General features: G+C 56.0%; 57 protein-coding genes (2 of these 57 only partly in view). 45 read left to right on the top strand and 12 right to left on the bottom strand.

Annotation, left to right across the window (positions count from 1 at the left end; genetic code table 11):
* The 4 genes from rimJ to murJ form a co-directional block, all read left to right on the top strand.
* On the top strand, window positions 1–442 hold the 3' portion of the coding sequence (gene rimJ, locus O1724_RS08935) for a ribosomal protein S5-alanine N-acetyltransferase (RefSeq protein WP_003858007.1). It extends 143 nt beyond the left edge of the window; 442 of the gene's 585 nt are visible here — the last part of the coding sequence; its start codon lies off the left edge, out of view; its stop codon occupies window positions 440–442.
* Between the two features lie 9 nt (window positions 443–451).
* Complete coding sequence (locus O1724_RS08940) at window positions 452–1,102, top strand: YceH family protein (protein ID WP_126296692.1); 651 nt, start codon at window positions 452–454, stop codon at window positions 1,100–1,102.
* 2 nt (window positions 1,103–1,104) lie between these two features.
* Window positions 1,105–2,028 (top strand): Gfo/Idh/MocA family protein, encoded by a 924-nt coding sequence (locus O1724_RS08945; RefSeq protein ID WP_023315806.1) that lies wholly within the window; start codon window positions 1,105–1,107, stop codon window positions 2,026–2,028.
* Window positions 2,029–2,157: 129 nt separating this feature from the next.
* A complete protein-coding gene (murJ, locus tag O1724_RS08950; RefSeq protein ID WP_003858004.1) occupies window positions 2,158–3,693 on the top strand; it encodes a murein biosynthesis integral membrane protein MurJ in 1,536 nt (511 codons plus the stop codon).
* A 58-nt stretch (window positions 3,694–3,751) separates the two neighbouring features.
* Here the strand turns inward: murJ and flgN are convergent, their stop codons facing one another.
* The 3 genes from flgN to flgA all read right to left on the bottom strand — a co-directional run bounded on the left by flgN (window position 3,752) and on the right by flgA (window position 5,228).
* A complete protein-coding gene (gene flgN / locus O1724_RS08955) occupies window positions 3,752–4,177 on the bottom strand; it encodes a flagella biosynthesis chaperone FlgN (RefSeq protein ID WP_003858003.1) in 426 nt (141 codons plus the stop codon).
* A 4-nt stretch (window positions 4,178–4,181) separates the two neighbouring features.
* Window positions 4,182–4,475, bottom strand: a complete 294-nt coding sequence (gene flgM / locus O1724_RS08960) for a flagellar biosynthesis anti-sigma factor FlgM (protein WP_003858002.1) — start codon at window positions 4,473–4,475, stop codon at window positions 4,182–4,184.
* An 84-nt stretch (window positions 4,476–4,559) separates the two neighbouring features.
* The gene (flgA, locus tag O1724_RS08965; protein ID WP_126296691.1) at window positions 4,560–5,228 is read right to left on the bottom strand and encodes a flagellar basal body P-ring formation chaperone FlgA; all 669 of its coding nucleotides are present in this window, start codon (window positions 5,226–5,228) and stop codon (window positions 4,560–4,562) included.
* Window positions 5,229–5,385: 157 nt separating this feature from the next.
* On the opposite strand from flgA, the gene flgB reads away from it, so the two are divergent.
* The 11 genes from flgB to flgL all read left to right on the top strand — a co-directional run bounded on the left by flgB (window position 5,386) and on the right by flgL (window position 15,243).
* A complete protein-coding gene (flgB, locus tag O1724_RS08970; protein WP_003857999.1) occupies window positions 5,386–5,802 on the top strand; it encodes a flagellar basal body rod protein FlgB in 417 nt (138 codons plus the stop codon).
* A gap of 3 nt (window positions 5,803–5,805) precedes the next feature.
* Window positions 5,806–6,210 (top strand): flagellar basal body rod protein FlgC, encoded by a 405-nt coding sequence (gene flgC, locus O1724_RS08975; RefSeq protein ID WP_058652263.1) that lies wholly within the window; start codon window positions 5,806–5,808, stop codon window positions 6,208–6,210.
* Between the two features lie 11 nt (window positions 6,211–6,221).
* Window positions 6,222–6,932, top strand: coding sequence for a flagellar hook assembly protein FlgD (gene flgD, locus O1724_RS08980; RefSeq protein WP_023315808.1), 711 nt, complete (start codon window positions 6,222–6,224; stop codon window positions 6,930–6,932).
* A gap of 26 nt (window positions 6,933–6,958) precedes the next feature.
* Window positions 6,959–8,167 (top strand): flagellar hook protein FlgE, encoded by a 1,209-nt coding sequence (flgE, locus tag O1724_RS08985; protein WP_003857992.1) that lies wholly within the window; start codon window positions 6,959–6,961, stop codon window positions 8,165–8,167.
* A gap of 20 nt (window positions 8,168–8,187) precedes the next feature.
* A complete protein-coding gene (locus tag O1724_RS08990) occupies window positions 8,188–8,943 on the top strand; it encodes a flagellar basal body rod protein FlgF (RefSeq protein ID WP_126296690.1) in 756 nt (251 codons plus the stop codon).
* An 11-nt stretch (window positions 8,944–8,954) separates the two neighbouring features.
* Window positions 8,955–9,737 (top strand): flagellar basal-body rod protein FlgG, encoded by a 783-nt coding sequence (gene flgG, locus O1724_RS08995; protein WP_000625853.1) that lies wholly within the window; start codon window positions 8,955–8,957, stop codon window positions 9,735–9,737.
* Between the two features lie 57 nt (window positions 9,738–9,794).
* Entirely contained in the window at window positions 9,795–10,493 is a 699-nt protein-coding gene (gene flgH / locus O1724_RS09000) for a flagellar basal body L-ring protein FlgH (RefSeq protein WP_003857987.1), read from the top strand.
* 12 nt (window positions 10,494–10,505) lie between these two features.
* Window positions 10,506–11,603, top strand: a complete 1,098-nt coding sequence (locus O1724_RS09005) for a flagellar basal body P-ring protein FlgI (RefSeq protein WP_003857984.1) — start codon at window positions 10,506–10,508, stop codon at window positions 11,601–11,603.
* Complete coding sequence (gene flgJ, locus O1724_RS09010; RefSeq protein WP_126296689.1) at window positions 11,604–12,557, top strand: flagellar assembly peptidoglycan hydrolase FlgJ; 954 nt, start codon at window positions 11,604–11,606, stop codon at window positions 12,555–12,557. It begins immediately after the preceding gene.
* A 75-nt stretch (window positions 12,558–12,632) separates the two neighbouring features.
* Window positions 12,633–14,273 (top strand): flagellar hook-associated protein FlgK, encoded by a 1,641-nt coding sequence (flgK, locus tag O1724_RS09015; RefSeq protein WP_414539027.1) that lies wholly within the window; start codon window positions 12,633–12,635, stop codon window positions 14,271–14,273.
* 16 nt (window positions 14,274–14,289) lie between these two features.
* Entirely contained in the window at window positions 14,290–15,243 is a 954-nt protein-coding gene (flgL, locus tag O1724_RS09020; RefSeq protein ID WP_003857977.1) for a flagellar hook-associated protein FlgL, read from the top strand.
* 77 nt (window positions 15,244–15,320) lie between these two features.
* Here the strand turns inward: flgL and O1724_RS09025 are convergent, their stop codons facing one another.
* Entirely contained in the window at window positions 15,321–16,532 is a 1,212-nt protein-coding gene (locus O1724_RS09025) for an MFS transporter (RefSeq protein ID WP_003857976.1), read from the bottom strand.
* A 109-nt stretch (window positions 16,533–16,641) separates the two neighbouring features.
* On the opposite strand from O1724_RS09025, the gene O1724_RS09030 reads away from it, so the two are divergent.
* The gene (locus tag O1724_RS09030; RefSeq protein WP_086598422.1) at window positions 16,642–17,580 is read left to right on the top strand and encodes a LysR family transcriptional regulator; all 939 of its coding nucleotides are present in this window, start codon (window positions 16,642–16,644) and stop codon (window positions 17,578–17,580) included.
* Window positions 17,581–17,620: 40 nt separating this feature from the next.
* Here the strand turns inward: O1724_RS09030 and rne are convergent, their stop codons facing one another.
* Complete coding sequence (gene rne, locus O1724_RS09035) at window positions 17,621–20,737, bottom strand: ribonuclease E (protein ID WP_126296688.1); 3,117 nt, start codon at window positions 20,735–20,737, stop codon at window positions 17,621–17,623.
* A gap of 570 nt (window positions 20,738–21,307) precedes the next feature.
* Between rne and rluC the strand changes: the two genes are divergently transcribed.
* Window positions 21,308–22,255: a 23S rRNA pseudouridine(955/2504/2580) synthase RluC gene (gene rluC, locus O1724_RS09040; RefSeq protein WP_003857970.1), complete on the top strand. Its 948-nt coding sequence runs from the start codon at window positions 21,308–21,310 to the stop codon at window positions 22,253–22,255.
* 95 nt (window positions 22,256–22,350) lie between these two features.
* Here the strand turns inward: rluC and O1724_RS09045 are convergent, their stop codons facing one another.
* Entirely contained in the window at window positions 22,351–22,935 is a 585-nt protein-coding gene (locus tag O1724_RS09045) for a Maf family protein (protein ID WP_126296687.1), read from the bottom strand.
* A gap of 140 nt (window positions 22,936–23,075) precedes the next feature.
* Between O1724_RS09045 and yceD the strand changes: the two genes are divergently transcribed.
* From yceD to ptsG, 14 genes are all read left to right on the top strand, one after another.
* Entirely contained in the window at window positions 23,076–23,597 is a 522-nt protein-coding gene (yceD, locus tag O1724_RS09050; RefSeq protein ID WP_003857966.1) for a 23S rRNA accumulation protein YceD, read from the top strand.
* Window positions 23,598–23,613: 16 nt separating this feature from the next.
* Window positions 23,614–23,787 carry a 50S ribosomal protein L32 gene (gene rpmF, locus O1724_RS09055; protein ID WP_003857964.1) on the top strand — a complete coding sequence of 58 codons (174 nt, stop codon included), beginning with the start codon at window positions 23,614–23,616 and terminating at the stop codon, window positions 23,785–23,787.
* 81 nt (window positions 23,788–23,868) lie between these two features.
* Window positions 23,869–24,903, top strand: a complete 1,035-nt coding sequence (plsX, locus tag O1724_RS09060) for a phosphate acyltransferase PlsX (protein WP_003857962.1) — start codon at window positions 23,869–23,871, stop codon at window positions 24,901–24,903.
* Window positions 24,904–24,909: 6 nt separating this feature from the next.
* Entirely contained in the window at window positions 24,910–25,863 is a 954-nt protein-coding gene (locus tag O1724_RS09065) for a beta-ketoacyl-ACP synthase III (RefSeq protein WP_003857960.1), read from the top strand.
* Between the two features lie 15 nt (window positions 25,864–25,878).
* A complete protein-coding gene (fabD, locus tag O1724_RS09070; RefSeq protein ID WP_003857958.1) occupies window positions 25,879–26,808 on the top strand; it encodes an ACP S-malonyltransferase in 930 nt (309 codons plus the stop codon).
* A 12-nt stretch (window positions 26,809–26,820) separates the two neighbouring features.
* The gene (gene fabG / locus O1724_RS09075; RefSeq protein WP_058663354.1) at window positions 26,821–27,555 is read left to right on the top strand and encodes a 3-oxoacyl-ACP reductase FabG; all 735 of its coding nucleotides are present in this window, start codon (window positions 26,821–26,823) and stop codon (window positions 27,553–27,555) included.
* 154 nt (window positions 27,556–27,709) lie between these two features.
* Window positions 27,710–27,946 carry an acyl carrier protein gene (gene acpP / locus O1724_RS09080; protein WP_003857954.1) on the top strand — a complete coding sequence of 79 codons (237 nt, stop codon included), beginning with the start codon at window positions 27,710–27,712 and terminating at the stop codon, window positions 27,944–27,946.
* A gap of 91 nt (window positions 27,947–28,037) precedes the next feature.
* The gene (gene fabF / locus O1724_RS09085) at window positions 28,038–29,279 is read left to right on the top strand and encodes a beta-ketoacyl-ACP synthase II (RefSeq protein WP_126296686.1); all 1,242 of its coding nucleotides are present in this window, start codon (window positions 28,038–28,040) and stop codon (window positions 29,277–29,279) included.
* Between the two features lie 120 nt (window positions 29,280–29,399).
* Complete coding sequence (gene pabC / locus O1724_RS09090; RefSeq protein ID WP_023315813.1) at window positions 29,400–30,209, top strand: aminodeoxychorismate lyase; 810 nt, start codon at window positions 29,400–29,402, stop codon at window positions 30,207–30,209.
* A gap of 2 nt (window positions 30,210–30,211) precedes the next feature.
* The gene (yceG, locus tag O1724_RS09095; protein ID WP_045336687.1) at window positions 30,212–31,234 is read left to right on the top strand and encodes a cell division protein YceG; all 1,023 of its coding nucleotides are present in this window, start codon (window positions 30,212–30,214) and stop codon (window positions 31,232–31,234) included.
* Window positions 31,224–31,865, top strand: a complete 642-nt coding sequence (tmk, locus tag O1724_RS09100; RefSeq protein WP_045336685.1) for a dTMP kinase — start codon at window positions 31,224–31,226, stop codon at window positions 31,863–31,865. Before yceG ends, tmk begins: the two co-directional genes overlap by 11 nt.
* Window positions 31,862–32,866 (top strand): DNA polymerase III subunit delta', encoded by a 1,005-nt coding sequence (gene holB, locus O1724_RS09105; RefSeq protein ID WP_126296685.1) that lies wholly within the window; start codon window positions 31,862–31,864, stop codon window positions 32,864–32,866. Before tmk ends, holB begins: the two co-directional genes overlap by 4 nt.
* Before the next feature lie 10 nt (window positions 32,867–32,876).
* On the top strand, window positions 32,877–33,671 hold the full coding sequence (locus O1724_RS09110; RefSeq protein ID WP_123060576.1) for a metal-dependent hydrolase: 795 nt from the start codon (window positions 32,877–32,879) through the stop codon (window positions 33,669–33,671).
* Window positions 33,672–33,968: 297 nt separating this feature from the next.
* Window positions 33,969–35,402 carry a PTS glucose transporter subunit IIBC gene (gene ptsG, locus O1724_RS09115; protein ID WP_003857942.1) on the top strand — a complete coding sequence of 478 codons (1,434 nt, stop codon included), beginning with the start codon at window positions 33,969–33,971 and terminating at the stop codon, window positions 35,400–35,402.
* Window positions 35,403–35,543: 141 nt separating this feature from the next.
* Here the strand turns inward: ptsG and fhuE are convergent, their stop codons facing one another.
* Window positions 35,544–37,733, bottom strand: a complete 2,190-nt coding sequence (gene fhuE / locus O1724_RS09120) for a ferric-rhodotorulic acid/ferric-coprogen receptor FhuE (RefSeq protein WP_414539091.1) — start codon at window positions 37,731–37,733, stop codon at window positions 35,544–35,546.
* Between the two features lie 353 nt (window positions 37,734–38,086).
* On the opposite strand from fhuE, the gene hinT reads away from it, so the two are divergent.
* The 8 genes from hinT to O1724_RS09160 all read left to right on the top strand — a co-directional run bounded on the left by hinT (window position 38,087) and on the right by O1724_RS09160 (window position 44,170).
* Entirely contained in the window at window positions 38,087–38,446 is a 360-nt protein-coding gene (gene hinT / locus O1724_RS09125; protein WP_006809243.1) for a purine nucleoside phosphoramidase, read from the top strand.
* A gap of 1 nt (window position 38,447) precedes the next feature.
* Window positions 38,448–38,822, top strand: coding sequence for a YcfL family putative periplasmic lipoprotein (locus O1724_RS09130; protein WP_032658037.1), 375 nt, complete (start codon window positions 38,448–38,450; stop codon window positions 38,820–38,822).
* 13 nt (window positions 38,823–38,835) lie between these two features.
* Window positions 38,836–39,480, top strand: a complete 645-nt coding sequence (gene lpoB / locus O1724_RS09135; RefSeq protein ID WP_085929697.1) for a penicillin-binding protein activator LpoB — start codon at window positions 38,836–38,838, stop codon at window positions 39,478–39,480.
* Window positions 39,461–40,285 carry a thiamine kinase gene (gene thiK, locus O1724_RS09140; RefSeq protein WP_023315817.1) on the top strand — a complete coding sequence of 275 codons (825 nt, stop codon included), beginning with the start codon at window positions 39,461–39,463 and terminating at the stop codon, window positions 40,283–40,285. The genes lpoB and thiK overlap by 20 nt, the downstream gene beginning before the upstream one ends.
* A gap of 11 nt (window positions 40,286–40,296) precedes the next feature.
* On the top strand, window positions 40,297–41,322 hold the full coding sequence (nagZ, locus tag O1724_RS09145) for a beta-N-acetylhexosaminidase (RefSeq protein ID WP_126296684.1): 1,026 nt from the start codon (window positions 40,297–40,299) through the stop codon (window positions 41,320–41,322).
* A 31-nt stretch (window positions 41,323–41,353) separates the two neighbouring features.
* A complete protein-coding gene (gene ycfP / locus O1724_RS09150; RefSeq protein WP_006809239.1) occupies window positions 41,354–41,896 on the top strand; it encodes an alpha/beta hydrolase YcfP in 543 nt (180 codons plus the stop codon).
* A 236-nt stretch (window positions 41,897–42,132) separates the two neighbouring features.
* On the top strand, window positions 42,133–43,437 hold the full coding sequence (locus tag O1724_RS09155; protein WP_022650789.1) for an NAD(P)/FAD-dependent oxidoreductase: 1,305 nt from the start codon (window positions 42,133–42,135) through the stop codon (window positions 43,435–43,437).
* A gap of 193 nt (window positions 43,438–43,630) precedes the next feature.
* Window positions 43,631–44,170, top strand: coding sequence for a glycine zipper 2TM domain-containing protein (locus O1724_RS09160; protein WP_017384715.1), 540 nt, complete (start codon window positions 43,631–43,633; stop codon window positions 44,168–44,170).
* A 59-nt stretch (window positions 44,171–44,229) separates the two neighbouring features.
* Here O1724_RS09160 and comR read toward each other — a convergent pair whose 3' ends face one another.
* Window positions 44,230–44,865: a TetR family copper-responsive transcriptional repressor ComR gene (gene comR / locus O1724_RS09165; protein WP_022650790.1), complete on the bottom strand. Its 636-nt coding sequence runs from the start codon at window positions 44,863–44,865 to the stop codon at window positions 44,230–44,232.
* A gap of 245 nt (window positions 44,866–45,110) precedes the next feature.
* Between comR and bhsA the strand changes: the two genes are divergently transcribed.
* On the top strand, window positions 45,111–45,368 hold the full coding sequence (gene bhsA, locus O1724_RS09170) for a multiple stress resistance protein BhsA (protein ID WP_006809234.1): 258 nt from the start codon (window positions 45,111–45,113) through the stop codon (window positions 45,366–45,368).
* 77 nt (window positions 45,369–45,445) lie between these two features.
* Here bhsA and ldtC read toward each other — a convergent pair whose 3' ends face one another.
* The 3 genes from ldtC to O1724_RS09185 all read right to left on the bottom strand — a co-directional run bounded on the left by ldtC (window position 45,446) and on the right by O1724_RS09185 (window position 51,222).
* Window positions 45,446–46,411 (bottom strand): L,D-transpeptidase LdtC, encoded by a 966-nt coding sequence (gene ldtC, locus O1724_RS09175; protein ID WP_126296683.1) that lies wholly within the window; start codon window positions 46,409–46,411, stop codon window positions 45,446–45,448.
* A 145-nt stretch (window positions 46,412–46,556) separates the two neighbouring features.
* The gene (mfd, locus tag O1724_RS09180; RefSeq protein ID WP_126296682.1) at window positions 46,557–50,003 is read right to left on the bottom strand and encodes a transcription-repair coupling factor; all 3,447 of its coding nucleotides are present in this window, start codon (window positions 50,001–50,003) and stop codon (window positions 46,557–46,559) included.
* Between the two features lie 145 nt (window positions 50,004–50,148).
* A complete protein-coding gene (locus tag O1724_RS09185) occupies window positions 50,149–51,222 on the bottom strand; it encodes an acyltransferase family protein (protein WP_116290985.1) in 1,074 nt (357 codons plus the stop codon).
* A gap of 256 nt (window positions 51,223–51,478) precedes the next feature.
* Between O1724_RS09185 and lolC the strand changes: the two genes are divergently transcribed.
* Genes lolC through cobB form a run of 5 tightly spaced genes read left to right on the top strand, consistent with a single transcriptional unit; the run spans window position 51,479 to window position 56,418 of the window.
* Window positions 51,479–52,678, top strand: a complete 1,200-nt coding sequence (gene lolC / locus O1724_RS09190; RefSeq protein ID WP_017384712.1) for a lipoprotein-releasing ABC transporter permease subunit LolC — start codon at window positions 51,479–51,481, stop codon at window positions 52,676–52,678.
* Window positions 52,671–53,372, top strand: a complete 702-nt coding sequence (lolD, locus tag O1724_RS09195; RefSeq protein WP_414539013.1) for a lipoprotein-releasing ABC transporter ATP-binding protein LolD — start codon at window positions 52,671–52,673, stop codon at window positions 53,370–53,372. Before lolC ends, lolD begins: the two co-directional genes overlap by 8 nt.
* Complete coding sequence (lolE, locus tag O1724_RS09200; protein WP_003857918.1) at window positions 53,372–54,616, top strand: lipoprotein-releasing ABC transporter permease subunit LolE; 1,245 nt, start codon at window positions 53,372–53,374, stop codon at window positions 54,614–54,616. Before lolD ends, lolE begins: the two co-directional genes overlap by 1 nt.
* A 54-nt stretch (window positions 54,617–54,670) precedes the next feature.
* On the top strand, window positions 54,671–55,582 hold the full coding sequence (gene nagK / locus O1724_RS09205) for an N-acetylglucosamine kinase (RefSeq protein WP_022650795.1): 912 nt from the start codon (window positions 54,671–54,673) through the stop codon (window positions 55,580–55,582).
* Between the two features lie 14 nt (window positions 55,583–55,596).
* Window positions 55,597–56,418 (top strand): Sir2 family NAD+-dependent deacetylase, encoded by an 822-nt coding sequence (gene cobB / locus O1724_RS09210; RefSeq protein ID WP_126296681.1) that lies wholly within the window; start codon window positions 55,597–55,599, stop codon window positions 56,416–56,418.
* Between the two features lie 34 nt (window positions 56,419–56,452).
* On the opposite strand, the gene potD is transcribed toward cobB, so the two are convergent.
* On the bottom strand, window positions 56,453–57,347 hold the 3' portion of the coding sequence (potD, locus tag O1724_RS09215) for a spermidine/putrescine ABC transporter substrate-binding protein PotD (RefSeq protein ID WP_022650796.1). It continues 140 nt past the right edge of the window; 895 of the gene's 1,035 nt are visible here — the last part of the coding sequence; the start codon falls outside the window, past its right edge; it ends in the stop codon at window positions 56,453–56,455.

Genomic DNA, 57,347 nt, shown 5'->3' on the forward strand with positions numbered 1-57,347 from the left:
TCGGGACGAGAGCCACTGCTACCCCTCTGGCTGGCAGGCGCGCCTCAGTATGATTGCGGAATTTCATAAACAGGGAAGTGCGTTTTATTTCGCGCTTCTCGATCCGGAAGAGAAAGAGATCGTTGGCATTGCCAATTTTTCAAACGTGGTACGCGGGTCGTTTCACGCCTGCTATCTCGGGTATTCCATCGGCCAGAAATGGCAGGGACAGGGGCTCATGTTTGAGGCGCTGACGGCGGCGATTCGCTACATGCAGCGCACGCAACATATCCATCGCATTATGGCTAACTACATGCCGCACAATAAGCGCAGCGGCGATCTGCTGGCCCGCCTGGGGTTTGAGAAAGAAGGCTATGCCAAAGATTATCTGCTGATTGACGGCGAGTGGCGGGACCATGTGCTCACCGCGCTCACCACACAGGAGTGGACCGCGGGTCGTTAAGGAGAAAAGATGAAATATCAGTTAAATGGCGCCGAAGCGCGCGTGATCGGCTGCCTTCTGGAAAAGCAGGTCACCACGCCGGAACAGTATCCTCTGTCCGTGAATGCCGTCACGATGGCCTGCAACCAGAAGACGAACCGTGAGCCGGTGATGAACCTTGGCGAGCACGAGGTGCAGGATATCCTTGATGAGCTGGTGAAGCGCCACTACCTGCGCACCGTCAGCGGCTTCGGTAACCGCGTCACTAAATATGAACAGCGCTTTTGTAATTCTGAATTTGGCGATTTAAAACTCAGCGCTGCGGAAGTGGCTGTTATCACCACGTTGCTGCTGCGCGGGGCGCAGACGCCGGGGGAACTGCGCACACGCGCCTCCCGCATGCATGAGTTTCAGGATATGCAGGACGTTGAACAGACGCTGGAGGGATTAGCCTCACGCGAGGACGGTCCCTACGTGGTGCGTCTGCCCCGCGAACCGGGCAAGCGTGAAAGCCGCTACATGCACCTGTTTAGCGGCGACGTGGGGCCCTCTGCGCTGGCCGTCGTATCCGACACGCCAGCATCAAACGAAAGCCTGACCGCGCGCGTGGCAGCCCTGGAAGACGAGGTTGCCGGGCTGAAGCAGCGTCTGGATGCGTTACTCGCACATCTGGGAGATTAATCGTGACAACCTTACGCATTGGTGTTGTGGGGCTGGGAGGGATTGCGCAAAAAGCCTGGCTGCCCGTTTTAGGCGCCGCGTCAGACTGGACGCTGCAAGGGGCGTGGTCGCCCACCCGCGAGAAAGCAGAGCGCATCTGCAAAACCTGGCGCATCCCTTATGCCGGTTCGCTACAGGATTTAGCCCGTGAATGTGATGCGGTATTTGTGCATACCTCAACCGCGACGCACTACCAGGTGGTGAGCGAGTTGCTGAATGCAGGCGTTCACGTCTGCGTGGATAAACCCCTGGCGGAAAATGTACAGGATGCTGAGCGACTGATTGAGCTGGCCGCGCGTAAAAAGCTGACGCTGATGGTCGGCTTCAACCGCCGTTTTGCGCCCCTCTATCAGCAGCTTAAAGCGCAGTCCGGCTCGTTCGCCTCTCTGCGTATGGATAAGCACCGTACCGACAGCGTGGGGCCGAACGATCTGCGCTTCACGCTGCTGGATGATTATCTCCACGTCGTGGATACGGCCCTGTGGCTGAGTAACGGAAAAGCCCAGCTGCAAAGCGGCACGCTGTTGACCAGCGAGCAGGGTGAGATGGTTTACGCCGAACATCATTTTGCCGTTGAGCATTTGCAGGTGACGACCAGCATGCATCGTCGGGCGGGCAGCCAGCGCGAGTCCGTGCAGGCCGTTACGGATGGCGCGCTGTATGACGTCACCGATATGCGAGAGTGGCGGGAAGAGAAGGGCAATGGCGTGGTTGCGTTACCCGTTCCCGGCTGGCAGAGCACCCTGGAACAGCGTGGCTTTGTGGGCTGCGCGCGTCACTTCATCACCTGCGTGCAGAATCAGACGGTTCCTGAAACGTCCGGGGAGCAGGCCATTCTGGCGCAGCGCATCGTGGAACGACTCTGGCGCGAAGCCATGTCGGAATAACTCGCTGTAACATCTGCCGATAGTAATTCGTTGAAATCCGGTTAGACTAAGCGCCGCTTGTTGGCTTTGCCGGGTGGCGCTTTCGCTTATCCGTCCTGGAAATCCGTAGGGTTGTGGAACTTCACGTTAATGAACTTATTAAAATCGCTGGCGGCCGTCAGCTCGATGACCATGTTTTCCCGCGTGCTTGGCTTTGCGCGCGATGCCATTGTGGCAAGGGTTTTTGGCGCAGGGATGGCGACTGACGCCTTTTTCGTTGCGTTCAAGCTGCCGAACCTGCTGCGCCGTATTTTTGCCGAAGGGGCTTTCTCACAGGCATTTGTCCCGATCCTTGCGGAATATAAAAGCAAGCAGGGCGAAGATGCCACCCGCGTCTTTGTGGCTTACGTTTCCGGTTTACTGACGCTGGCGCTGGCGATCGTGACCGTCCTGGGCATGCTGGCAGCGCCCTGGGTAATCATGGTAACGGCACCGGGCTTTGCCGACACGGCGGATAAATTTGCCCTGACGACGCAACTGCTGCGGATAACCTTCCCCTATATTCTGCTGATTTCGCTGGCGTCGCTGGTGGGTGCCATCCTGAATACCTGGAACCGCTTCTCCGTGCCGGCCTTTGCCCCCACGTTCCTTAATGTCAGCATGATTGGCTTTGCGCTGTTCGCCGCGCCGCATTTTAACCCACCGGTGCTGGCGCTGGCCTGGGCCGTGACCGTCGGCGGGGTGTTACAGCTTGCTTACCAGCTTCCGCACCTGAAAAAGATCGGCATGCTGGTTCTGCCGCGCATTAGTTTCAAAGATGCGGGCGCAATGCGCGTTATTAAACAGATGGGACCGGCGATACTCGGCGTGTCCGTCAGCCAGATCTCGCTGATCATCAATACCATCTTCGCCTCTTTCCTGGTGTCGGGCTCGGTGTCCTGGATGTACTACGCCGATCGTCTGATGGAGTTTCCATCAGGGGTGCTGGGCGTGGCGCTGGGGACTATTCTGCTGCCGTCGCTGTCGAAAAGTTTCGCCAGCGGCAACCACGATGAATACTGCCGCCTGATGGACTGGGGACTGCGTCTCTGTTTTCTGCTGGCATTGCCAAGCGCGGTGGCGCTGGGGATCCTGGCAAAACCGCTGACGGTGTCGTTGTTCCAGTATGGAAAATTCACCGCCTTTGATGCCGCCATGACCCAGCGTGCACTGGTAGCCTACTCGGTGGGGCTGATGGGGCTGATCGTCGTGAAGGTGCTTGCGCCCGGTTTCTATTCACGTCAGGACATCAAAACGCCGGTTAAGATTGCCATTGTGACGCTGATTATGACGCAGCTGATGAACCTCGCGTTTATTGGACCGCTGAAACACGCGGGGCTGTCATTGTCGATTGGTCTGGCGGCCTGTCTGAACGCCGGGCTGCTGTACTGGCAGCTGCGCAAGCAGGATATCTTCACACCGCAGCCGGGCTGGGCAAGCTTCCTGCTGCGTCTGGCGATCGCGGTAGTGGTGATGGCGGCTGCGCTGGTTGGCATGTTGTATGTCATGCCTGAATGGGCGCAGGGCACCATGCCTTACCGCCTGATGCGTCTGATGGCCGTGGTGGCGGTCGGGGTGGTGGCGTACTTTGCCACGCTGGCGGTGCTTGGCTTCAAGGTGAAAGAATTCACCCGCCGCACGGTATAAACGTCAAAAGGGGAGTCACCAGAAGGTGCTCCCCGCTTCATGACGTGCCGCTACTGCGTCAAATCGAAATCTTTTTCCCGCCCGTGATACGTGCCGTGGCCGTCTGACCATCCGCACCGTACAGACCCGGCTCTTTATAGGGCTTTAACACCTCAAGCGCCTGCTGATTACGGATAATCTGACCTTCCAGCAGCCAGCCGTTATGCTGGTTGAGATCGCGAAGATGCTGGGTTTTTTCTGTAATGGTCTGCCAGCGTTCGTTGATCTCATCATTGGCGCTGCGTTTCGCGTCTTGCTCAGCGCGTCGCTGTTTTTCCAGATAATCCAGGGTCGCCAGCAGCGAGCTTTTATCTTCAGTTATGCGTTGCAACGCGCTGCCGTTGATTTGACCAGAAGAGAGGTGGTGCTGTTCGGCATCCATCACCGTTTTCAGGTCGTTCAGGACCACCGTCATCTGATCCAGTATTTCTGACAGTCGACTCATACGGTTAGTTACTCTGGAGGAAACTCTGTGCGTCCTGAATCAGCGCATCAGCGATTTTGCTGGTATCCATTTTCAGTTCGCCGTTACGGATAGCCGTTTTCAGCGCTTCAACACGTTCCATGTTGATATCGCTGCTGCCTGGCTGCATCAGCTTCGACTGCGCATCGCTCAGCGTGACGCTGGTGCTGTTAGCCGTCGACGTTTTTTCCAGACGCGTTTTTTGCGGGGCAGCCTCATTCGTTTCGCGAGGTTGTACAGTGCTAACCGGCTTCAGGGCTGATGTACGATCAATGCTCATAGTGTTGTCCTCATCGAGGGTTCGCGGCGTTTGCGCCTGACATCATCATTTGTTGAATATTTATCGGCAGTCGCCGCGAAATCTTTAAAAAGATTTCAGGTTAATCAGAATATTCCCATCAGGACCGACCGTGCCGCTGACCACCTGGCCTGAGGACATTCTGACCCGGGCATTTTGCGCCACTGCGGCATTATTCAGCGCTTTTCCTTCGCTGTTGATACTAAACCCTTCGCCATTGGCGACCACCATCACCTGTTGTCCCGCTTTCACCCGCCATGCCTGGCGCAGCATGGATAGCTGTATCGCCTGTCCAGGGGCGACATCGCGCAGGCTGACCGCCTCCTGAGCCTGGTTAATGTCCAGCATCGTCCGCGGTGGAAGCTGATCCAGACGGCCTCGCTTCAGCGTTACGCTGTCAGGTTGCAGCAGGCTGCCTCGCGGAATCGGAACGGCGGCGACAACATAATTGCCCGTCGCCTGTACCGCAACCTGTAAATACCGTTTTTCATTGGCGCAACGCGCCAGCACGTTCACGTTACCCCATAACTTTGTGCTGCCGGTCACGCTAAATGACGGGGCTTCGCAGGAAGGGTAAAGGTTAGGCGGGGTGCGCACGGTCACGCGTACGTCATCGCTGAAACCGGCCAGCTTCTGCGCAAAGAATGCATTGAGCTGGTCCTCTAACCCCTCCGCCTGCACCAGAGGGCTCAAAAGCAACAGGGTCGCCGCCAGGCCACGTTTAAAAGTCCGCATCGCACGTTCCACCATGTCCAGAATTAAGCAAATTCTACCCGCAGTGGTTTTCCATCAACGCAACAAATAGCGACGCATTTTGCGCTTATTCCGTCGATAAGGGAGACGCCTTGAGATTTAAGCTGTGAACTGAAATTTTCTCATCAGCGGAGGAGACATGCTCGATAAACTCGACGCCGCGTTACGTTTTCAGCAGGAAGCGCTCAATTTACGCGCCCAGCGGCAGGAGATTTTAGCCGCCAATATCGCCAACGCGGATACCCCCGGGTATCAGGCGCGCGATATTGATTTTTCCAGTGAACTCAAAAAAGTGATGGAGCGTGGACGTGCCGAAGGAACGGGTGTCTCACTGGCCCTGACATCCTCACGTCATATTCCCGCTCAGGCGATGACCGCGCCAACGACCGACCTGCTTTACCGTATTCCCGATCAGCCCTCGCTTGATGGTAACACCGTCGACATGGACCGGGAGCGCACACAGTTTGCCGATAACAGCCTGCAATACCAGACAGGCCTGACGCTACTCGGCGGGCAAATTAAAGGCATGATGACCGTCCTACAGGGGGGCAATTAGTAAATGGCCTTGCTGAATATTTTTGATATCGCCGGTTCGGCATTAACGGCGCAGTCTAAACGACTGAACGTGGCCGCCAGTAACCTGGCCAACGCCGACAGCGTGACCGGCCCTGACGGGCAACCGTATCGCGCTAAACAGGTTGTCTTCCAGGTTGATGCTGCACCGGGTACGGCAACGGGCGGCGTAAAAGTGGCGGACGTGGTTGAGAGCCAGGCACCCGACAAGCTGGTTTACGAGCCAGGCAACCCGCTCGCGGATGCCAGCGGCTACGTGAAAATGCCGAACGTGGATGTGGTCGGGGAGATGGTGAACTCCATGTCCGCGTCGCGCAGCTACCAGGCAAACGTCGAAGTGCTTAATACCGTGAAGAGCATGATGCTCAAAACACTCACACTCGGCCAGTAAAGGAGACACGCATGTCCATCGCCGTAAACGTGAATGACCCGACAAATACCGGCGTCAATAGCACCAGCAGTACGACCGGTTCCAGCTCTCTCACCGGGAGCAATGCCTCCGATTTACAGAGCAGCTTCCTGACCCTGCTGGTGGCGCAGCTGAAAAATCAGGACCCGACCAATCCGATGCAGAACAACGAACTGACCACGCAGCTTGCGCAGATCAGTACCGTCAGCGGCATTGAGAAACTGAACACCACGCTCGGCTCGGTCTCCGGTCAAATCGATAACAGCCAGTCCTTGCAGGCCGCCAACCTGATCGGTCACGGGGTGATGATCCCGGGGACCACGATTCTGGCGGGCACCAGCACTACCGATGGCACGTCCACCACCACCACGACGCCGTTTGGCGTTGAGTTGCAGCAGCCGGCCGACAAAGTCACCGCCACCATCAAAGACGCCAGCGGCAACGTGGTGCGCACGATTGAGATTGGCGAGCTTAAAGCGGGCGTTCATACCTTTACCTGGGATGGCAGCCTGACCGACGGCACTAAAGCGCCTAACGGCTCGTATCAGGTTGCGATTAGCGCCAGCAACGGCACCACTCAGCTGGTGGCTCAGCCGCTACAGTTTGCCCTGGTTCAGGGCGTCATCAAAGGTAGCGATGGTAACAAACTGGATTTGGGTACCTCCGGTACCACCACACTCGACGAAGTTCGGCAGATTATCTAAGCCTTCATACTTATCAGGAGTAAGTCATGGCCTTTTCTCAAGCGGTCAGCGGCCTGAATGCTGCGGCCACCAACCTGGACGTCATTGGCAACAACATCGCCAACTCCGCGACCTATGGTTTTAAATCCGGTTCTGCGTCTTTTGCAGATATGTTTGCAGGCTCTAAAGTGGGCCTGGGCGTGAAGGTGGCGGGTATCACCCAGGACTTCACCGACGGGACGACCACCAACACCGGTCGCGGTCTGGACGTCGCCATCAGCCAGAACGGTTTCTTCCGTATGGTGGATGCCAACGGTTCCGTGTTCTACAGCCGCAACGGCCAGTTCAAGCTGGATGAAAACCGTAACCTGGTGAACATGCAGGGGCTTCAGTTAACCGGTTATCCGGTTGCCGGCACGCCGCCTACGGTGCAAACCGGTGCGAATCCGCAGGCGATCTCCATCCCAACGACGCTGATGGCGGCGAAGTCCACCACCACGGCCTCTCAGCAGATCAACCTGAACTCCACCGATACCGCACCAACCGTCGCCTTCGACCCGGCCAACCCTGACTCTTACAACAAGAAAGGCACCGTGACGGTGTTTGACAGCCAGGGTAATGCGCACAACATGAACCTGTTCTATGTCAAAAACGCGACGCCAGCTAACTCCTGGAAGGTGTATTCCCAGGACGGCAGCGTAGCGGGAGATGCCGCGAAACTGGCAACCACGCTGACCTTTAACGCGAGCGGCGTGCTGACGGGTGGCGATGATATCAAGATCACAACGGGCACCGTTCCGGGCGCGACGCCAGCCACGTTTGACATGAGTTTCGCCAACTCCATGCAACAGAATACCGGTGCGAACAACATCGTGGCGACCAGCCAGAACGGTTATAAGCCGGGCGATCTGGTGAGCTACCAGATCAACGATGACGGTACCGTTGTCGGTAACTATTCGAACGAACAGACCCAGGTGCTGGGCCAGATCGTGCTGGCAAACTTCGCCAACAACGAAGGCCTGAAATCCGAAGGGGACAACGTCTGGTCTGCCACGCAGTCTTCCGGTGTTGCCCTGCTGGGTACTGCGGGTTCCGGTAACTTCGGCACGCTGACCAACGGCGCGCTGGAAGCCTCTAACGTCGATCTGAGTAAAGAGCTGGTGAACATGATCGTCGCGCAACGTAACTACCAGTCCAACGCGCAGACCATCAAAACCCAGGATCAGATCCTTAACACGCTGGTTAACCTGCGTTAAGCAGCTGACGGGAAAGCGCAATGGATCACGCAATATATACAGCGATGGGCGCAGCAAGCCAGACGCTCAACCAGCAGGCTGTTACCGCCAGCAACCTGGCGAACGCCTCCACGCCAGGTTTTCGTGCGCAGCTCAACGCGCTGCGTGCGGTGCCGGTAGAAGGGCTGTCATTGCCCACGCGTACGCTGGTCACCGCTTCCACGCCGGGCGCCGACATGACGCCAGGCCAGATGGATTACACCGCGCGTCCGCTGGACGTTGCCCTTCAGCAGGACGGCTGGCTGGCGGTGCAAACGGCTGACGGTGGGGAAGGGTATACCCGCAACGGTAATATCCAGGTGAGCGCCACCGGGCAGCTGACGATTCAGGGGCATCCGGTGATGGGCGAAGCCGGTCCGTTGACGGTGCCGGAAGGGTCAGAGCTGACCATTGCGGCAGACGGGACGATTTCGGCGTTAAACCCGGGCGACCCGGCTAACACCGTTGCGCCTGTCGGTCGTCTGAAGCTGGTGAAAGCGGAAGGCAACGAAGTGCAGCGTGGCGATGACGGGATGTTCCGTCTGACCCAGGCGGCGCAGGCCACGCGTGGCGCCACGTTACAGGCCGACCCGACCATCCGCGTGATGTCCGGCGTGCTGGAAGGCAGTAACGTCAAACCGGTAGAAGCCATGACCGACGTGATCGCCAGCGCCCGCCGCTTCGAAATGCAGATGAAAATTATCAGCAGCGTCGATGAAAACGCAGGCAAGGCTAACCAACTTCTGGCTATGAGTTAACAGGACTCCCTATGATCAGTTCTTTATGGATCGCGAAAACCGGTCTGGACGCACAGCAAACCAATATGGATGTGATTGCCAACAACCTGGCAAACGTCAGCACCAATGGTTTCAAGCGCCAGCGTGCGGTTTTCGAAGATTTGCTTTATCAAACGATTCGTCAGCCAGGGGCGCAGTCTTCTGAGCAAACCACGCTGCCGTCCGGTCTGCAAATTGGTACCGGCGTGCGCCCGGTTGCCACCGAGCGTCTGCACAGCCAGGGCAACCTGTCCCAGACCAACAACAGTAAAGACGTTGCCATCAAAGGTCAGGGTTTCTTCCAGGTGCAGCTGCCTGACGGGACCTCCGCCTATACCCGCGATGGTTCGTTCCAGGTGGATCAGAATGGTCAGCTGGTGACAGCGGGCGGCTTCCAGGTTCAGCCTGCGATCACCATCCCGGCGAACGCGCTGAGTATCACCATTGGTCGTGACGGTATCGTCAGCGTCACTCAGCAAGGTCAGGCCGCGCCGGTCCAGGTTGGACAGCTCAATCTGACGACCTTCATGAACGATACCGGGCTGGAAAGCATCGGTGAGAACCTCTACACCGAAACGCAGTCTTCCGGCACGCCAAATGAAAGTACCCCGGGCCTGAACGGGGCGGGGCTGCTGTATCAGGGGTATGTGGAAACCTCGAACGTTAACGTGGCGGAAGAGCTGGTGAATATGATCCAGGTCCAGCGCGCCTATGAAATTAACAGTAAAGCAGTGTCGACGACCGACCAGATGCTGCAAAAACTGACGCAACTCTAAGGTGTAGCCCGGTGCGGTAAACGTCGCACCGGCTCCCTGTTTTCGAAGATGAAGGCAATGCAAAAAAACGCGGCGTTTCGTTATCCGATCCTGACTGTTCTGGCCGTCACCCTCAGCGGGTGTGCCTGGATCCCGTCTAAACCATTGGTACAGGGTGCGACTACCGCCCAACCCGTTCCCGGCCCCGCGCCGGTGGTGAACGGTTCTATTTTCCAGACCGCGCAGCCGATTAACTACGGTTATCAGCCGCTGTTTGAAGACCGTCGTCCGCGTAACGTCGGCGATACGCTGACCATTGTGTTGCAGGAAAACGTCAGCGCGAGCAAGAGCTCGTCGGCGAACGCCAGCCGCGACGGCAAAACCAATTTTGGCTTCGACACCGTACCGCGCTATCTGCAAGGGCTGTTCGGCAACGCCCGTGCGGATGTGGAAGCCTCCGGCGGCAACACCTTTAACGGTAAAGGTGGCGCGAACGCCAGCAATACCTTCAGCGGAACGCTGACGGTAACGGTTGACCAGGTTCTGGTGAACGGCAACCTGCACGTGGTGGGCGAAAAACAGATCGCCATTAACCAGGGTACGGAATTCATTCGTTTCTCCGGTGTGGTTAACCCTCGCACTATCAGCGGCACCAACACCGTACCGTCCACCCAGGTGGCGGATGCGCGCATTGAGTACGTCGGCAACGGCTACATCAACGAAGCGCAAAATATGGGCTGGCTGCAACGCTTCTTCCTTAACCTATCGCCGATGTAAGCGAGGTGACCTATGTATAAATTTCTCTTCGCCGTGGCGTTGTCGCTGGTCGCTACCGTTGCGCAGGCCGATCGCATACGCGATCTCACCAGCGTGCAGGGCGTGCGCGAAAACTCCCTGATTGGCTATGGCCTGGTGGTGGGGCTGGATGGGACGGGTGACCAGACGACCCAGACGCCGTTCACCACCCAGAGCCTGAACAACATGCTCTCGCAGCTCGGTATTACCGTACCGGCCGGGACCAACATGCAGCTGAAAAACGTGGCGGCCGTGATGGTGACCGCGTCTTATCCGGCCTTTGCGCGTCAGGGGCAGACCATCGACGTGGTTGTCTCGTCGATGGGTAATGCCAAAAGCCTGCGTGGCGGTACGTTGCTGATGACGCCGCTGAAAGGCGTCGACAGCCAGGTGTATGCTCTGGCGCAGGGCAACATTCTGGTTGGCGGAGCAGGCGCGTCGGCGGGCGGCAGCAGCGTGCAGGTGAACCAGCTGAACGGGGGACGAATTACCAACGGCGCGATCATCGAACGTGAGCTGCCGACCCAGTTCGGCACCGGCAACACCATTAACCTGCAACTGAATAACGAAGACTTTACGATGGCGCAGCAGATCGCTGACACCATCAACCGCAGCCGGGGCTACGGCAGCGCCACCGCGCTGGATGCCCGCACCGTGCAGATCCGCACGTCAACCGGCAGCAGCAACCAGGTGCGGATGCTGGCCGATATCCAGAATATGGAAGTGAACGTGCCGGTTCAGGATGCGAAAGTCATTATCAACTCCCGTACCGGCTCGGTGGTGATGAACCGCGAAGTGACGCTGGACAGCTGCGCCGTGGCGCAGGGCAATCTCTCCGTCACGGTTAACCGCTCGGCCAACGTCAGCCAGCCGGATACCCCGTTTGGTGGCGGTCAGACGGTAGTGACCCCGCAAACGCAGATTGATTTACGACAGAGCGGCGGTTCGTTGCAGAGCGTGCGCTCCAGCGCCAACCTGAACAGCGTGGTGCGTGCTCTGAACGCGCTGGGTGCAACGCCAATGGATCTGATGTCCATTCTGCAATCCATGCAAAGTGCAGGCTGCCTGCGCGCCAAACTGGAAATCATCTAAATGCTGACCGATAGCAAACTGTTGACCAATGCCGCCTGGGATGCCCAGTCGCTCAACGAGCTGAAAACCAAAGCGGGCAAGGATCCGGCGGCGAATATCCGCCCGGTTGCCCGTCAGGTGGAAGGCATGTTCGTGCAGATGATGTTGAAAAGCATGCGTGAAACTCTGCCGAAAGATGGCATGTTCAGCAGCGATTCCACACGGCTTTACACCAGCATGTACGATCAGCAGATTGCCCAGCAAATGACCGCCGGAAAGGGGCTCGGCCTGGCGGACATGATCGTGAAGCAGACCGCAGCCGCTCAGGGACTCCCGCCTGAAGAGGCCCCGCCGCAGGTGCCGCTGAAGTTTGATCTGGAAAAGGTGACCAGTTATCAAAATCAGGCGCTAACGCAGATGGTGCGTAAGGCGATGCCGAAGCCGGCAGAAACGCGTGACGAGCCGCTCTCCGGCGACAGCAAAGACTTCCTGGCGCAGCTCTCCCTGCCGGCGCGTCTTGCCAGTGAAGAGAGCGGCGTGCCGCACCATCTGATTCTGGCGCAGGCGGCGCTGGAGTCGGGCTGGGGGCAACGTCAGATCCGCAGGGAGAACGGCGAGCCGAGCTTCAACATCTTTGGCGTGAAGGCCACCTCCAGCTGGAAAGGGCCGACCACGGAAATCACCACTACCGAATATGAAAACGGTGCGGCAGTGAAGGTGAAAGCCAAATTCCGCGTCTACAGCTCGTATCTGGAAGCGTTGTCGGATTATGTCGGGCTGTTGAGCCGGAATCCGCGCTACACCGCGGTGACCCAGGCCGCCACGCCAGAGCAGGGCGCTCAGGCATTGCAGAATGCCGGCTACGCGACCGATCCAAACTATGCACGCAAGCTGACCAGCATGATCCAGCAGCTGAAATCCATGTCTGAAAAGGTCAGCAAAGCGTATAGCACAGATCTCGAAAATCTGTTCTGAAAGTTCTCAAGTCCCGGAGGAGGTTGCCGATAACCTTCATCAGGACTCGTGTCTGAACGTATAAAAGGAACCCCCATGTCCAGTTTGATTAACAGCGCCATGAGTGGCCTCAGTGCTGCGCAGTCGGCACTCAATACCGTCAGTAATAATATTTCAAGCTACAACGTGGCAGGTTATACCCGCCAGACCACCATTTTGGGGGCATCAAACAGCACCCTGACCGGTGGTGGCTGGGTGGGTAACGGGGTCTATGTCTCCGGCGTTCAGCGTGAATATGATGCGTTTATCACCAACCAGCTGCGTGCGGCGCAGAACCAGAGCAGTGGGCTGACCACGCGCTACCAGCAGATGTCAAAAATTGACGACGTGCTGTCGGATACCACGAACTCGCTTTCTGCCAACCTCCAGGATTTCTTTAAAAGCCTGCAAACGCTGGTGAGTAACGCAGAAGATCCGGCTGCACGCCAGACGGTGCTCGGTAAGGCGGATGGTCTGGTAAACCAGTTTAAAACCAACGATCAATATCTCCGCGATCAGGATGCGCAGGTCAATACGGCGATTTCTACCAGCGTTGATCAGATCAATAACTATGCGAAGCAGATTGCTAACCTTAACGATCAGATCTCCCGGCTGACTGGCGTAGGGGCGGGCGCATCCCCGAACGAACTGCTCGATCAGCGCGATCAGCTGGTGAGTGAACTGAACAAGATTGTCGGTGTGGACGTTACCGTACAGGACAGCGGCACGTATAACATCTCTATCGCCAACGGTTACACCCTGGTACAGGGCAGCAACGCAAGTCAGCTGGCGGCGGTGAAATCCAGTGCGGACCCAGCGCGTGCAACGATTGCGTATGTGGATGCCGCAGCAGGCAACGTGGAGATCTCAGAAAAACAGATCACCACGGGGTCGCTTGGAGGGCTGTTAACGTTCCGTTCTCAGGATCTGGATCAGGCGCGAAACACCCTCAACCAGATGGCGCTGGCGTTTGCGGATGCCATGAATACCCAGCACCAGGCGGGCTTTGATGCCAACGGGGATAAAGGCGGCAAGCTGTTTGATTTTGGCTCCCCGGCAGTGCTGAGTAACGGCAAAAACACCGGAAGCGCGTCCGTTACGGCCACGATGACGGACAGTACCAAGGTCCAGGCGACAAACTACAAAGTTGAGTATAACGGTACTGACTGGACAATCACGCGTCTGTCGGACAACACCAGCTTCACGGCCAAGCCTGACGCCAGCGGTAATCTGTCGTTTGATGGTCTTAACGTTAAGATTAGCGGCTCAGCCAATAATAAAGACAGTTTCATCGTCAAACCGGTGAATGACGTCATTGTGAATATGGACGTTGCGATCAGCGACGAATCCAAACTGGCGATGGCCTCCGCGCAAGGAAGCGGCGAAAGCGACAATACCAATGGCCAGAAGCTGCTGGATTTACAGAGCGCTAAGCTGGTGGGGGGGAACAAAACCTTTAACGATGCTTATGCCGCGCTGGTCAGTACGGTGGGCAGCACCACGGCGTCGCTGAAAACCAGCAGCGAAACCAAAGTTAACGTGGTGACGCAGCTGACCAAACAACAGCAGTCAATCTCCGGGGTTAACCTGGATGAAGAGTATGGCAACCTGCAACGCTATCAGCAGTACTATCTGGCGAATGCGCAGGTGCTGCAAACGGCGAGCACGCTGTTTGATGCATTGATCAATATCCGCTAAGGCTGAGGCATAAAAAATGCGTATTAGTACTCAAATGATGTATGAGCAAAGCATGCGCGGCGTGACGAACTCCCAAAGTCTCTGGCTCAGCTACGGCGAGCAGATGTCTACGGGGAAGCGCATCAATCGTCCATCTGACGATCCGATTGCCGCTTCGCAGGCCGTTGTGCTCTCTCAGGCACAAACGCAAAACAGCCAGTATGCGCTGGCGCGCTCCTTCGCTACGACGAAAGTCTCGCTGGAAGAGAACGTGTTATCGCAAGTGACAACCGCTATCCAGGCTGCTCAGGAAAAGATTGTCAATGCGGGCAACGGTACGTTAAGTGACGATGACCGCGCTTCGCTGGCCACGAACCTGCAAGGTATTCGCGATCAGCTCATGAACCTGGCTAACAGCACGGACGGTAACGGCCGCTATATTTTTTCCGGTTACAAGACCGAAGCGGCGGCTTTCGACCAGACTACGGGTGATTATAAGGGCGGCGGAACGCCAATCAGCCAGCAGGTTGACTCAGCGCGCACGATGCAAATCAGCCATACGGGCACTGAAGTTTTCGATAGCTTCACCAGCAATGCGAAGCCAGAGCCAGATGGTAGTAAACCGGAAACGAATTTGTTCAAGATCCTCGACTCCGCAATTGAAGCGCTGAATACGCCGATTGGGGAGGATGAAACGAAAGCCGAGGCGTTTACGGCGGCTATTGATAAAGCCAACCGTGGCCTTAGCAACTCCCTCAACAACGTGCTGACCGTGCGCGCCGACCTCGGCATCAAGCTGGATGAGCTGGGCAAGCTGGACGCTCTGGGTGAAGACCGCGCGCTGGGTCAGACCCAGCAGATGAGTAACCTGGTTGACGTGGACTGGAACTCGGTGATTTCGTCCTACACCATGCAGCAGGCGGCGTTGCAGGCCTCGTATAAAGCCTTTAGCGATATGCAGGGTATGTCTTTGTTCCAGATGAACAGATAAGACTCTGACCTGTTTAACATGTCTTGAAACTGGGCATGTTTTGACTGCCCAACCCGTCCGGGTTGGGCATTTTTTTTTTACACACTTTCTGCCTGTGCGGACAGCACCCGGGCGCTTTCAATCACTCTGATAGCCAGCGCAATGGCACCACACAGGGTTGCCAGAGCCACCACGCCAGACCAGCCTGCCAGCGTGTAGATATTGCTGCCTAATGCCGAACCCAGCGCCATTCCGATGAAAATGACGGTAAACAGCAGAGCGTTCAGGCGTCCACGGGCCTGCGGCTCAAGGCTGTAGACCAGATTCTGGTGGGCCACGAGGCTGGACTGCAAGCCGAGATCGAAACCGACCGCGGAGAGGGCAATCAGGATCAACTGACCGTGTATACCCAGTGCCGGCATCAGGAACATCAGGGCAAACGAGAGGGTCACCAGCGCGGCACCCAGTTGGGTGACTTTACCGGCGCCCAGCTTATCTGCCAGACCACCTGCCAGCGGTGCGGCCAGCGCGCCAGCGGCTCCGGCAATACCAAATCCACCCGCCACAGCGCTGCCAAGGTGATACCGTTCCAGCAGCATGACCGCCAGCGTTGACCAGAATGCGCTAAAGGCAATCGACAGAAAACCCTGGGCCAGCGCGGCCCGACGCAGCGCCGGGTAGCGGCGCCAGAGGTGTTCCATGGAGCGCATCAGCGCCGGGTAGCTCAGCGTGGAGTGAACGGCGAAGCGGGGAAGCACGGCCCACATGACCACGCCGACAAAGGCAATACTTGCGGCGGCCAGCTGATACATCACCCGCCAGCCAAAGGCCTCACCCACCACGCCGCTCACGGTTCTGGAGAGCAAAATCCCCAGCAGCAGGCCGGTCATCACCGTGCCGACCGTTTTTCCCTGTTTGCCTTCCGGCGCGAGGATCGCTGCGGCCGGGACAATATCCTGCGCCATGGTGGCGGCCATGCCAATCAGCAGGCTGGTGAGCAGCAGGGAGTGCAGTTGTCCGGTCAGGCTACAACCCAGCAGGAACAGCGCCAGAGCCGCACTTTTTATCAGGATCAGCGTTCTGCGATCATGACGATCGCCGAGCGGGAGCAGAAACAAAATACCTAAGGCATAACCCGCCTGGGTAAGCGTCGGGACCATGCCCATGCCTTCGATGCTCAGGTTCAGGTCTGAGCCCATCAGCGGCAGCAGAGGCTGGGCATAATAGATGGATGCCACGCTAAAGCCCGCACCGAGCGCCAGCATTAAGATTACCCAGCGGCTTACGGCCCGGGTGGTAGTTGTGTTCATAAGATGTTCCTCATTCGTCGTGTGCGGCTATTTTTTATCAGTACGCCTTGCGACGGTAGCGGGCGCGGTGGTAAAACGCTTATACGTGTAGCGTATGGATAGAAATGGTATGAAAAGGCCTGAGCGTATAGATCGGGTAGAACTGATGCGAACGTTTGTTCGCATTGTGGAGGCGGGGTCTCTTTCTGCGGCAGCACGTCAGCTGGCAACAACCCAGGCCACGGTGAGCCGACGGTTGCAGTCGCTTGAGACCATGCTGGGAGTACGCCTGATGCTGCGCACAACCCATACGACCCGGCTGACCGATGACGGCGAACGCTGCTATCAGCATGCCCGACGGGTGATTGACAGCTGGCTGGCGCTGGAAGACGAGGTAGGGCAGACGGAAGATGAACCGGTTGGGGTGCTGAGGGTGCGCGCCCCGCACGCGTTTGGCCAGGATCAGCTTCTGAAACCGTTAACCGAATTTTTGCAGCGCTATCCCCAGCTTTCTGTAGAGTGGATGCTCAACGATCGCTCGGTTGATTTCCTCGGCGACAACCTTGACTGTGCTATTCGGGTGGGTGTGGAAGTCGATCCGGCAACCGTGTCCGTGCTGCTGGCTGAAGTGCCGCGCTCGGTGGTGGCTTCACCGGAATTACTGGCCCGTTATCCCGCGGTTAAAACGCCGGAAGATTTGCAACAGCTTCCCTGGATTGCCATCAGCTCTTTTTATCAACGCCATGTGGAGCTTTTCCACGATGCATCATCTGCCCCGACGCGGGTTACCATTACGCCACGCCTGAGTACCGACAGCCTGTATGTGGCGCGCAATACGGCACTCACCGGGCTAGGCGTTGCGGTGGTATCCAGCTGGACAGTACAGGATGATATTCAGGAAGGACGACTGGTGCATCTACTGCCAGAGTGGCAGCCGGCAGCGCTACCGGTACATCTGGTTTACCCCTGGTCTCGTTATTATCCGGCGCGCTTGCGGCGTTTTCTGGAGCTGATGCGGCAGATAATGCCGGAGGTCACCGGAATGAGAAAGCCCCTGCAACAGCCATAAAAAAGCCGACCCGAAGGTCGGCTTTCAGTATTAGCGTGCGTTATTCAACAGGCTGAGGACGAGTAGCTGGCGCAGTAGCCATGTGCGTTGCACTGTGACCACCGGCAGCACCTTTGCCTTCGAAGTTGAATGCCGGACGAACCCAGTCGCTATGGCGTGGCGCTTCAGGCACATACTCAGGTGCCGGGGCGCGAGTCATCGGCGCGGTAGCAACGTGAGCAGGCGCTACAGCTGCAACGACCTCAATCGGCTCTGATTTCACTTCAGGCGCTTTGACCTCTTCGACAACAGGTTCAACCTGAATCTCGACGTCCTGAACAACCTCTTCAGTCACCGTTTCGACGGTAACGTCTGCGGGCTCTTCTGCTGCGGAGACTGGCTGAGCGTCTTCCGCGACTTCTTCAGCTACCACGGTATCTTCTTCGGCAATGATCTGCGGAGCGGCATCAACCGGCGCAGCAATGACTTCAGGATGGGTCGTTTCCACTTCCACAGCCTGCGGTGCCGCCGTGTCAACAACCTGCGGTTCAACCACGGTTGCCGCTTCAGTCACGACGTCTTCCACCGCTGCTATCGGTGCAATCACCTCTTCGGTCACAGCCTGTTCTTCAACAGCCTGTTCCGGGCGAGCAACCGGATAACGGATCCAGACTTTACCGGATGCCATCTCAGGTGACGCGCACGCCACGGTCAATGGCATTGGCGACTGAGTTGGGTAACGCTCGTCACGGTAACGACGACGACGCTGACCGCTCACGCGCAGATGACGCGGAGAACGACGGGAGCGACGCGGCATACCTGCGTTGTCACGGTTTTCGCTGCTTTCGTCCTGCTCAACCTGATTTTCTACTACGGCTGGCAGGTCAACTTTCGCAACCTGTGTACCCGTTGTGCTTTCTGCTGCTTCAACCGCGATAACGTCGTTTTCTTCCGCCTGAACAGCACCCACACGCACTTTCTGGGTCAACTGACGCTGCTTACGACGCGGCATAACCTGAGTACGCTCTTCCTGCTCCGTGTCCTGCTGTTCAACAGGCGCTTCGCGGTTCAGGTTTTTGACTTCCTGCTGGGCCTGGCGTTTCTCGTCGTTACGACGACGGTTACGCTCGCGGCGAGGTTGCTGCTCGTCACGCTGTTTGCTCTTCTCGGACTCATCGCCCGCCTGCTGGCGAATCTCACGATCTTCAACGTTCTGCTGTTGCTTCTCGCGACGGTTGCGACGGTTGTCCTCGCGTTGTTCACGACCTTCGTTGTTCTCGGAACGATTATCACGGCGCTCGTTACGATCGCTACGGTCGTTGCGGTCATTACGATCGCGACGATTGTTCTGACGCTTACGACGGTCCTGCTGACGCTCTGGTTTCGTTTCTTTTGGCGCTTCTTTCGGCTGCTCAGGCTGAACTTCTTCGCCAGCAAACATTTTTTTCAGCGCGCCGAAGATGCGGCTCAGGAGACCCGGCTGCTCAGGCTGCGCTTTTGGCATGGCAGGGGACGCCTTTTGCACGGCAGGTTTTGCCGCTGGTTTTTCCAGCGTAGCTTCCGGCGGGGCTTCCGGCATGATGAAGGTTGCTAATGCAGGCTGCTCAGGCAGTTTACGCTCGGCAGGCTCTTCATCCGATGGCAGCGCCATTTCTTCTTCATGCAGCTTCGGCAGCAGGTAGCTGAGGGTGCTTGTCTCTTCACCTTTACGCACGCGCAGCACGTGATAGTGCGGGGTCTGCATCTCGTCGTTTGGCACGATGATGCAGCGAACGCCGCCCTGACGCGCTTCGATTGCGCTCACCGCTGCACGTTTTTCGTTCAGCAGGTAGGAGGCAATCGGCACCGGAACAATGGCGTGAACCTCTTTGGTGTTCTCTTTCAGCGCTTCTTCTTCAATCAGACGCAGAATAGAGAGGGAGAGCGATTCATTGTCACGCACGGTACCTGTCCCGGAACAGCGCGGGCAGACGTGATGGCTGGACTCGCCGAGTGACGGGCTCAGACGCTGACGGGACATTTCCAGCAGGCCGAAGCGCGAGATATGGCTAATCTGGATACGCGCGCGATCCTGGCGCACCGCTTCACGCAGACGGTTTTCAACCGCACGCTGGTGGCGAACCGGGGTCATGTCGATGAAGTCGATAACAATCAGACCACCCAGGTCGCGCAGGCGGAGCTGGCGGGCGATTTCATCAGCGGCTTCTAGGTTGGTGTTGAAGGCGGTCTCTTCGATGTCGCCGCCGCGGGTTGCACGCGCGGAGTTGATGTCGATAGCGGTCAGCGCTTCGGTGGTATCGATAACGATAGAACCGCCGGACGGCAGACGCACTTCACGCTGGAAGGCAGACTCGATCTGGGATTCAATCTGATAGTGGCTGAACAGCGGGATTTCACCGGTGTACAGTTTAATTTTGCTGGTGAAATCCGGGCGACCCAGCGCGGCGATGTGCTGGCGAGCCAGCTCAAGCACTTTCGGGTTATCAATCAGAATTTCACCGATGTCCTGACGCAGATAATCACGGAAGGCACGCACAATGACGTTGCTTTCCTGGTGGATCAGGAACGGAGCAGGACGGCTTTCAGCCGCTTTCTTGATGGCTTCCCAGTGCTTCAGACGGAAGCTCAGGTCCCACTGCAATGCTTCGGCAGATTTGCCGACGCCTGCGGTGCGCACGATAAGGCCCATGCCGTCTGGCAGCTCAAGACTTGCCAGCGCTTCTTTCAGCTCTGTACGGTCATCACCTTCGATACGGCGAGAGATGCCACCCGCACGCGGGTTGTTTGGCATCAACACCAGATAGCTTCCTGCCAGACTGATAAAGGTGGTCAGTGCGGCACCTTTGTTGCCACGCTCTTCTTTATCGATCTGGACGATAACTTCCTGACCTTCACGCAGAACATCTTTAATGTTCGGACGGCCATGGGAGTTGTAATTTGCAGGAAAATATTCGCGGGCGATTTCTTTGAGAGGAAGGAAACCGTGACGCTCAGCACCGTAATCGACAAATGCAGCTTCAAGGCTTGGTTCAATGCGGGTGATTTTGCCTTTGTAAATGTTCGCTTTTTTCTGTTCGTGTCCAGGACTTTCGATATCCAGATCGTACAGGCGCTGCCCATCCACAAGGGCGACACGCAACTCTTCTTGCTGAGTTGCGTTGATTAACATTCTTTTCATCGTAACTTACTCGTTATTCTTACATTGACGACAAAGCTGCGGGCAAGGTGACGCTTTCCGGGGTATGAACCGATGGCCTCGTGTCTATTCACGTCGCCAACCTCACGGTTGTCGCTCGCTTAAGAGGCGCAGAGTGTCGGTTGCCTGTGTTTCATACGGAAACACAGCGCAATTATCAGGGGAATTGCCTGGGAAAACTCTCCAGAGAACAATCCTTATACCGGGAAGTACTGCAACCCGCAGCCCGCTAACTGCCTGAAAGATCAATACGTCTTACGCCATTGCTGCGTGGATGATCGGTCAGACAAAATTGGTCATTCCGTCGACATCCTTACAAAACCCGGATTTAACGCGGAAAACGGATTCATTATTCCACTGCTCGCCGGGTTATAGCAAGATGACTTTTACCAATTATCACCCGGTTACTCACAGTTTCTTCACTTCAACGGGGTGATTGGTTTAATAACCACCAAATCGATTGCGCGAAAGGGGAGCGGTCCGGATAAAAGTAAATATAAGCATAGAAAAATGAGTGGCGCTAATGCCTGACGCTATTTAGAATCGCCAACCATGAAAACAGAGACTCCAGCCGTAAAAATGGTTGCCATCGCCGACGACGAGGCGGGGCAACGTATCGATAATTTTTTGCGCACCCAGCTGAAGGGTGTGCCAAAAAGCATGATTTATCGCATCTTGCGTAAGGGCGAGGTGCGGGTGAACAAAAAACGCGTGAAGCCAGAGTATAAGCTCGAGGCGGGCGATGAAGTCCGCATTCCACCGGTACGTGTTGCAGAGCGTGAAGAAGAGGTCGTTTCTCCGAAGCTGCAAAAAGTCGCGGCCCTGAGCGACGTTATCCTTTATGAGGACGACCACATTCTGGTGCTGAATAAACCGTCCGGAACGGCGGTACACGGGGGGAGCGGCCTGAGCTTCGGCGTGATTGAAGGGTTACGCGCGCTGCGCCCGGAAGCGCGTTTCCTCGAACTGGTTCACCGTCTTGACCGTGATACCTCTGGCGTGCTGCTAGTGGCGAAAAAACGTTCTGCGCTGCGTTCACTGCATGAACAGCTGCGCGAAAAAGGGATGCAGAAAGATTATCTGGCGCTGGTGCGCGGCCAGTGGCAGTCCCACGTGAAAGTGGTGCAGGCGCCGCTGCTGAAAAATATTCTGCAAAGCGGCGAGCGCATTGTTCGTGTTAATCAGGAAGGGAAACCGTCTGAGACGCGCTTTAAAGTTGAAGAGCGCTACGAATTCGCCACGCTGGTGCGCTGTAGTCCGGTGACGGGGCGTACTCACCAGATTCGCGTCCATACCCAGTTTGCGGGCCATCCGATTGCGTTTGATGACCGCTATGGCGATCGCGAATTTGATAAGCAGCTGGCGGGGACGGGGCTATCGCGTCTGTTCCTGCATGCGGCAGCGCTGAAGTTCACCCATCCTAATACCGGTGAAGTTATCCGTATTGAAGCGCCGCTGGATGAGCAGCTCAAACGCTGTCTGAAAGTTCTGCGCGGCTGATTTTGTGCCGGGTAGCGCTGCGCTTACCCGGCCTACATGTTTTTCTCCCTCTCCCACAGGGAGAGGGCCGGGGTGGGGGCATCAGGCCGCAACGGTCACATCGTCAGCGGATTACACTCTTCTCGCCTTAACATCTGGCACAGCGCAATCAGCGGCAACCCCACCAGCGTATTGGGATCGCGGCCATCGAGCTTGTCGAACAACGCAATCCCTAGTCCTTCACTTTTAAAGCTCCCTGCACAGTTCAGCGGACGTTCCCGACGCACATAATCCATAATCTCCTGTTCGCTAAGATGACGGAAGTGCACATCAAACGGCTCGCACTCGGTTTGCAGATGACCGGAAGCAGAATTATAAAGCGCCAGGCCGGTATAAAAGGTCACGATACTGCCTCTCGCACGCAAAAGCTGCTGGCAGGCGATTTCTTCCGTATACGGTTTGCCGGTGATTTCGCCGTCCAGCACACAAACCTGATCGGAGCCTATAATCAGATGAGCGGGGTAACGTACGGCCAGCGACTGTGCTTTCTCTTTCGCGAGACGGGTCACCAGATGACGCGGTGACTCGCCCGGCTGTGGCGTTTCATCCACCTCCGGCGCAGTGCATTCAAACGGGATCCCGAGCTTTTCCAGCAGCATTCGGCGATAAGGTGAAGTGGAAGCAAGGACGAGATTTGGCATATTTTTATCACCAGATATAGCGTATCGATGCCAGCCATTTTAAACTACAGGCCGCAATGTGTGCGAATAATTGGCAAAAGGCAGCTCTGGTTGCCTTTTTCTTTGACTCTATGACGTTACAAAGTTAATATGCGCGCCCTATGCAAAAGGTAAAATTACCCCTGACTCTTGATCCGGTTCGTACGGCTCAAAAACGCCTCGATTACGAAGGAATCTATTCTTCCGATCAGGCTGAGCGTATTGCCGAATCTGTAGTCAGTGTGGACAGTGATGTAGAATGCTCCATGTCGTTCGCTATCGACAACCAGCGTCTCGCCGTGTTAACCGGTGATGCAAAGGTGACGGTAACGCTCGAATGTCAGCGTTGCGGGAAACCGTTTGTACAGCATGTTCACACAACGTATTGTTTTAGTCCGGTTCGTTCTGACGAACAGGCTGAAGCACTCCCGGAAGCGTATGAGCCGATTGAGGTTAACGAATTCGGTGAAATCGATCTTCTGGCGCTGGTTGAAGATGAAGTCATCCTCTCCCTGCCAGTCGTTCCGGTGCATGATTCTGAACACTGTGAAGTGTCCGAGGCGGACATGGTCTTTGGGGAACTGCCTGATGAAGCGCAAAAACCAAACCCATTTGCCGTATTAGCCAGCTTAAAGCGTAAGTAATTGAGGAGTAAGGTCCATGGCCGTACAACAGAATAAACCAACCCGTTCCAAACGTGGCATGCGTCGTTCCCATGACGCGCTGACCGCAGTTACCAGCCTGTCTGTAGACAAGACTTCTGGTGAGAAACACCTGCGTCACCACATCACCGCTGACGGTTTCTACCGCGGCCGCAAGGTTATCACTAAGTAATCACGCGTCAGCGTGATTAGGCTTAGTGAGGAACTTCCCCGTGCAAACGGGGAGTTTACCGAACCAGGCTGCGACGATACCTTGACACGTCTAACCCTGGCGTTAGATGTCATGGGGGGAGATTTTGGCCCTACCGTGACAGTGCCTGCAGCATTGCAGGCACTGAATTCTAATTCGCAACTCACACTTCTTTTAGTCGGTAATCCCGACACAATCACGCCATTACTTGCAAAAGCTGACTTTGAACAACGTTCGCGTCTGCAGATTATTCCTGCGCAGTCAGTTATTGCCAGTGATGCCCGGCCATCGCAGGCTATTCGTAATAGCCGCGGCAGCTCTATGCGAATGGCGCTGGAGCTGGTGAAAGAAGGGCGAGCACAGGCTTGCGTCAGCGCGGGAAATACTGGCGCGCTGATGGGGCTGTCGAAATTATTGCTCAAGCCGATTGAGGGCATTGAGCGTCCGGCGCTGGTGACGGTGTTACCGCATCAGCAGAAGGGCAAAACGGTGGTGCTGGATCTGGGCGCTAACGTGGATTGTGATAGTACAATGCTGGCTCAGTTTGCCGTTATGGGGTCGGTGCTGGCAGAAGACGTGCTCGGGATTAACAATCCCCGCGTTGCGTTATTGAATATTGGTGAAGAAGAGACCAAAGGTCTGGACAGTATCCGCGACGCTGCGGAAATACTCAAACAGGTCCCCTCCATCAACTATATTGGTTATCTCGAAGCCAATGAGTTGCTGACGGGCAAAACGGATGTATTAGTGTGTGATGGCTTCACCGGAAACGTGACGTTGAAGACCATGGAAGGGGTCGTACGAATGTTCCTTTCTCTGCTGAAATCGCAGGGAGACGGTAAAAAAAGGTCCTGGTGGCTGATTATATTAAAGCGTTGGTTACAAAAAAGCCTGACGCGGCGATTCAGTCACCTCAACCCCGACCAGTATAATGGCGCCTGTCTGTTAGGATTGCGCGGCATCGTGATTAAGAGTCATGGCGCCGCCAATCAGCGAGCATTTACCGTCGCGATTGAACAGGCAGTGCAGGCGGTGCAGCGTCAAGTCCCTCAGAGGATTGCCGCTCGCCTGGGATCTGTATTAGCTAAAAGTGACTGAGCGTACATGTATACGAAGATTTTAGGTACCGGCAGCTACCTGCCAAAACAAGTGCGTACCAACGCCGATCTTGAAAAAATGGTAGATACGTCTGACGAGTGGATTGTCACGCGCACAGGTATCCGTGAACGTCGTATCGCCGCGCCAGACGAAACTGTGTCCACCATGGGCTACGAAGCCGCTCAGCGAGCGCTTGAGATGGCTGGCATTGATAAAGAACAGATCGGGCTTATTGTGGTGGCGACCACCTCTGCCACGCATGCCTTCCCAAGCGCAGCGTGCCAGGTGCAGAACATGCTCGGCATCAAAGGCTGCCCGGCATTTGATGTTGCAGCAGCATGCGCGGGTTTCACCTATGCACTGAGCATCGCCGATCAGTATGTAAAATCGGGCGCCGTAAAATATGCGCTGGTGATCGGCGCTGACGTGCTGGCGCGTACCTGCGATCCAACCGATCGCGGAACGATCATTATTTTTGGCGATGGCGCGGGCGCGGTGCTGCTGGGGCAGTCCGAAGAGCCGGGCATCATCTCCACGCACCTGCATGCCGATGGCCGCTACGGCGAGCTGTTGACGCTGCCTAACGCCGATCGCGTTAATCCGGACAGTTCAATTTACCTGACAATGGCAGGTAACGAAGTGTTTAAAGTGGCCGTGACTGAACTGGCTCACATCGTTGATGAGACGCTGGAAGCGAACAATCTGGACCGTGCCGCACTCGACTGGCTGGTACCGCATCAGGCTAACCTGCGTATTATCAGCGCGACGGCGAAGAAGCTGGGCATGTCTATGGATAACGTTGTGGTGACGCTCGATCGCCACGGCAACACCTCTGCGGCATCGGTACCGTGCGCATTTGACGAAGCGGTACGCGATGGACGAATTAAACGGGGCCAACTGGTCTTGCTTGAAGCCTTTGGTGGCGGGTTCACCTGGGGTTCCGCGCTGGTTCGTTTCTAGGATAAGGATTAAAAAATGACGCAATTTGCTTTTGTGTTCCCGGGACAGGGCTCGCAAACTGTTGGGATGTTGTCTGAAATGGCAGCAAACTATCCGGTTATTGAAGAGACTTTCCGTGAAGCTTCTGACGCGCTGGGTTATGATCTGTGGGCGCTGACCCAACAGGGCCCCGCTGAAGAACTGAACAAAACCTGGCAGACTCAACCGGCACTGCTGGCGGCATCCGTCGCATTGTGGCGCGTATGGCAGCAGCAGGGCGGCAAAGCGCCGACGCTGATGGCGGGTCATAGCCTCGGTGAATACTCTGCGCTGGTCTGCGCTGGCGTGATTGCCTTCGCTGACGCGGTACGCCTGGTTGAATTGCGTGGTAAATTCATGCAGGAAGCGGTGCCAGAAGGCACGGGCGGCATGTCTGCCATCATCGGTCTGGATGATGCTTCTATCGCTAAAGCCTGTGAAGAATCTGCTGAAGGTCAGGTCGTTTCTCCGGTAAACTTTAACTCGCCAGGCCAGGTGGTAATCGCGGGTCATAAAGAAGCGGTTGAGCGTGCAGGCGCTGCCTGTAAAGCTGCGGGCGCAAAACGTGCACTGCCCCTGCCGGTGAGCGTGCCGTCTCACTGCGCGCTGATGAAGCCCGCAGCCGATAAGCTCGCGGTTGAGCTGGAAAAAATGACCTTTAACGCACCGACGATTTCCGTTGTGAATAACGTCGATGTGAAGTGCGAAACCGCGCCGGAGGCTATCCGTAACGCGCTGGTTCGCCAGCTCTACAGCCCGGTTCAGTGGACTAAAACTGTTGAATTTATGGCGTCTCAGGGCGTGGAACATCTGTATGAAGTCGGTCCAGGTAAAGTACTTACCGGTCTGACAAAACGTATTGTAGATACCCTGACTGCCTCGGCGATTAACGAGCCGGAAGCCATGAAAGCGGCACTCTCGCAATAAAAGAGGAATACCATGAGTTTTGAAGGAAAAATTGCCCTGGTGACCGGCGCAAGCCGCGGTATTGGGCGCGCTATTGCTGAAACACTGGTTGCGCGCGGCGCAACGGTGATCGGGACTGCGACCAGCGAGAATGGCGCACAGGCCATCAGCGACTATCTGAGTGCGAACGGTAAAGGTCTGGTACTGAATGTGACTGAACCAGCATCTATCGAATCTGTTCTGGAAAATATTCGCGCAGAGTTTGGCGAAGTGGATATTCTGGTCAATAATGCCGGGATCACTCGCGACAACCTGCTGATGCGAATGAAAGACGACGAGTGGAACGATATTATCGAAACCAACCTGTCATCTGTATTCCGTCTGTCAAAAGCGGTAATGCGCGCTATGATGAAAAAGCGTCATGGTCGTATTATCACTGTAGGTTCTGTGGTTGGTACCATGGGAAATGCTGGTCAGGCTAACTACGCTGCGGCGAAAGCAGGTCTGATCGGTTTCAGTAAGTCGCTGGCGCGTGAAGTCGCGTCCCGCGGAATTACTGTAAACGTTGTTGCTCCGGGCTTTATTGAAACGGACATGACGCGTGCGCTAACTGATGAGCAGCGTGCGGGTACGCTGGCGGCAGTTCCAGCGGGTCGTCTTGGCGACCCTAAAGAAATCGCCAGCGCGGTTGCATTTTTAGCCTCTGACGAAGCGGGTTACATCACTGGTGAAACCCTCCACGTCAACGGCGGGATGTACATGGTTTAATCACGATCGAAAATATTTGCGTTATTTGGGCAAATGGCCTCAAAATAACGTAAAATCGTGGTAAGACCTGCCGGGATTTAGTTGCAAATTTTTCAACATTTTATACACTACGAAAACCATCGCGAAAGCGAGTTTTGATAGGAAATTTAAGAGTATGAGCACTATCGAAGAACGCGTTAAGAAAATTATCGGCGAACAGCTGGGCGTTAAGCAGGAAGAAGTTGTGAACTCCGCTTCCTTTGTTGAAGACCTGGGCGCAGATTCTCTTGACACCGTTGAGCTGGTAATGGCTCTGGAAGAAGAGTTTGATACTGAGATTCCGGACGAAGAAGCTGAGAAAATCACCACCGTTCAGGCTGCCATTGATTACATCAACGGTCACCAGGCGTAAGTGAACATCTCCAGGCGGTCATTCGACCGCCTGAGTTTTATCTTTTGTTGTCCCACGAATCTCTTTTTTTATCCCTCCCTGGAGGACAAGCGTGTCTAAGCGTCGTGTAGTTGTGACCGGACTTGGCATGTTGTCTCCTGTCGGCAATACCGTAGAGTCCACCTGGAAAGCTCTCCTTGCCGGTCAGAGCGGCATCAGCCTAATCGACCATTTCGATACTAGCGCCTATGCAACGAAATTTGCTGGCTTAGTAAAGGATTTTAACTGTGAAGAGATCATCTCGCGCAAAGAACAGCGCAAGATGGATGCCTTCATTCAATATGGAATTGTCGCTGGCGTTCAGGCCATGCAGGATTCTGGCCTTGAGATTACGGAAGAGAACGCGACCCGTATCGGCGCCGCTATCGGCTCCGGGATTGGCGGTCTTGGTCTGATTGAAGAAAACCATACATCTCTGATGAATGGCGGCCCGCGTAAAATCAGCCCGTTCTTCGTTCCGTCTACGATTGTCAACATGGTGGCAGGTCACCTGACCATTATGTTCGGCCTGCGTGGCCCAAGCATCTCAATCGCGACAGCCTGTACGTCTGGCGTGCATAACATCGGCCAGGCCGCGCGTATCATTGCGTACGGCGATGCAGATGCTATGGTTGCGGGCGGCGCTGAAAAAGCCAGTACCCCACTGGGCGTCGGTGGTTTCGGTGCAGCGCGTGCGCTCTCTACCCGAAACGATAATCCTCAGGCGGCGAGCCGTCCGTGGGATAAAGACCGTGATGGTTTCGTGCTGGGTGACGGTGCAGGCATGATCGTACTGGAAGAGTACGAACACGCGAAAAAACGTGGCGCGAAAATTTATGCTGAAGTTGTTGGCTTTGGCATGAGCAGCGATGCTTATCACATGACGTCTCCTCCAGAGAATGGCGCAGGTGCTGCGCTGGCGATGGAAAACGCCATCCGTGATGCGGGCATTACGCCGGCACAGATTGGCTACGTTAACGCGCATGGGACGTCTACCCCTGCGGGCGATAAAGCAGAAGCGCAGGCTGTTAAGTCTATCTTCGGCGAATCTGCCAGCCGTGTGCTGGTGAGCTCCACGAAATCCATGACCGGTCACCTGCTGGGCGCTGCGGGGGCAGTAGAGTCAATCTACTCTATTCTCGCGCTGCGCGATCAGGCTGTACCACCAACCATCAACCTGGATAACTCGGATGAAGGTTGCGATCTGGACTTCGTTCCTCACGAAGCGCGCCAGGTTAGCGGTATGGAGTATACCCTGTGTAACTCCTTCGGCTTCGGTGGGACTAACGGTTCTCTGATCTTCAAAAAGGTCTGAGTCTGGTTGGTCGCTGACGATAAAAAAGGTCCGCTTGCCGGGCCTTTTTTATTAGGCGAAATCCCCTTGTCCGGCTGTTCACATCCTGCCAGACTGAGCCTCCACGCATAAGGAGCCACTATGTTTTTGATTAATGGCCTTGAGCAAGACACGCTGCCGGCAAGCGACAGGGCGACCCAGTTTGGCGATGGCTGTTTCACGACTGCGCGTATTCTCGACGGTGACGTGTGCCTGCTCGGGGCCCATATCCTTCGTTTACAAAAAGCCTGCGAAACATTACTGATCCCCTTCTCGCAGTGGGACATTCTTGAAAGTGAGATGCGTCGGCTGGCGTCAGAAAAAGCAAGCGGCGTCCTGAAAGTCATTATCAGCCGCGGGAGCGGTGGCCGGGGCTATAGCGGTTCTGCCTGTCTGCATCCTACGCGGATCCTTTCCGTTTCAGATTATCCTTCCCATTATGCGCACTGGCGTGAAGAGGGCGTAGCCCTGGCGCTAAGTCCGGTACGTCTGGGAAGAAACCCGATGCTCGCTGGCATAAAACACCTCAACCGCCTTGAACAGGTGCTAATTCGTACTCATCTTGAGCAGACGGAGGCCGGGGAGGCGCTGGTTCTTGACAGCGAAGGGTACATTACGGAATGCTGTGCGGCTAATTTACTCTGGCGGAAGGGCAGTGACGTGTTCACGCCTTCGCTGGAGCAGGCCGGCGTCAACGGCATTATGCGGCAGTTTTGTATGCACCAGCTGGCACGCGCAGGCTTTCGCGTTGTCGAAGTCAACGCTAAGGAAGAGGCGCTGTTGGCTGCCGATGAAGTCGTTATCTGCAATGCGCTGATGCCCGTTGTCCCCGTTCGCGCTTATGGCCGCAAATGCTGGTCATCCCGCGAGCTGTTCCAGTTACTGGCCCCGTTATGTGAGCAAACCAGGTAGTCATGAAGAAAATGTTACGCTTTGTCCTCCTTCTGATCGTTGCGTTAGGTATCGCTGGCGGAGCGGGAGTGTGGAAAGTCCGTCAGCTGGCGGAGAGTCAGATCCTGATAAAAGACGAGACGATTTTTACCCTGAAAGCGGGGACCGGGCGGCAGGCGCTTGGTCAGCAGCTGTATGACGACAAAATTATCAATCGCCCACGCGTATTCCAGTGGCTGCTGCGTATTGAACCGGACCTGTCCCATTTCAAGGCCGGTACCTATCGCTTTACCCCTGGCATGACCGTGCGCGAGATGCTGCAACTGCTGGAAAGTGGTAAAGAAGCCCAGTTCCCGCTGCGTTTCGTGGAAGGTATGCGTCTGAGCGATTACCTCAGGCAGCTGCGTGACGCGCCGTACATCAAGCATACGCTGAAAGATGACCGCTACCAGACCGTGGCAGACGCCTTAAAATTCGAACATCCCGAGTGGGTGGAAGGCTGGTTCTGGCCCGATACGTGGATGTATACGGCAGGCACGACGGATGTGGCCATTCTGAAGCGCGCGCACAACAAAATGGTCGCGGCGGTAGACGCTGCCTGGAAAGGGCGAGCAGAAGGCCTGCCTTATAAAGATCAAAACCAGTTCATGACGATGGCCTCGATCATCGAGAAAGAGACGGCCGTTGCTGCCGAACGTGACCAGGTTGCCTCGGTGTTTATTAACCGTCTGCGCATCGGCATGCGTTTGCAAACCGATCCTACCGTCATCTACGGCATGGGCGAAAACTACAACGGCAGGATTTCCAGAAAAGATCTGGAGACGCCAACGGCGTATAATACCTACGTGATTAGCGGCCTGCCGCCTGGACCGATTGCGACGCCGAGTGAAGCATCGTTGAAGGCCGCCGCGCACCCGGCCAAAACGCCGTATCTCTATTTTGTGGCTGACGGAAAAGGGGGGCACACGTTCAATACCAACCTGGCCAGCCACAATCGCTCCGTTCAGGACTATCTGAAGGCACTTAAGGAAAAAAATGCGCAGTAAATACATTGTCATTGAGGGACTCGAAGGGGCGGGCAAAACAACTGCCCGTAACGTGGTGGTGGATACGCTTACGTCGCTTGGCGTTGCCGACATGGTCTTCACCCGCGAGCCGGGCGGTACGCAGCTGGCGGAAAAACTGCGCAGCCTGGTTCTGGATATCAAATCCGTTGGCGATGAAGTTATTACCGACAAAGCGGAAGTGCTGATGTTCTATGCGGCGCGCGTTCAGCTGGTGGAGACGGTGATCAAACCCGCTCTGGCAGAAGGGAAATGGGTGATTGGCGATCGCCACGATCTCTCAACCCAGGCATATCAGGGCGGTGGCCGGGGTATCGACCAGACCATGCTGGCTACGCTTCGCAACGCGGTTCTGGGCGATTTCCGTCCTGACCTGACGCTGTATCTGGACGTGACCCCTGAGGTGGGCCTGAAGCGCGCCCGTGCCCGCGGCGAACTGGACCGCATTGAACAGGAATCTTTTGATTTCTTTAACCGCACCCGTGCGCGTTATCTGGAGCTGGCCGGGCAGGACAAGACCATTCGTACCATCGATGCGACGCAATCCCTTGAAGACGTTACGCGTGATATTCAGCAGACTGTTACGCAGTGGCTACAGGAGCAGCAGGCATGAAATGGTATCCATGGTTGCGCCCACACTTTGAACAGCTGATCGGCAGCTATCAGGTTGGTCGGGGGCATCATGCGTTACTGATCCAGGCGCTTCCGGGAATGGGTGATGATGCGTTGATTTACGCCATCACCCGCTTTCTGATGTGCCAACAGCCGGAAGGACATAAAAGCTGCGGTAAGTGCCGGGGTTGCCAGCTCATGCAGGCGGGCACGCATCCTGACTATTACACCCTCGAACCCGAGAAGGGCAAAAATACGCTCGGTATCGACGCGGTGCGTGAGGTCAGTGAGAAACTGTACGAATATGCGCGTCTGGGCGGGGCGAAAGTAGTGTGGCTGAAAGACGCCGCGCTGCTCACGGAAGCCGCAGCCAACGCCCTGTTAAAAACCCTGGAAGAGCCGCCAGAGAACACCTGGTTTTTCCTCTCCTGCCGCGAGCCGGAACGCTTGCTGGCGACGCTGCGCAGTCGCTGCCGTCTTCACCACCTCGCTGTCCCTCAGGAATTCTGGTCGCTCGCCTGGCTTGAGCGAGAAGTGACGGTGTCACAAGACGCGGCGCGCTCGGCGTTGCGCCTGTGCAGCGGTGCGCCTGCGGCTGCGCTGGCCTTATTGCAGCCGGAGGTGTGGTCCCAGCGTGAAACGCTGTGTCGTGCGGTTGAATCAGCCCTCGACAGCCATGACTGGCTGAGCATGCTGCCAGCGCTGAACAGCGATCAGGCTCCGGAACGGCTGCACTGGCTGGCCGCACTGCTGCTGGATGCGCTCAAAATCCAGCAGGGGGCTACGCTTCTGACTAACCCTGACGTGTGGGCGTTGGTCACCACACTTGCGAATCGCCTGTCAGGGCAGTCGCTGCACGCTATCCTTCATGATATCTGCCAGAGTCGTGAACAACTTTTGACGGTAACCGGTCTCAATCGCGAGCTTTTACTGACCGACCAGTTACTGCGTATCGAACACTACCTGCAACCGGGTGTCATACCGCCGGTTTCCCACCTCTGAGAGAGACATTATGTTTTTAGTCGACTCACACTGCCATCTCGATGGCCTGGATTATCAATCCCTGCATAAAAATGTGGACGACGTGCTGGCGAAAGCCGCCGCGCGCGATGTGAAATTTTGCCTGGCCGTGGCGACCACGTTGCCGGGTTACCGCTCCATGCGTGAACTGGTAGGCGAGCGCGATAATGTAGTCTTCTCCTGCGGTGTGCATCCGCTGAATCAGGATGAAGCTTACGACGTTGAGGATTTACGCCGTCTTGCCGCAGAAGAGGGCGTAGTGGCGATGGGCGAGACCGGTCTGGACTATTTCTACACCCCCGAAACAAAACCTCGCCAGCAGGAATCCTTCCGCAACCACATCCGTATTGGCCGTGAGCTGAATAAGCCGGTTATCGTTCATACCCGCGATGCGCGCGCCGACACGCTGGCGATCCTGCGGGAAGAAAAGGTGACGGATTGCGGTGGCGTACTACACTGTTTCACAGAAGACAGAGAAACGGCGGGTAAGCTGCTTGATTTAGGCTTTTATATTTCATTCTCGGGGATTGTCACGTTCCGCAATGCTGAGCAACTGCGTGGTGCGGCGCGCTATGTTCCGCTGGATCGTATTCTGGTGGAAACCGATTCCCCGTACCTGGCGCCGGTGCCTCATCGCGGCAAAGAGAATCAGCCAGCGATGACCCGGGATGTCGCTGAGTATATGGCCGTTCTGAAAGGTGTCAGTATCGAAGAACTGGCTCGCGTGACAACGAAAAACTTCGCCAGCCTGTTCCATATCGACCCCGCCCGCCTGCAATCTGTCTGATACACCTGTTATTTTTAGGCTCGTAATTAATAAGTAAAACGAGTAAAGTTCACCGCCTCATTTGGGGCGGTGATGGCGTTTTTAGACACATCCAGACATGCTTTATGTAAATATCTGCAAGTTTTTTGGCCGTCTTGAACTGAAACGTGATAGCCGTCAAACAAACTCAGAGGGAATTATTTTACTCTGTGTAATAAATAAAGGGCGCTTAGATGTCCTGTCCACGGCGCGGTACTCCCCCCGGGCCAATGCGTGAAAACGTAAAAAAAGCACAAATACTCAGGAGCACTCTCAATTATGTTTAAGAATGCATTTGCTAACCTGCAAAAGGTCGGTAAATCGCTGATGCTGCCAGTATCCGTACTGCCTATCGCAGGTATCCTGCTGGGTGTCGGTTCTGCAAACTTCAGCTGGCTGCCAGCCGTAGTTTCCCACGTGATGGCCGAAGCAGGCGGTTCTGTTTTTGCTAACATGCCGCTGATCTTCGCTATCGGTGTTGCTCTGGGCTTCACCAATAACGACGGTGTATCCGCTCTGGCGTCCGTTGTTGCTTACGGCATCATGGTGAAAACCATGGCTGTGGTTGCGCCGCTGGTCCTGCATTTACCTGCTGAAGAGATTGCCGCTAAGCACCTGGCAGACACCGGTGTTCTCGGTGGTATCATCTCCGGTGCGATTGCAGCGTACATGTTTAACCGCTTCTATCGCATCAAGCTGCCTGAGTATCTGGGCTTCTTCGCGGGTAAACGTTTTGTGCCGATCATTTCTGGTCTGGCCGCGATTTTCACCGGTGTTGTCCTGTCCTTCATCTGGCCACCAATCGGTACGGCAATCCAGACCTTCTCTCAGTGGGCGGCTTACCAGAACCCGGTTGTGGCGTTCGGTATCTACGGCTTCATTGAGCGCTGCCTGGTACCATTTGGTCTGCATCACATCTGGAACGTTCCATTCCAGATGCAGATTGGTGAATACACCAACGCAGCAGGCCAGGTGTTCCACGGCGACATCCCACGCTACATGGCGGGTGACCCAACGGCAGGTAAACTGTCTGGTGGCTTCCTGTTCAAAATGTACGGTCTGCCAGCTGCCGCAATTGCGATTTGGCACTCTGCTAAACCAGAGAACCGTGCAAAAGTGGGCGGTATCATGATCTCCGCAGCGCTGACCTCGTTCCTGACCGGTATCACCGAGCCGATCGAGTTCTCCTTCATGTTCGTTGCGCCGATCCTGTACATCATCCACGCGGTACTGGCAGGTCTGGCATTCCCAATCTGTATCCTGCTGGGTATGCGTGACGGTACGTCCTTCTCTCACGGTCTGATCGACTTCATCGTTCTGTCCGGTAACAGCAGCAAGCTGTGGCTGTTCCCAATCGTGGGTGCAGGCTACGCAGTGGTGTACTACACCGTCTTCCGCGTGCTGATCAAAGCACTGGACCTGAAAACGCCGGGTCGTGAAGATGCAACGGAAGACAGCAAAGCCGGTGCGACCAGCGAAATGGCGCCTGCTCTGGTAGCTGCTTTCGGCGGTAAAGAGAACATCACTAACCTGGACGCGTGTATCACTCGTCTGCGTGTGAGCGTTGCCGACGTTGCGAAAGTAGACCAGCCGGGTCTGAAAAAACTGGGCGCAGCGGGCGTCGTTGTTGCAGGTTCTGGTGTTCAGGCAATCTTCGGTACTAAATCCGATAACCTGAAAACTGAAATGGATGAGTACATCCGCAACAACTAAGCTGTGACCTGGGGAGACTAAGGCAGCCGAATGGCTGCCTTTTTTATTATTGCGGCTTGTGGTGCCGGGTGGCGGCTGCGCCTTACCTGGCCTACGTGATGGGTAGGCCCGGTAAGCGCAGCGCCACCGGGCTTCTGTCACTCAGAAATCGTAGCTCGCGCTCACCGAGACGTTCAGCGGCGCGCCATACACCGCATACGATCCGACGTAGTCGTAATACTCTTTGTCGAACAGGTTGTTGACGTTAGCCTGTACCGCAAAATCTTTGGTGACCTGATAACGGCTGAACAGGTTCACCAGACCATAGCTGCCTTGCTCCGCGCGGGAACGTCCTGCCGGGCCGTCTTCCACGTCCGTCCACACTTTGTTCTGCCAGTTTACGCCACCGCCCACGGTCAGTTCCGGCAGCATTGGCAACTGATAGCGGGTGAAGAGCTTCATGGTTGTGCGCGGCTGATCGGAGCTGACGGCGTTGCCATTCTTATCTTCTGCGATGTAACGCGTCGCGCCGAAGGTCAGCTGCCAGTTATCGGTCAGGGCACCGTTGAGCTCGAACTCGACCCCTTTGCTGACCACCCCGTCCAGCGATTCATAGATCGACTCACCGCTCGGCATGTAGGTGTAGGTATTGCTGGCGACGTTATCCTGCTCAATGCGGAAAATCGCCAGTGAGGTGGTGAGGCGGGTATTAAACCAGTCTGCCTTCACCCCGGCTTCGTAGCTTTTGCCCGTGGTAGGGTCGAGATAACGTCCGTTGGCATCGCGCTTATCCTGCGGCTGGAAGATAGAGGTATAGCTGACGTAGGTCGACCAGTCCTCATTGATGTCATACACCAGGCCAGCGTACGGCGTGACATCATCTTTGGTGCTTTCCAGACGGGTATTCGGCGATCCTGCCGGGTTATAACGAATATTGTATTGGGTGTAGCGCGCGCCCAGGATCAGGTGCAGCGGATCGGCCAGCGAGAAACGAGCCGAAGAATAGGCTGAAGACTGGCGAATATCATCCTTGCTGTAGAGTTTCCACGGCGTCCACTGCGGATCGGCGATGTTCCCGTTCCAGTTCTTAAAGTTGCCGACATCCACCATGCCGTATACCGCATCCGGCATGGAGTTGTCGTAATGGTTACGTTGACGGCTGAAGCTGCCGCCGAACATCATTTCATGTTGACGACCAAAGAGATCGAAGCCGCCGCGCAGGAAGGCGTCGACCGCATCCTGTTTACGTTCCCCGCGGTTCCAGCCGCCGTAACCCACCAGGCCCGCGCCGGTCTCTTTATCCGGATAGCCGGACATATACATCAGCTTAGAGTCAAAGTTGGTTTCAGCATGCATGCCGTTGATGTGTGCTTCCCAGCCATTATCGAAACGCTGGGTCAGGTTAGCGAAGATGCGGGTGCTGTCTTTATCCGAATAGGCCCAGTCAGGCGCGACGGTCTGGCTGCGATTGTAGTTAGTCTTACTTCCGTCGCTGTACCAGGTCGGCAGTCCGCCCCAGGTTGGGTCGGCGGTATGGCTTTCCTGATACTCATACCCTACCGAGAGAGTCGTGCTGTCGGTGACATCCGCGTCCATCACGCCGTAGAGGAATTTCTTCCGGTAGTGGTAGTTATCCACGAAGCTGTCGTTGTCCTGATAACCGGTGATCAGACGACCCCGTACCTTACCTGACTCTACCAGCGGCGCCTGGAGATCCAGCACGTAGCGCTGCTTGTCCCAGCTGCCGTAGCTGGCGGAGACGTTACCTTTAAATTCCGGGCTGTCCGCGTGCTTACGCACCATATTAACGTACGCCGCCGGGTTCCCCGTGCCGGACATCAGGCCGGTGGCGCCGCGAACCACTTCAATGCGGTCATAAATCGCGGTATCGGCGGCGGTATCACCAAAGTTCCACACTTCACTGATGGAGGTTGGCAAGTCGTCATAGGCGTAGTTGCTGACGAAAAAGCCGCGTGAGTAAAACACGGTACGGTCGCTGTCCTGCACCTGGGCCGTAATGCCCGTGGTGTTCGTCAGCACCTGTCCGATGGATTGCAGATTCTGGTCAGCCATACGTTGCTGGCTGATAACGCTGACGGACTGCGGGATGTCGCGGGGAACCAGCAACAGTTTGGTGCCGGTGGTGGTGGTTTTTACGCTGTAATCCTGATCCTGGCTGGCAGAAAGATCCTGTGTGTTGTCAAAACCCCCGTCAACGACAACGGTATCTTCGGTGGTTGAAGCAGCGAAAGCGGCGGTTGGCGTCAATGCCATAGCAATGCAGGCGGCCAGCAACGAAGGTGTTGCGGCAGGCTGACGTTGCCCATCCCTGGTGTGATTAATGAAAGACATCATCAAACCCTTAGTGAATGGTGAAGGTATTTCGCGACAGTCCCGCTAGCACGGGCTGACGTCGTTTTCTATGTTAAAAATGCGCATGAAAATGCAAATGCGAAATATACGCATTGTGATTAACGCTGTAAACAGATGTTTCGGGATGAACTGAAATAGGGTTTCAGAAAAGAAATGTCCTAAAGCGATGCCTCTTCAGCCAGATGGGGGACAATCAGGAAAGAAATCACGGGAGAAGGTTGAAAGGACAGGAGAAACTCGCTCATACTCTTGTCTTGTGTCACGCAGTAATTCAGACAATGTGTGTTAACAACGGACGCACGACGCCAGATTAAACTTAAAAGGAAAAGGTCATGGCTGAAGAAACGATTTTCAGTAAAATTATCCGCCGCGAAATTCCGTCGGATATTGTCTATCAGGATGAACTGGTCACGGCTTTCCGCGACATTTCTCCCCAGGCGCCGACGCACATCCTTATTATTCCCAATATTCTGATCCCGACCGTTAATGACGTTAAAACCGAGCATGAAGTGGCGCTGGGCCGTATGCTGACGGTGGCCGCGAAAATCGCTGAGCAGGAAGGGATTGCTGAAGACGGATACCGTTTGATCATGAACTGTAATCGCCATGGCGGCCAGGAAGTCTATCATATTCATATGCATCTGCTGGGTGGACGTCCACTGGGACCGATGCTGGCACATAAAGGTCTTTAATATGTTAACTGGGCGTATTGCAGCGCTGATCGTGACGCTGGTAATGGTTGGGTGCAGCGCGCGTCCCGCCATCCCGGTCAGTGAAGAACAGACGCTGGTGATGGAGTCCTCAGTGCTTGCTGCGGGCATCACGGCGGAGAAGCCTTCGCTGACCATAAGCGAAATCCAGTCTTCAGCCTCTTCTACGCTCTATAACGAAAGGCAAGAGCCAGTGACGGTGCATTATCGCTTCTACTGGTATGACGTGAGAGGTCTTGAGATGCACCCGCTTGAGGCGCCGCGCAGCGTGACCATCCCGGCAAGAACGTCGGTCACGCTCTACGGCAGCGCCAGCTATCTGGGTGCACATAAGGTGAGACTTTATCTTTATTTGTAAGGAGTGAACCTTGATTAAAACAATGAGCCGTTATGCGCTCCTGAGTGCCTTTGCACTCTTTCTGGCGGGTTGTGTGACGCGAACGGAAGAACCTGCACCGGTGGATCAGGCGAAGCCGGGAACGGAACAGCCAACAACGCCAGCGCAGCCTGTTCCAACCGTGCCGTCTGTACCGACCATTCCGGCGCAGCCTGGCCCGATCGAACATCCGGACGACACCGCACAGCCTGCGCCGCGAGTACGCCACTATGACTGGAATGGCGCAATGCAGCCGATGGTGGGCAAAATGTTGCAGGCACAGGGTGTTACGCCCGGCAGCGTGCTGCTGGTGGACAGCGTGAACAACCGTACAAACGGTTCCCTGAATGCGGGAGAAGCGACGGAAACCCTGCGCAACGCGCTGGCAAACAACGGTAAATTTACGCTGGTCTCTGCTCAGCAGCTCGCGGTCGCCAAGCAGCAGCTTGGTCTGTCGCCTCAGGACAGCCTGGGTTCGCGCAGTAAAGCGATTGGTATTGCCCGCAACGTTGGCGCGCAGTATGTCCTTTATTCTAACGCGACAGGCAACGTGAACACGCCGTCGTTGCAGATGCAGTTAATGCTGGTTCAGACCGGCGAAATTATCTGGTCAGGTAAAGGTGCCGTTACGCAACAATAAGCGCACGCGTCATGATGTCCTGACGCGTTATTTCCCTCAATACCATGTTATCGCGCCGCAAGCCCCCGCCGGGCTTGGCGGCGCGAGTTGCATTATTGAGCATGGCGACCATCGGCTGGTTTTACGTCAGCATCACGATGCCGCCGCGCCTGCCTCCCATTTTCGTCGCCAGTTCCGCGCCCTGAAGCGCCTGCCCGCCGACCTTGCGCCACAACCTCATCTCTTTATCAGAGACTGGATGGCGGTGGCGTTTATTGCGGGTGAGATCAAAAGCGAGCTTCCCGATACGCCTGCGCTGACAGCCATGCTGTATCATCTGCATCGCCAGCCGCGTCTGGGCTGGCGGGTAACGTTACTTCCTTTGCTGGATCACTACTGGCAGCAGGCTGCGCCTGGACGACGCACGCCCTACTGGCTGGCGCAGCTTAAGCGGTTGCGTAAAGCGGGAGAGCCGCAGGCGTTACGTCTGGCGCCGCTGCATATGGATGTCCACGCGGGGAATATCGTTCATACCACGGCAGGCGAGAAACTTATCGACTGGGAATATGCCGGAGACGGTGACGTGGCGCTCGAACTTGCTGCGGTCTGGATGCCTGATGAGGCGTCGCGCGAGCAGCTGATAACCGCCTATGCCCGAAACGCCAACATCAATGCGCTCACCCTTGCGCGGCAGGTCGCGCGCTGGCGTCCGTGGGTGTTGATGCTGATGGCGGGATGGTTTGAAATGCGCCTTCAGCAGACAGGTGACAAACAATTTATTGCGCTGGCAAATGATGCCTGGCGTCAGTTACAAACGAAAGGATAAGAGAGGTTGGTGTGGGTCCAGTAATGTTGGATGTCGAAGGATTTGAGCTGGATGCGGAAGAGCGCGAAATTCTGGCGCATCCGCTGGTAGGGGGGCTGATTCTTTTCACCCGCAATTATCATGATCCGGAGCAGTTGCGTGAGCTGGTTCGCCAGATCCGTGCGGCGTCGCGCAATCACCTGGTGGTGGCCGTAGACCAGGAAGGTGGGCGTGTGCAGCGTTTCCGCGAAGGGTTTACCCGTTTACCCGCCGCGCAATCTTTTGCTGCGCTGCTGGGGATCGAAGAGGGCGGTCAACTGGCGCAGGATGCCGGCTGGCTGATGGCCAGCGAGATGATCGCCATGGATATCGACATCAGCTTCGCCCCGGTGCTGGACGTAGGACACATTAGCGCGGCAATTGGTGAGCGTTCGTATCATGACGATCCGCGTATTGCGCTGGCAATGGCGACGCGCTTTATTGACGGTATGCATGCTGCGGGCATGAAAACCACCGGCAAACATTTCCCGGGCCACGGGGCGGTGACGGCGGATTCCCATAAAGAAACCCCGCGCGATCCGCGCCCGGAAGCAGACATTCGCGCTAAAGATATGTCGGTTTTCCGCTCGCTGATCGCTGATAACAAGCTGGATGCCATCATGCCTGCGCACGTCATCTACAGTGAGGTCGATCCGCGTCCGGCCAGCGGCTCTCCACACTGGCTTAAAACCGTGCTGCGTCAGGAGTTAGGCTTCAATGGCGTAATTTTCTCTGACGATTTATCCATGGAAGGGGCGGCGATTATGGGTAGCTATGCCGAACGTGGGCAGGCTTCGCTGGATGCGGGTTGCGATATGATCCTCGTCTGCAATAATCGTAAAGGGGCGCTGAGCGTGCTGGATAACCTGTCGCCGATCAATGCTGAACGTGTTACACAATTGTATCATAAAGGTTCATTTAGTCGTCAGGAGCTGATGGACTCGGCGCGCTGGAAAACGGTAAACGCCCGGCTTGAAGCCCTGAACGAGCGCTGGCAGGCACATAAAGCAGCCCTTTAATTCATCCCGGAAGGCGTAGCGTGGTGAGACGATGATCATCTATTTACACGGTTTTGACTCAAACAGTCCTGGTAATCATGAGAAAGTGCTGCAATTGCAGTTTATCGATCCGGATGTCCGGCTGATCAGTTACAGCACACGTCATCCGAAGCATGACATGCAGCATCTGCTTAAAGAAGTGGATAAAATGTTGCAGCTCAATATCGACGATCGCCCGCTGATCTGCGGCGTGGGGTTAGGAGGATACTGGGCAGAGCGCATCGGTTTTTTGTGCGATATCCGTCAGGTCATTTTTAATCCTAACCTGTTTCCGAACGAAAACATGGAAGGCAAAATCGATCGCCCGGAGGAGTACGCCGACATCGCCACCAAATGCGTGAGCAATTTCCGTGAAAAGAACCGCGATCGGTGTCTGGTGATCCTCTCCCGCAACGATGAAGCGCTGAACAGCTCCCGCGCCGCCGAGCTTCTGCACCATTACTACGAAATTGTCTGGGACGAAGAGCAGACCCACAAGTTCAAAAACATTTCCCCGCACTTGCAGCGTATTAAAGCCTTTAAAACGCTGGGCTGATCTCCCTGAACCTGATAAAGGCTCGGTACGTGAAAGCGTACCGGGCCTCTTTTTTGTCAGAGTTGTCTACTTTTAAACCATCAAAACTTGATACATATCAATTTTGGTATGACCAATGCGCCTGACGTGCTATTCTCAATGAATCTGAACGGTTTCAGCGCAGTAACCTGTTGTTAATTAAGGGTTATTTATATAACTTTTAATTAACAATTGGTTAATAATTTGAGGGGGTCACGTTGACTACGCCATTGAAAAAGATAGTGATTGTCGGCGGTGGTGCTGGCGGACTGGAGCTGGCGACGCAGCTGGGTAAGAAACTGGGTCGCGGTAAGAAAGCCAAAATCACGCTGGTGGATCGTAACCACAGCCATCTGTGGAAGCCGTTACTGCACGAAGTGGCGACCGGGTCGCTGGATGAGGGCGTGGATGCGCTCAGCTATCTGGCGCATGCGCGTAACCACCACTTCCAGTTCCAGCTGGGTTCGGTGGTGGATATCAATCGTGAAAACAAAACCATCACGCTGGCTGAGCTGCGTGATGATAAAGGCGAGTTGCTGGTTCCTGAGCGCAAGCTGGCCTATGACACGCTGGTGATGGCCCTGGGCAGTACCTCCAATGATTTCAACACCCCAGGCGTAAAAGAGCACTGCATCTTCCTGGATAACCCGCATCAGGCGCGTCGTTTCCATCAGGAGATGCTTAACCTGTTCCTGAAGTACACCAACAACATGGGTGCTAACGGCAAGGTCAACATTGCTATCGTGGGCGGCGGCGCAACGGGCGTTGAATTATCGGCGGAGTTGCACAATGCGGTCAAGCAGCTGCACAGCTACGGCTACAAAGGGCTGACTAACGAAGCGCTGAATGTGACGCTGGTGGAAGCAGGTGAACGCATTCTGCCTGCGCTTCCGCCGCGTATTTCCGGCGCGGCGCACAACGAGCTGACTAAACTGGGCGTGCGCGTGCTGACCCAGACCATGGTGACCAGCGCGGATGAGGGCGGCCTGCATACCAAAGACGGCGAGTACATCCAGGCCGACCTGATGGTCTGGGCTGCGGGGATCAAAGCGCCTGATTTCATGAAAGATATCGGTGGGCTGGAGACAAACCGCATTAACCAGCTGGTGACAGAGCCGACGCTGCAAACCACGCGCGATCCGGACATCTTCGCCATCGGCGACTGTGCCTCCTGCGCACGTCCGGAAGGCGGATTTGTCCCGCCTCGCGCTCAGGCTGCGCACCAGATGGCAAGCCTCGTGCTGCATAACATCCTGGCGCAGATAAAAGGCAAACCGATGAAAGCCTATGTCTACAAAGACCACGGCTCTCTGGTGTCGCTCTCAAACTTCTCCACCGTGGGCAGCCTGATGGGTAACCTGATGCGCGGCTCCATGATGGTGGAAGGGCGCATCGCCCGCTTCGTGTACATTTCTCTGTACCGTATGCACCAGATTGCGCTGCACGGCTACTTCAAAACCGGCCTGATGATGCTGGTTGGCCGCATCAACCGCGTGATCCGTCCACGCCTGAAGCTGCACTAATTTCTCTCTCCCTCCGGACCCTCCGGAGGGAATTCTTAGCACATCATGCTGTGCATTTCCCTCCTGACGCTTAAGAGTTCTCTTAAACCCACGTTGTCCCGGCCAACAACCCTGATTTTGATCCTTTATCTTATTGGCGAAGCGTTTATTGCGCTGCAAAATTGCTACCAATTGCAACAAAGGAGGAAGTCCCGTGAATAAATCAATGTTGGCGGGTATAGGGATTGGCGTCGCAGCTGCGTTAGGTGTGGCTGCCGTTGCCAGTCTGAACGTACTTGATCGTGGCCCGCAGTATGCGCAGGTGGTTTCCGCTACACCGATCAAAGAGACGGTCAAGACGCCTCGTCAGGAGTGCCGTAATGTTTCTGTCACCCATCGTCGTCCGGTTCAGGATGAAAACCGTATCGCTGGCTCCGTGCTGGGCGCGGTTGCTGGTGGGGTTATTGGTCATCAGTTTGGTGGCGGCCGTGGTAAGGATGTCGCGACGGTGGTTGGTGCGTTGGGTGGCGGTTATGCCGGTAACCAGGTGCAGGGCGCGATGCAGGAAAATGATACCTACACCACAACGCAGCAGCGCTGTAAAACCGTGTATGACAAGTCTGAAAAAATGTTGGGCTACGACGTAACCTACAAAATTGGCGATCAGCAGGGCAAAATCCGCATGGATAAAGATCCTGGTACGCAGATCCCTCTCGACAGCAATGGTCAGCTGATACTGAATAACAAAGTGTAAAAAAGATGTTCTCTGAACTTAGCTCCTCATGCGCTCAGGCTGAGGAGCTTTTTTTTGCGTCAGAGTTTAAGAAGTTCAGGCCACAGGCGCAGCGTTGTGTGCGTAATCCCCTGCAATTTTTCCAGCGTCGCGCCTTCACGGGCGCTGATGGACATCCCCTGTAAAATACAGCTCAGATACTGGGCCAGCTCCTGCGGACGGCAATGCGCCGGGATTTCGCCGCGCAGCTGACGCTGAGCCAGAAACGTGCTGAGCGTCTCCTCCTGCATCGCATGTCGCGATTTGACCGTGTTGGCAATCTCTTTAGACGATGCCGCGAGGGTCGCGGAGGTGTTGATCATAAAACACCCCGCAGGCGTGTCCTTGCTGGTATAGCAGGTCGCGATTGCCGTGAAATAATCCTGTAATGCCTGCTCAACCGTTTTTTCTTCACAGAATAGCTGGGCTTCATGTTTTGCCGCGAAGCGCGAGATGTATCTGTCCAGAACGGCCCGGAATAAGCCTTCTTTGTTGGTGAACTCTGCGTACAGGGTAGGGGCTTTAGCACCCGTAGCTTCCACGAGATCGGAAAGCGACGTGGCTTCATACCCATGCTGCCAGAAGAGCGTCATGGCCTTATCGAGCGCCGCATCCCTGTCGAACACTTTTGGTCGGCCACGGCTTTTCTTTGCGCAACGCGTGACATCGGTTGTCATGTGCCGTTGGTCCTCTGTTGTTTTGTTGAATAGTCATTATAAAAATAAACGTCTGCAACGACCAGCGGTGATTTCTGAAAAATAATTTAATTTTATCTTTTTGAAATATAAGGCAAATGAAATTAATTTAACGACCATTATAAAAATGAGTTGACGTGTGACCTGGATCACATCTATCATTTACCTATCGATCGTTAACTAAATAACTAACGACCACTACATCATCTGCCTAAAGGTATAAAATCATGAAAAACGTTAAAACCCTCATCGCTGCCGCCGTTCTGAGTTCACTCTCTTTCGCAAGCTTCGCTGCTGTTGAAGTGCAATCCACTCCAGCAGACCAGCAGAAAGTCGGTACCATCTCTGCCACTGCCGGGACTAACCTGGGCTCTCTGGAAGATCAGCTGGCGCAAAAAGCTGACGAAATGGGTGCGAAATCATTCCGCATCACCTCTGTGACCGGTCCTAACACCCTGCACGGTACCGCAGTTATCTACAAATAAGCGTAACGCAACCCTCCGTTATGCCACTGCAATAAAAAACGCCCTGCTGATGCAGGGCGTTTGTCGTTATTGCTGCTTTACATTGACTGCTGAGCAACCTCATGATGCCGCGTAACATCGGTTGGCATCCCCGAACGTGCTTCCATCGCCCGCTCCATCACTGCGCCATCGGTGTTGGCATTCGTTTTAAAGCTCACCATCGAGGCATTCAGATTAATCGGCAACGTCTGCGGATCGTCATTGATGTTTTTCGATAGCGGCTGGTGGATCTCAACCAGATGGACGCCACCTGGCTCTTCAGATACTTTAATCGGCGTATTAATGATATTCACTTTCGTGCCAGGGGCGATCACGCGGTAGAGCGTTTTGATATCGTCATCGCGCAGGCGAATGCAGCCGGAGCTGACGCGCATCCCGATCCCGAAATCCGCATTCGTTCCGTGCAGAAGATAAACCCCACCATATGCCGCCAGGCGAATTGCATGATGCCCCATCGGATTATCCGGGCCAGCAGGTACCACGGCGGGCAGGTCGATACCTTGAGCTTTATAACGGGCGCGAATGTTTGCCGTCGGGGTCCAGGTAGGATTAGCGCGCTTATCAGAGACGGTGGTGACCATGGTAGGTGTGAGCGTATCGCCCCCGAGTTGACCAATACCGATAGGGTAGACGGTCACTTCGTTCTTGCCCGGCGGGTAGTAATACAGACGTAGCTCGGCGAGGTTAATCACAATGCCCTGACGCGGCGCGTCCGGCAGGATGGTTTGCAGCGGAATCGTCAGTACGCTGCCCGCCCGGGGCACGTACGGATCTACGCCCGGGTTGGCCTGCAACAGCGCCAGGAACCCGACGTTATATTTTTTGGCAATCGCTTCCAGCGAGCCGCCATCGTTTTCAACCACGTGAAAGCGGTTTTCACCTACGACGTTGCTGCCGGCGGGCGGAAGAGGCCAGGTATTGGCGCGAGCAGGGAGCGCGACGGCAACCGTCGCGGCCAGCGCAACCAGAGTTAACCAGCGGGTAAAACGCGAAGAAATCATCATTATGATAATCCATACAAATGATAAGGTTATTGTTTTATAAGGCGTTAATGATAATTATGGCGAATGTATAGTCGGGAAGATCGGGCGAAGTGCAAAGAGTTTGTAAATTGTCCCCCCGCCAGCCGGGCGCTGGCGGGGGAAACCGTTATGCGATGGCGTTCTCTTCCAACTGACGCATAAAGTTACGCACCCAGTCCATGCGGGTTTTACGTTCCGTCAGATCCTGAGTAAATTTCAGACGCGTAGGGCCATCAAGACGGAAATGCTGCGGCTGTTTTTGCAGGAGGCCAATCAGCCACATCGGATCGACGTGGTTCTTTTCGGCAAACTCAATTACACCGCCTTTCTCATTGCCTTCAAGTTTGCGAATGCCCAGCTTCTGCGCCTGCTGACGCAGGCGGGCAATATCCAGCAGGTTGCGCGCCGCATCGGGCAATATCCCAAAACGGTCAATCAGTTCGACTTTGATCTCTTCCAGCTCGCCTTCGCTTTTCGCGCTGGCAATGCGTTTGTAGAACGACAGACGGGTATTCACGTCAGGAATAAAATCATCCGGCAGCAGGGAAGGCATGCGCAGTTCCACTTCGGTCTGCTGGCTGGTGAGATCTTCCAGAGACGGTTCACGTCCGGCTTTAAGCGCGTCGACGGCATTTTCCAGCAGCTCCATATACAGCGAGAAACCGATGGTTTCCATGGAGCCGCTCTGGTCTTCACCCAGCAGCTCACCGGCGCCGCGGATCTCCAGGTCGTGGGTCGCCAGCGCAAAGCCAGCGCCCAGATCTTCCAGCGAGGCGATCGCTTCCAGACGCTTTTGCGCGTCGGTGGTCATTGCCTTCGGATGCGGCGTCAGCAGCCAGGCGTAGGCCTGATGGTGCGAACGCCCGACCCGCCCGCGCAGCTGGTGCAGCTGGGCCAGGCCGAAGTGATCCGCCCGTTCGATGATGATGGTGTTCGCCGTCGGAATGTCGATTCCGGTCTCAATGATGGTGGTACACACCAGCACGTTGAAACGCTGGTGGTGGAAATCGTTCATCACCCGCTCCAGCTCGCGCTCGCGCATCTGGCCGTGACCAATGGCGATGCGCGCTTCCGGCACCAGCTCTGCCAGCCTGTCGGCGGCTTTCTGAATATTTTCAACGTCGTTGTACAGGTAATAGACCTGGCCACCGCGCAGCACTTCGCGCAGGATCGCCTCGCGCACCACCAGATTGTCGTACTCGCGAACAAAGGTTTTCACCGCCAGACGGCGCGCCGGTGGGGTAGCGATTATCGACAGATCGCGCATGCCGCTCATCGCCATGTTCAGGGTGCGCGGGATCGGCGTTGCGGTCAGGGTCAGAATATCGACGTTGGCGCGCATCGCTTTGATGCGCTCTTTGTGGCGCACCCCGAAGCGGTGCTCTTCGTCGACGATCAGCAGCCCCAGATCTTTCCACTTCACGTCACTTTGCAGCAGTTTGTGAGTGCCGATCAGAATATCAATTTTGCCTTCACTTGCCTGTTCCAGGATCTGCGTCTGCTCTTTGGCACTGCGGAAGCGGGACAACATTTCGATACGTACCGGCCAGTTGGCGAAGCGGTCGCGGAAGTTGTCGAAGTGCTGCTGGGCAAGAAGGGTGGTCGGCACCAGCACCGCCACCTGCTTGTTGTTCTCAACCGCCAGGAAAGCGGCGCGCATCGCCACCTCGGTTTTACCGAAGCCCACGTCGCCGCAGACTAAGCGATCCATCGCCAGCGGCTGGCACATGTCGCTCAGCACGGCGTTGATGGCCTGGGCCTGATCCGGCGTAGTTTCAAACGGGAAGCTGTCGCAGAACAGCTGGTACTGCTCTTTATCATGCTTAAACGCATACCCCTCTTTGGCCGCACGCTGAGCGTAAATATCCAGCAGCTCGGCGGCCACGTCGCGCACTTTTTCCGCCGCTTTCTGGCGTGCACGCGCCCAGGCATCGCCGCCCAGCTTGTGCAGCGGCGCATTCTCTTCCGCGCCCCCGGCGTAGCGGCTGATCAGATGCAGGGACGACACCGGAACATACAGCTTGGCGTCGTTAGCGTAGGTCAGCATCAGGTATTCACCTTTGATGCCACCTGCTTCGAGGGTGGTCATCCCCTGATAGCGACCCACACCGTGTTCCAGGTGAACAATCGGCTGACCGGGGTGCAGTTCGGCCAGGTTGCGGATCAGGGTGTCCGGGTTGATGGTGCGACGGCTGTCCTGACGACGGCGCGCGACGCGCTCGCCCAGCAGGTCGCTTTCACATATCAACGCCAGGTTATTGAGCGTATCAATGAATCCGTGTTCGGCGGCGCCGATCATCAGGTAACGGCCATTTCCGGTCGCTTCGCTCAGGCGAAGAATACGCTTTGGCGCGACTTTGATCCTTCCCAGCAGTTCGCCCAGCGCTTCACGGCGACCTTCACTTTCAACGGAGAAGACCACCGGCCCGGTGAAGGACTCAAGAAACTTGCGCAGATTATCCAGCGGCGATTTCTGCTGCGCCTGAACGGCCAGGTCAGGCAGCATCCGGAAGGCGAGGTTAGTGTTGGCGGCCTTATCGGCAAGCGAATCGGTTTTGAGCTGCATACGCGGCCAGCGTTTCAGCTCGGCGTTGAGCTCGTCGGTACGCAGCCACAGCATTTCCGGCGGCAGCAGCGGACGCATCGGGTCAACGCCCCGGTTTTCAAAGCGGGCGCGCGTTTCGCTTTCAAAGCGGCTGGCACTGGCGTCGATATCCCCGGTGTTAACAATCAGCGTATTCGCCGGTAAGTAGCTGAACAGCGCCGGCAGCGGTTCGTTAAAGAACAGGGGCTGCCAGTACTCGATCCCGGCCGGAAGGGTGCCTTTGCTGACCTGCTGGTAGATATGTTCGGCATCACGCTTCACGTCGAACCTGTCGCGCCACTGGCTGCGGAACAGTTCGATGGCGGTTTTATCCGTCGGGAACTCATGGGCGGGCAGCAGATTAATAGAGTCCACTTCCTCCAGCGTGCGCTGGGTGTCGGCGTCGAACACGCGCAGGCTGTCGATCTCATCATCGAAGAAATCCAGACGGTACGGCTGATCGCTGCCCATCGGATAGAGATCAAGCAGCGCACCGCGCGTCGCGTATTCGCCGTGCTCCATCACCTGATCGACATGTCGATAGCCGGCTCCATCCAGCTGCACGCGCAGGGCATCGCGCGACAGGCGCTGGCCTTTTTGCATCACCAGCGCATGGCCGTGCAAATAGCTGTGCGGGCAGACACGCTGCATCAGGGTATTCACCGGCAGAATCAGCACGCCGCGCTGCATGGTGGGGAGCTGATACAGCGTCGACAGGCGCGAGGAGATGATCTCCTGGTGCGGAGAGAAACTGTCGTAGGGAAGCGTTTCCCAGTCGGCCAGGCTGAATACCAGACTGTCGGTGAACTGACGAATTTCGTCGTGCAGGCGCAGGGCGTTTTGCATGTCCGGGGCAACCAGCACCACCGGCCCTGGATGCCGCTCGGCAATTTCCGCCACCAGCGTGGCGCAGGCCGCGCCTGTCAGTTCGCCCAGCTGGCGTTGGTCACCTGCTTTTACAGGCAAGGAAAAACGATAGTGTTCAGGCATGGCTATGTCAGAGTCTCTTGGGGATATACCAACAGTATTGGGGCATATCACTGATACGCAATGTCTTTATTATCCTCGATCGTTATGCATAAGCAAATCGTAACCGCACAAGAGGGAAAGTGCCCCCGGATGGGGGCCGAGGAGATTAACGGGTAGCAGTCTGTGGAGAAAGCCGCGCGGGAGGGGAGAAGAAAAGGTCGCCAAAGAGGGCGGTTGAGAGCTTACGTGCCCCCAGCCCAACCAGCGTGCAGACGAGCAGGCTGATAAACGGATAGACCAGAATCAGCGTTAACTCCGCCCAGATCGGCCAGTACGCCGCATTCATTTCGCGAATCAGGAGCAGGCTAAACGCCTCAATTAAAATGCGGTGGGTGGTATAAATCGCGATGGTGTTTGAACCGATGACGTTCAGCAGATTATTGGGATGAACGGCATAACGCTGCTCGAAGCTGTAAAAGAGCTTCATGATGACCACGATCGACAGCAGTGAGAGCGGCAGAGGAACATTAGCGAACCACAGTACTACCGACACCGCGCCAGAGGCGATAAGTACCAGCCAGCTGCGGCGCAAATTCATCCCTTTCATCCACGCCATCAACTGCGCGCCGTACCATGCGCCGAGGCTGTAGTAGATCATGTTGCGAACCACGCTGTTCATTCCCCACCACGGTAACGGCAGGAAGTTGATGGCGATGCTTGCCAGCGCCAGAACCCCCAGCATCGGCAGTTTCCAGCGGCTCAGCAGCTTACAGAGCGTAAAGTAGACCACTAACGCGTACAAATACCACAGGCTGGTGCTGGCCGTGAGCATTCCCAGTACAAACTCTGAAACGGAATCGGCGTAGGCCGCATTGGATGCTGTCGCCAGTTCTCGCTCGGGGGCGAGCCAGGCATTCAGATGGGTCAGCGCCTGCCATTGCAGGACGCCCCACAGGGCCAAAACCCAGACGATGCTCCAGATCCGCTTGTCGAGACTGGTGCGCCAGTTCACCTCGTCGATATAACGACGGATCAAATAGCCGGAGATAAAGAAAAACACCGGCATACGGAACGGGGCAAGGTAAAGATTAAAGTAGACCCAGCATTTGGCGAGCAGGCCCGATAACGGATGCTGTAGCCCGTCAAGGTGAGGATAAAAGGTGATCACCGAGTGGTAAATTACCACCAGGCAGATGCACAGGCCTTTTATCTGGTTAATCCATAATGCTTTTTGTTTCATGGTGCGTGACGACCTTGTTGCCATAAACGAAACGCCGATTGTTGTAAAATGAAGCCCTGATGTAATGGGTAACAGTCTGTATCAGGACGATTTTCGGAAAAGGTGGAGGCTGTCTGGCGGAAGTTCAGTCAGTAGCATGATGATTTATCTGAATTTTTCGGAAAAATGATTACCGAATCTTACGGTTTCAGTCATTTACGCTTAACGGATTCGCTTATATACTCGTGGGTCTGCTATCAGCAAACAGACGGATTTCATGTATCAACCTGTCGCACTCTTTATAGGCTTACGTTACATGCGTGGGCGCGCCGCGGACCGCTTCGGTCGCTTTGTCTCCTGGCTTTCGACTATTGGCATTACGCTTGGCGTGATGGCACTGGTGACGGTGCTTTCCGTCATGAACGGCTTCGAGCGCGAGCTGCAAAACAATATCCTGGGGCTGATGCCGCAGGCCGTTCTCTCTTCCACTCAGGGTTCCGTTAATCCGCAACAGCTGCCGGAAAGCGCGGTGAAGTTACAGGGTGTCACGCGCGTTGCGCCGCTCACGACGGGCGATGTGGTGCTGCAAAGCGCCCGTAGCGTGGCGGTCGGGGTGATGCTGGGTATCGATCCCGCGCAAAAAGATCCGCTGACGCCGTTCCTGGTCAATGTGAAACAAACCGACCTGGAAGCGGGTAAATACAACGTCATCCTCGGCGAGCAGCTTGCCGGGCAGCTCGGGGTCAACCGTGGCGATCAGCTGCGCGTGATGGTGCCGTCAGCCAGTCAGTTTACGCCGATGGGGCGTCTGCCAAGCCAGCGCCTGTTCAACGTGATTGGCACGTTTGCGGCGAACAGCGAAGTTGATGGTTACCAGATGCTGGTGAACATTCAGGACGCCTCGCGTCTGATGCGCTACCCCGCGGGAAATATTACCGGCTGGCGTCTGTGGCTTGATGCGCCGCTGAAGGTGGATACCCTCAGCCAGCAGACGCTACCGGAAGGGACGAAATGGCAGGACTGGCGCGACCGGAAAGGCGAACTGTTCCAGGCCGTGCGCATGGAGAAAAACATGATGGGGCTGCTGCTGAGCCTGATCGTGGCCGTTGCCGCGTTTAATATCATCACCTCGCTCGGGCTGATGGTGATGGAGAAGCAAGGCGAAGTCGCCATTCTGCAAACCCAGGGGCTGACTCCGCGCCAGATCATGGCGGTATTTATGGTCCAGGGTGCCAGCGCCGGCATCATCGGCGCGCTACTCGGCGCGGCGCTGGGGGCGCTGCTCGCCAGCCAGCTCAACAATCTCATGCCGATTATCGGCGCGCTGCTTGATGGCGCGGCGCTGCCGGTGGCTATCGAGCCGCTCCAGGTGGTCGGTATTGCGCTGGCCGCGATGGCCATTGCGCTGCTTTCTACGCTTTATCCTTCCTGGCGGGCTGCCGCCACTCAACCCGCTGAGGCTTTACGTTATGAATAAGCTCCTGTTGCAGTGCGACAACCTGTCCAAACGCTATCAGGAAGGCACTGTGCAGACCGACGTGTTGCACAATGTGAGTTTTAGCGTGGGCGAAGGCGAGATGATGGCGATTGTCGGCAGCTCCGGCTCCGGTAAAAGTACGCTGCTGCACCTGCTTGGCGGGCTGGACACGCCAACCGAAGGCGATGTGATCTTCTCCGGGCAGCCGCTGAGTAAAATGTCGTCTACGGCGAAAGCCGAGCTGCGTAACCGTGAGCTGGGTTTTATCTACCAGTTCCACCATCTGCTGCCGGACTTTACGGCGCTGGAAAACGTCGCAATGCCGCTGCTGATTGGTAAAAAGAAACCCGCGGAAATTAATGCCCGCGCCAGCGACATGCTAAAAGCGGTAGGGCTGGGTCATCGCGGGAATCACCGTCCGTCTGAGCTTTCCGGCGGTGAGCGTCAGCGTGTGGCCATCGCCCGTGCGCTGGTCAACAACCCGCGCCTGGTGCTGGCGGATGAACCGACAGGTAACCTCGATGCGCGTAACGCAGACAGCATTTTCCAGCTTCTCGGCGAACTGAACGCCGCGCAGGGAACCGCGTTTCTGGTGGTCACCCACGATTTACAACTGGCTAAGCGGATGGGGCGTCAGCTGGAAATGCGCGACGGTCGTCTGAATGCTGAACTGACGCTGATGGGAGCGGAGTAATGGCTTCACCGTTATCGTTACTCATCGGGTTACGCTTTAGCCGCGGTCGTCGCCGGAGCGGGATGGTTTCCCTTATCTCCGTGATCTCCACCATCGGTATCGCCCTGGGCGTGGCGGTGCTGATTGTGGGCTTAAGCGCCATGAATGGCTTTGAGCGTGAACTGAATAACCGCATTCTGGCCGTTGTCCCTCACGGTGAAATCGAGCCGGTTAACCAGCCGTGGTCCAACTGGCAGGATGCCCTGAACAAAGTGGAAAAGGTGCCCGGCATTGCGGCGGCTGCACCTTACATTAACTTTACCGGGCTGGTAGAGAGCGGGGTAAACCTGCGCGCCATTCAGGTGAAAGGGGTAAATCCTCGTCAGGAAGAGCGTCTGAGCGCGCTGCCGCGCTATGTGCAAAATGGCGCATGGGCAAACTTTAAGGCCGGCGAGCAGCAGATTATCATGGGCAAAGGCGTTGCCGATGCGCTGAAGGTGAAGCAGGGCGACTGGGTCTCGATCATGATCCCGAACGCCAGCGCTGATCACAAATTGCAGCAGCCTAAGCGCGTACGTCTGCACGTCACCGGTATTTTGCAGCTGAGCGGCCAGCTCGATCACAGCTTCGCGATGGTGCCGCTGGAAGATGCACGCCAGTATCTGGATATGAGCGACAGCGTGACGGGCATTGCCATTAAGGTTAACGACGTCTTCAACGCCAATAAACTGGTGCGTGACGCTGGCAGCGTGACCAATAACTATGTCTACATCAAAAGCTGGATCGGCACTTACGGGTATATGTATCGTGATATCCAGATGATCCGCGCGATTATGTATCTGGCGATGGTGCTGGTGATTGGGGTGGCGTGTTTTAATATCGTCTCGACGCTGGTGATGGCCGTTAAGGATAAGAGCGGCGACATCGCCGTGCTGCGTACCTTAGGGGCGAAAGACGGTCTTATTCGCGCCATCTTCGTCTGGTACGGTTTACTGGCGGGGCTGTTTGGCAGCCTCTGCGGCGTGGCGATCGGCGTGGTGGTTTCCCTTCAGCTGACGCCGATTATCAACGGGATTGAAGCGCTTATTGGCCATCAGTTCCTGTCAGGCGATATCTATTTTATTGACTTCCTGCCGTCTGAACTGCACTGGCTGGACGTTATTTATGTGCTGGTTACAGCACTTTTACTGAGTCTGCTGGCAAGCTGGTATCCGGCGCGTCGCGCTAGCCGAATTGATCCGGCGAGGGTATTAAGTGGCCAGTAATTTCGTCATGGTTTAGCGGTCTTTTGGCCGCTGAATCAAACAGAGGAATGCATCATGTATTACGGATTTGATATTGGCGGCACCAAGATTGCGCTCGGCGTGTTCGATAAAGATCTTAAGCTACAATGGGAAACCCGCGTCCCCACGCCGCGCGAAAGCTACGATGAATTTTTAACCGCCATTGCCGCGCTGGTGGCGCAAGCGGATGAACGCTTTGGCGTCAAAGGCAGCGTTGGCATTGGTATTCCGGGTATGCCCGAAACCGACGATGGCACGCTGTACGCGGCCAACGTGCCTGCCGCCAGCGGCAAACCGCTGCGGGCCGATCTCTCCGCGCTCCTTGAACGCGACGTGCGTTTAGATAACGATGCCAACTGCTTCGCGCTCTCTGAAGCCTGGGATGATGAATTCCGTCGCTTCCCGCTGGTGATGGGGCTGATCCTCGGAACGGGCGTCGGTGGCGGGATTGTCATTAACGGTAAGCCCATTACTGGGCGCAGCTATATTACCGGCGAATTTGGCCATATCCGCCTGCCGGTGGATGCTCTGGAGGTCGTCGGACGTGATTTCCCGCTGACCCGCTGCGGCTGTGGGCAGCACGGCTGTATTGAGAACTACCTATCAGGCCGCGGGTTTGCATGGCTTTACGAACACTTCTATCATCAGAAACTTGAGGCCCCTCAAATCATTACCCTGTGGGAGCAGGGGGATGCGCAGGCGCGTGAGCACGTCGAGCGCTATCTGGATCTGCTGGCGGTGTGTCTGGGGAATATCCTGACTATCGTCGATCCGGATCTGCTGGTGATCGGGGGAGGGCTGTCAAATTTCACTGCGATTACGGAACAGTTGTCCGGGCGTCTGACCCGACATTTATTGCCGGTCGCCCGCGTGCCGCGCATTGAGCGTGCGCGACACGGGGACGCAGGAGGCATGCGCGGAGCCGCATTCCTTCATCTCACCGATTAGTTTACGAGGTTATTATGCTGTCGCGTCGCCAGGGTCGACTCAGCCGTTTTCGCAAAAATAAACGCCGCTTACGTGAACGCCTGCGTCAGCGGATCTTTTTCAGAGACAGGATGATGCCAGAAGCGATGGATAAACCCAGAGTGGTGGTGTTGACCGGGGCGGGGATCTCCGCCGAATCCGGTATTCAGACTTTCCGCGCAGCGGATGGACTGTGGGAAGAACACCGAGTTGAAGATGTGGCGACGCCGGAAGGTTTCGCCCGCGACCCGGCGCTGGTGCAGGCGTTCTACAACGCCCGCCGTAGTCAGCTTCAGCAGCCGGAGATTGCGCCGAATGCGGCGCACCTGGCGCTGGCAAAGCTGGAGGAGGCGCTGGGGGATCGTTTTCTGCTGGTCACGCAGAACATCGACAATCTTCACGAAAGGGCCGGAAACCACAACATCATTCACATGCACGGCGAACTGCTTAAGGTGCGGTGCGCCTGGAGTGGTCAGGTGCTGGAGTGGAAAGAGGACGTGCTGGACGAAGACCGCTGCCACTGCTGTCAGTTCCCTTCGCGTCTGCGTCCGCATGTGGTCTGGTTTGGCGAAATGCCGCTGGGAATGGATGAGATCTACAGCGCCCTGGCCATGGCGGACGTCTTTATCGCCATTGGTACTTCGGGACATGTCTATCCGGCGGCGGGATTTGTTCACGAAGCGCGACTTCAAGGTGCCCATACGGTGGAGCTTAATCTGGAGCCAAGCCAGGTCGGGAGTGAGTTTGAAGAGAAACATTACGGTCTGGCGAGCGAGGTGGTGCCAGCCTTTGTGGATAAACTCCTGAAGGGGCTATAAGAGTAACGGGCGACATTGCGTCGCCCGTTATGCATTAACGGCCTGCTTTTAGCTTCTGATAATACTCTTCATACAGGCGGCTCGCGTCACCGACGTCGTTCTGCCATTCCCCTTTGCTGATAGTTTCAGCGTCCGGATAAAGCGATTTATCATTTGCCACTTCAGGGCTTAAAAGCTTCCGTGCGGCCAGGTTTGGCGTCGGGTAGCCGATGGTTTCCGCCACCTCTTTTGCCACATCCGGGCGCAGCAGGAAGTTGATCAGCTTCAGGGCGCCCTCGACGTTTTTCGCATTCGCCGGGATCGCGAGGCTGTCCATCCAGAAGATGCCGCCCTCTTTCGGCCAGACCACCTCAAGCGGCGTCCCGGCCTGACGCGCCACAAACGCAGAGCCGTTCCAGACCATCCCCAGATTCACTTCACCTTCCATATACGGGTTAGCCGGGTTATCCGAGTTGAACGCCGCCACGTTTGGCATCAGCTTTTTCAGTTCGTTATACGCTGCTTCGATCTCTTTCGGATCGGTGGTGTTGCCGGAATAGCCGAGTTTACGCAGCGCCACCTGGAACACTTCGCGCGCATCGTCGGTTAACAGCAGGCTGCTTTTGTATTCCGGCTTCCACAGGTCAGCCCAGGATGAAACCGTTTTGGGATCAATGGCATCGCTGTTGATGCCAATTGCCGTCGCGCCCCAGATGTACGGAATGGAGTAGTCGTTGTTCGGGTCGAAAGGCTTGTTTAGCATCTCAGGATCGAGGTTTGAAAAATTGGTTAGCTTCGTTTTGTCGATCTTCTGGATCATGCCTTCTTTGCGCATCTTGTCGACGAAATAGGTCGACGGCACCACCAGGTCATACGCGCCATCTTTATAGGTTTTGAGCTTGGCGTACATGGTTTCATTCGACTCGTAGGTCGAATAGATCACCTTGATG

The sequence above is a fragment of the Enterobacter cloacae complex sp. HYC074_NIDB genome, assembly GCF_056673345.1.

Bases quoted from the DNA above. Each gene is read 5' to 3' on its own strand.
- lolC (WP_017384712.1), top strand. From the start codon at position 51,479: ATGTATCAACCTGTCGCACTCTTTATAGGCTTACGTTACATGCGTGGG.
- pabC (WP_023315813.1), top strand. From the start codon at position 29,400: ATGTTTTTGATTAATGGCCTTGAGCAAGACACGCTGCCGGCAAGCGAC.
- nagK (WP_022650795.1), top strand. From the start codon at position 54,671: ATGTATTACGGATTTGATATTGGCGGCACCAAGATTGCGCTCGGCGTG.
- mfd (WP_126296682.1), bottom strand. From the start codon at position 50,003: ATGCCTGAACACTATCGTTTTTCCTTGCCTGTAAAAGCAGGTGACCAA.
- flgN (WP_003858003.1), bottom strand. From the start codon at position 4,177: ATGAGTCGACTGTCAGAAATACTGGATCAGATGACGGTGGTCCTGAAC.
- flgK (WP_414539027.1), top strand. From the start codon at position 12,633: ATGTCCAGTTTGATTAACAGCGCCATGAGTGGCCTCAGTGCTGCGCAG.
- O1724_RS09185 (WP_116290985.1), bottom strand. From the start codon at position 51,222: ATGAAACAAAAAGCATTATGGATTAACCAGATAAAAGGCCTGTGCATC.
- O1724_RS09065 (WP_003857960.1), top strand. From the start codon at position 24,910: ATGTATACGAAGATTTTAGGTACCGGCAGCTACCTGCCAAAACAAGTG.
- O1724_RS09005 (WP_003857984.1), top strand. From the start codon at position 10,506: ATGTATAAATTTCTCTTCGCCGTGGCGTTGTCGCTGGTCGCTACCGTT.
- O1724_RS09030 (WP_086598422.1), top strand. From the start codon at position 16,642: ATGAAAAGGCCTGAGCGTATAGATCGGGTAGAACTGATGCGAACGTTT.
- murJ (WP_003858004.1), top strand. From the start codon at position 2,158: ATGAACTTATTAAAATCGCTGGCGGCCGTCAGCTCGATGACCATGTTT.
- O1724_RS09130 (WP_032658037.1), top strand. From the start codon at position 38,448: ATGTTAACTGGGCGTATTGCAGCGCTGATCGTGACGCTGGTAATGGTT.
- O1724_RS08990 (WP_126296690.1), top strand. From the start codon at position 8,188: ATGGATCACGCAATATATACAGCGATGGGCGCAGCAAGCCAGACGCTC.
- flgA (WP_126296691.1), bottom strand. From the start codon at position 5,228: ATGCGGACTTTTAAACGTGGCCTGGCGGCGACCCTGTTGCTTTTGAGC.
- ycfP (WP_006809239.1), top strand. From the start codon at position 41,354: ATGATCATCTATTTACACGGTTTTGACTCAAACAGTCCTGGTAATCAT.
- flgL (WP_003857977.1), top strand. From the start codon at position 14,290: ATGCGTATTAGTACTCAAATGATGTATGAGCAAAGCATGCGCGGCGTG.
- fhuE (WP_414539091.1), bottom strand. From the start codon at position 37,733: ATGTCTTTCATTAATCACACCAGGGATGGGCAACGTCAGCCTGCCGCA.
- flgC (WP_058652263.1), top strand. From the start codon at position 5,806: ATGGCCTTGCTGAATATTTTTGATATCGCCGGTTCGGCATTAACGGCG.
- fabG (WP_058663354.1), top strand. From the start codon at position 26,821: ATGAGTTTTGAAGGAAAAATTGCCCTGGTGACCGGCGCAAGCCGCGGT.
- comR (WP_022650790.1), bottom strand. From the start codon at position 44,865: ATGACAACCGATGTCACGCGTTGCGCAAAGAAAAGCCGTGGCCGACCA.
- yceD (WP_003857966.1), top strand. From the start codon at position 23,076: ATGCAAAAGGTAAAATTACCCCTGACTCTTGATCCGGTTCGTACGGCT.
- rne (WP_126296688.1), bottom strand. From the start codon at position 20,737: ATGAAAAGAATGTTAATCAACGCAACTCAGCAAGAAGAGTTGCGTGTC.
- hinT (WP_006809243.1), top strand. From the start codon at position 38,087: ATGGCTGAAGAAACGATTTTCAGTAAAATTATCCGCCGCGAAATTCCG.
- O1724_RS09025 (WP_003857976.1), bottom strand. From the start codon at position 16,532: ATGAACACAACTACCACCCGGGCCGTAAGCCGCTGGGTAATCTTAATG.
- O1724_RS09110 (WP_123060576.1), top strand. From the start codon at position 32,877: ATGTTTTTAGTCGACTCACACTGCCATCTCGATGGCCTGGATTATCAA.
- yceG (WP_045336687.1), top strand. From the start codon at position 30,212: ATGAAGAAAATGTTACGCTTTGTCCTCCTTCTGATCGTTGCGTTAGGT.
- tmk (WP_045336685.1), top strand. From the start codon at position 31,224: ATGCGCAGTAAATACATTGTCATTGAGGGACTCGAAGGGGCGGGCAAA.
- ptsG (WP_003857942.1), top strand. From the start codon at position 33,969: ATGTTTAAGAATGCATTTGCTAACCTGCAAAAGGTCGGTAAATCGCTG.
- fabD (WP_003857958.1), top strand. From the start codon at position 25,879: ATGACGCAATTTGCTTTTGTGTTCCCGGGACAGGGCTCGCAAACTGTT.
- flgG (WP_000625853.1), top strand. From the start codon at position 8,955: ATGATCAGTTCTTTATGGATCGCGAAAACCGGTCTGGACGCACAGCAA.
- cobB (WP_126296681.1), top strand. From the start codon at position 55,597: ATGCTGTCGCGTCGCCAGGGTCGACTCAGCCGTTTTCGCAAAAATAAA.
- rluC (WP_003857970.1), top strand. From the start codon at position 21,308: ATGAAAACAGAGACTCCAGCCGTAAAAATGGTTGCCATCGCCGACGAC.
- flgE (WP_003857992.1), top strand. From the start codon at position 6,959: ATGGCCTTTTCTCAAGCGGTCAGCGGCCTGAATGCTGCGGCCACCAAC.
- flgD (WP_023315808.1), top strand. From the start codon at position 6,222: ATGTCCATCGCCGTAAACGTGAATGACCCGACAAATACCGGCGTCAAT.
- lolD (WP_414539013.1), top strand. From the start codon at position 52,671: ATGAATAAGCTCCTGTTGCAGTGCGACAACCTGTCCAAACGCTATCAG.
- flgB (WP_003857999.1), top strand. From the start codon at position 5,386: ATGCTCGATAAACTCGACGCCGCGTTACGTTTTCAGCAGGAAGCGCTC.
- flgM (WP_003858002.1), bottom strand. From the start codon at position 4,475: ATGAGCATTGATCGTACATCAGCCCTGAAGCCGGTTAGCACTGTACAA.
- O1724_RS08940 (WP_126296692.1), top strand. From the start codon at position 452: ATGAAATATCAGTTAAATGGCGCCGAAGCGCGCGTGATCGGCTGCCTT.
- bhsA (WP_006809234.1), top strand. From the start codon at position 45,111: ATGAAAAACGTTAAAACCCTCATCGCTGCCGCCGTTCTGAGTTCACTC.
- lolE (WP_003857918.1), top strand. From the start codon at position 53,372: ATGGCTTCACCGTTATCGTTACTCATCGGGTTACGCTTTAGCCGCGGT.
- holB (WP_126296685.1), top strand. From the start codon at position 31,862: ATGAAATGGTATCCATGGTTGCGCCCACACTTTGAACAGCTGATCGGC.
- flgJ (WP_126296689.1), top strand. From the start codon at position 11,604: ATGCTGACCGATAGCAAACTGTTGACCAATGCCGCCTGGGATGCCCAG.
- acpP (WP_003857954.1), top strand. From the start codon at position 27,710: ATGAGCACTATCGAAGAACGCGTTAAGAAAATTATCGGCGAACAGCTG.
- O1724_RS09045 (WP_126296687.1), bottom strand. From the start codon at position 22,935: ATGCCAAATCTCGTCCTTGCTTCCACTTCACCTTATCGCCGAATGCTG.
- rpmF (WP_003857964.1), top strand. From the start codon at position 23,614: ATGGCCGTACAACAGAATAAACCAACCCGTTCCAAACGTGGCATGCGT.
- flgH (WP_003857987.1), top strand. From the start codon at position 9,795: ATGCAAAAAAACGCGGCGTTTCGTTATCCGATCCTGACTGTTCTGGCC.
- ldtC (WP_126296683.1), bottom strand. From the start codon at position 46,411: ATGATGATTTCTTCGCGTTTTACCCGCTGGTTAACTCTGGTTGCGCTG.